Annotated in this window: 55 protein-coding genes (2 of these 55 cut by a window edge); 24 read left to right on the top strand and 31 right to left on the bottom strand. The window is 61.8% G+C overall.

Going from position 1 to position 56,034, the window contains the following annotated elements; all coding sequences use genetic code 11:
• Together HX814_RS18565 and HX814_RS18560 are read left to right on the top strand one after the other, a co-directional pair.
• A protein-coding gene (locus HX814_RS18565) for a YciC family protein (protein WP_003215498.1) crosses the window boundary here: on the top strand, positions 1-620 show its 3' portion. Its footprint begins 40 nt before the window's first position; the window shows 620 of its 660 coding nt (coding positions 41-660); its start codon lies off the left edge, out of view; it ends in the stop codon at positions 618-620.
• A 40-nt stretch (positions 621-660) separates the two neighbouring features.
• Positions 661-1,749, top strand: a complete 1,089-nt coding sequence (locus HX814_RS18560; RefSeq protein ID WP_177008845.1) for an endonuclease/exonuclease/phosphatase family protein — start codon at positions 661-663, stop codon at positions 1,747-1,749.
• Positions 1,750-1,871: 122 nt separating this feature from the next.
• On the opposite strand, the gene hrpB is transcribed toward HX814_RS18560, so the two are convergent.
• A complete protein-coding gene (gene hrpB / locus HX814_RS18555; RefSeq protein ID WP_177008846.1) occupies positions 1,872-4,379 on the bottom strand; it encodes an ATP-dependent helicase HrpB in 2,508 nt (835 codons plus the stop codon).
• 168 nt (positions 4,380-4,547) lie between these two features.
• Here hrpB and HX814_RS18550 point away from each other — a divergent pair, with 168 nt between their 5' ends.
• Both HX814_RS18550 and HX814_RS18545 read left to right on the top strand, forming a co-directional pair.
• A complete protein-coding gene (locus HX814_RS18550; protein ID WP_017476229.1) occupies positions 4,548-4,967 on the top strand; it encodes a hypothetical protein in 420 nt (139 codons plus the stop codon).
• Positions 4,968-4,982: 15 nt separating this feature from the next.
• Positions 4,983-5,876, top strand: a complete 894-nt coding sequence (locus HX814_RS18545; protein WP_087693591.1) for a cation diffusion facilitator family transporter — start codon at positions 4,983-4,985, stop codon at positions 5,874-5,876.
• On the opposite strand, the gene HX814_RS18540 is transcribed toward HX814_RS18545, so the two are convergent.
• On the bottom strand, positions 5,873-6,994 hold the full coding sequence (locus tag HX814_RS18540; protein ID WP_177008847.1) for a DUF6515 family protein: 1,122 nt from the start codon (positions 6,992-6,994) through the stop codon (positions 5,873-5,875). The genes HX814_RS18545 and HX814_RS18540 overlap by 4 nt on opposite strands.
• A gap of 414 nt (positions 6,995-7,408) precedes the next feature.
• Here HX814_RS18540 and HX814_RS18535 point away from each other — a divergent pair, with 414 nt between their 5' ends.
• Together HX814_RS18535 and HX814_RS18530 are read left to right on the top strand one after the other, a co-directional pair.
• On the top strand, positions 7,409-7,888 hold the full coding sequence (locus HX814_RS18535; RefSeq protein ID WP_003194418.1) for an Lrp/AsnC family transcriptional regulator: 480 nt from the start codon (positions 7,409-7,411) through the stop codon (positions 7,886-7,888).
• A gap of 228 nt (positions 7,889-8,116) precedes the next feature.
• Positions 8,117-8,326: a DUF2788 domain-containing protein gene (locus HX814_RS18530; RefSeq protein ID WP_026077819.1), complete on the top strand. Its 210-nt coding sequence runs from the start codon at positions 8,117-8,119 to the stop codon at positions 8,324-8,326.
• Here the strand turns inward: HX814_RS18530 and HX814_RS18525 are convergent.
• The 4 genes from HX814_RS18525 to HX814_RS18510 all read right to left on the bottom strand — a co-directional run bounded on the left by HX814_RS18525 (position 8,321) and on the right by HX814_RS18510 (position 14,813).
• Entirely contained in the window at positions 8,321-8,962 is a 642-nt protein-coding gene (locus HX814_RS18525; protein WP_029616066.1) for a pseudouridine synthase, read from the bottom strand. The two genes, HX814_RS18530 and HX814_RS18525, sit on opposite strands and share 6 nt — an antisense overlap.
• 71 nt (positions 8,963-9,033) lie before the next feature.
• A complete protein-coding gene (gene amn, locus HX814_RS18520; protein ID WP_172834544.1) occupies positions 9,034-10,533 on the bottom strand; it encodes an AMP nucleosidase in 1,500 nt (499 codons plus the stop codon).
• A gap of 160 nt (positions 10,534-10,693) precedes the next feature.
• A complete protein-coding gene (locus HX814_RS18515; RefSeq protein WP_177008848.1) occupies positions 10,694-12,346 on the bottom strand; it encodes an acyl-CoA dehydrogenase family protein in 1,653 nt (550 codons plus the stop codon).
• Positions 12,347-12,434: 88 nt separating this feature from the next.
• Positions 12,435-14,813: a hybrid sensor histidine kinase/response regulator gene (locus HX814_RS18510; RefSeq protein ID WP_008436587.1), complete on the bottom strand. Its 2,379-nt coding sequence runs from the start codon at positions 14,811-14,813 to the stop codon at positions 12,435-12,437.
• A 286-nt stretch (positions 14,814-15,099) separates the two neighbouring features.
• Between HX814_RS18510 and HX814_RS18505 the strand changes: the two genes are divergently transcribed.
• The 4 genes from HX814_RS18505 to HX814_RS18490 all read left to right on the top strand — a co-directional run bounded on the left by HX814_RS18505 (position 15,100) and on the right by HX814_RS18490 (position 18,632).
• The gene (locus HX814_RS18505; protein ID WP_177008849.1) at positions 15,100-15,897 is read left to right on the top strand and encodes a hydroxymethylpyrimidine/phosphomethylpyrimidine kinase; all 798 of its coding nucleotides are present in this window, start codon (positions 15,100-15,102) and stop codon (positions 15,895-15,897) included.
• 18 nt (positions 15,898-15,915) lie between these two features.
• Positions 15,916-16,539, top strand: coding sequence for a thiamine phosphate synthase (gene thiE, locus HX814_RS18500; RefSeq protein ID WP_177008850.1), 624 nt, complete (start codon positions 15,916-15,918; stop codon positions 16,537-16,539).
• 17 nt (positions 16,540-16,556) lie between these two features.
• On the top strand, positions 16,557-17,840 hold the full coding sequence (gene hemL, locus HX814_RS18495) for a glutamate-1-semialdehyde 2,1-aminomutase (RefSeq protein WP_003215470.1): 1,284 nt from the start codon (positions 16,557-16,559) through the stop codon (positions 17,838-17,840).
• Between the two features lie 225 nt (positions 17,841-18,065).
• Positions 18,066-18,632: a tetratricopeptide repeat protein gene (locus HX814_RS18490; protein WP_177008851.1), complete on the top strand. Its 567-nt coding sequence runs from the start codon at positions 18,066-18,068 to the stop codon at positions 18,630-18,632.
• On the opposite strand, the gene HX814_RS18485 is transcribed toward HX814_RS18490, so the two are convergent.
• The 6 genes from HX814_RS18485 to HX814_RS18460 all read right to left on the bottom strand — a co-directional run bounded on the left by HX814_RS18485 (position 18,624) and on the right by HX814_RS18460 (position 24,665).
• Positions 18,624-19,736, bottom strand: a complete 1,113-nt coding sequence (locus tag HX814_RS18485; RefSeq protein WP_177008852.1) for a succinylglutamate desuccinylase/aspartoacylase family protein — start codon at positions 19,734-19,736, stop codon at positions 18,624-18,626. The two genes, HX814_RS18490 and HX814_RS18485, sit on opposite strands and share 9 nt — an antisense overlap.
• 9 nt (positions 19,737-19,745) lie before the next feature.
• Complete coding sequence (locus tag HX814_RS18480; protein ID WP_003215465.1) at positions 19,746-20,456, bottom strand: ABC transporter permease; 711 nt, start codon at positions 20,454-20,456, stop codon at positions 19,746-19,748.
• A complete protein-coding gene (locus tag HX814_RS18475) occupies positions 20,453-21,169 on the bottom strand; it encodes an ABC transporter permease (RefSeq protein WP_177008853.1) in 717 nt (238 codons plus the stop codon). Before HX814_RS18475 ends, HX814_RS18480 begins: the two co-directional genes overlap by 4 nt.
• 31 nt (positions 21,170-21,200) lie before the next feature.
• Complete coding sequence (locus tag HX814_RS18470; protein ID WP_177008854.1) at positions 21,201-21,959, bottom strand: transporter substrate-binding domain-containing protein; 759 nt, start codon at positions 21,957-21,959, stop codon at positions 21,201-21,203.
• 38 nt (positions 21,960-21,997) lie between these two features.
• Complete coding sequence (locus HX814_RS18465; protein ID WP_177008855.1) at positions 21,998-24,052, bottom strand: FAD-dependent oxidoreductase; 2,055 nt, start codon at positions 24,050-24,052, stop codon at positions 21,998-22,000.
• Between the two features lie 286 nt (positions 24,053-24,338).
• A complete protein-coding gene (locus HX814_RS18460) occupies positions 24,339-24,665 on the bottom strand; it encodes a DUF1820 family protein (protein WP_003215457.1) in 327 nt (108 codons plus the stop codon).
• 132 nt (positions 24,666-24,797) lie between these two features.
• Here HX814_RS18460 and miaB point away from each other — a divergent pair, with 132 nt between their 5' ends.
• The 5 genes from miaB (at position 24,798) to lnt (ending at position 30,208) form a co-directional block, all read left to right on the top strand.
• Positions 24,798-26,123, top strand: coding sequence for a tRNA (N6-isopentenyl adenosine(37)-C2)-methylthiotransferase MiaB (gene miaB / locus HX814_RS18455; RefSeq protein WP_102369960.1), 1,326 nt, complete (start codon positions 24,798-24,800; stop codon positions 26,121-26,123).
• 218 nt (positions 26,124-26,341) lie between these two features.
• Complete coding sequence (locus HX814_RS18450) at positions 26,342-27,343, top strand: PhoH family protein (protein WP_003215453.1); 1,002 nt, start codon at positions 26,342-26,344, stop codon at positions 27,341-27,343.
• Positions 27,336-27,809 (top strand): rRNA maturation RNase YbeY, encoded by a 474-nt coding sequence (ybeY, locus tag HX814_RS18445; protein ID WP_003215452.1) that lies wholly within the window; start codon positions 27,336-27,338, stop codon positions 27,807-27,809. Before HX814_RS18450 ends, ybeY begins: the two co-directional genes overlap by 8 nt.
• Positions 27,810-27,836: 27 nt before the next feature.
• Positions 27,837-28,676 carry an HlyC/CorC family transporter gene (locus tag HX814_RS18440; protein WP_003215451.1) on the top strand — a complete coding sequence of 280 codons (840 nt, stop codon included), beginning with the start codon at positions 27,837-27,839 and terminating at the stop codon, positions 28,674-28,676.
• Positions 28,677-28,684: 8 nt separating this feature from the next.
• Positions 28,685-30,208 carry an apolipoprotein N-acyltransferase gene (gene lnt, locus HX814_RS18435; RefSeq protein ID WP_008436579.1) on the top strand — a complete coding sequence of 508 codons (1,524 nt, stop codon included), beginning with the start codon at positions 28,685-28,687 and terminating at the stop codon, positions 30,206-30,208.
• Between the two features lie 123 nt (positions 30,209-30,331).
• Here the strand turns inward: lnt and HX814_RS18430 are convergent, their stop codons facing one another.
• Positions 30,332-31,093, bottom strand: a complete 762-nt coding sequence (locus HX814_RS18430) for a YdcF family protein (RefSeq protein ID WP_177008856.1) — start codon at positions 31,091-31,093, stop codon at positions 30,332-30,334.
• 103 nt (positions 31,094-31,196) lie between these two features.
• Positions 31,197-31,514, bottom strand: coding sequence for a hypothetical protein (locus HX814_RS18425; RefSeq protein WP_008436575.1), 318 nt, complete (start codon positions 31,512-31,514; stop codon positions 31,197-31,199).
• Positions 31,515-31,775: 261 nt separating this feature from the next.
• Between HX814_RS18425 and leuS the strand changes: the two genes are divergently transcribed.
• The 5 genes from leuS to HX814_RS18400 all read left to right on the top strand — a co-directional run bounded on the left by leuS (position 31,776) and on the right by HX814_RS18400 (position 37,791).
• Entirely contained in the window at positions 31,776-34,382 is a 2,607-nt protein-coding gene (gene leuS, locus HX814_RS18420) for a leucine--tRNA ligase (protein ID WP_008436573.1), read from the top strand.
• A gap of 90 nt (positions 34,383-34,472) precedes the next feature.
• A complete protein-coding gene (gene lptE / locus HX814_RS18415; RefSeq protein WP_008436571.1) occupies positions 34,473-35,078 on the top strand; it encodes an LPS assembly lipoprotein LptE in 606 nt (201 codons plus the stop codon).
• Positions 35,079-35,117: 39 nt separating this feature from the next.
• On the top strand, positions 35,118-36,155 hold the full coding sequence (gene holA / locus HX814_RS18410) for a DNA polymerase III subunit delta (RefSeq protein ID WP_177008857.1): 1,038 nt from the start codon (positions 35,118-35,120) through the stop codon (positions 36,153-36,155).
• 84 nt (positions 36,156-36,239) lie between these two features.
• On the top strand, positions 36,240-36,404 hold the full coding sequence (gene arfA / locus HX814_RS18405; RefSeq protein WP_003176285.1) for an alternative ribosome rescue factor ArfA: 165 nt from the start codon (positions 36,240-36,242) through the stop codon (positions 36,402-36,404).
• Positions 36,405-36,465: 61 nt separating this feature from the next.
• Positions 36,466-37,791: a lytic murein transglycosylase gene (locus HX814_RS18400; protein ID WP_003215443.1), complete on the top strand. Its 1,326-nt coding sequence runs from the start codon at positions 36,466-36,468 to the stop codon at positions 37,789-37,791.
• Between the two features lie 133 nt (positions 37,792-37,924).
• Here the strand turns inward: HX814_RS18400 and HX814_RS18395 are convergent, their stop codons facing one another.
• From HX814_RS18395 to HX814_RS18335, 13 genes are all read right to left on the bottom strand, one after another.
• A complete protein-coding gene (locus tag HX814_RS18395; RefSeq protein ID WP_008436546.1) occupies positions 37,925-38,860 on the bottom strand; it encodes an LD-carboxypeptidase in 936 nt (311 codons plus the stop codon).
• A gap of 229 nt (positions 38,861-39,089) precedes the next feature.
• On the bottom strand, positions 39,090-40,109 hold the full coding sequence (lipA, locus tag HX814_RS18390) for a lipoyl synthase (RefSeq protein ID WP_003215441.1): 1,020 nt from the start codon (positions 40,107-40,109) through the stop codon (positions 39,090-39,092).
• 2 nt (positions 40,110-40,111) lie between these two features.
• Complete coding sequence (lipB, locus tag HX814_RS18385) at positions 40,112-40,759, bottom strand: lipoyl(octanoyl) transferase LipB (RefSeq protein WP_003215439.1); 648 nt, start codon at positions 40,757-40,759, stop codon at positions 40,112-40,114.
• The gene (locus tag HX814_RS18380) at positions 40,759-41,034 is read right to left on the bottom strand and encodes a DUF493 domain-containing protein (protein WP_003215438.1); all 276 of its coding nucleotides are present in this window, start codon (positions 41,032-41,034) and stop codon (positions 40,759-40,761) included. Before HX814_RS18380 ends, lipB begins: the two co-directional genes overlap by 1 nt.
• 84 nt (positions 41,035-41,118) lie before the next feature.
• Positions 41,119-42,276: a D-alanyl-D-alanine carboxypeptidase family protein gene (locus HX814_RS18375; protein WP_003215437.1), complete on the bottom strand. Its 1,158-nt coding sequence runs from the start codon at positions 42,274-42,276 to the stop codon at positions 41,119-41,121.
• 185 nt (positions 42,277-42,461) lie between these two features.
• Positions 42,462-43,460, bottom strand: coding sequence for a septal ring lytic transglycosylase RlpA family protein (locus tag HX814_RS18370; protein ID WP_003215436.1), 999 nt, complete (start codon positions 43,458-43,460; stop codon positions 42,462-42,464).
• Complete coding sequence (gene mltB, locus HX814_RS18365) at positions 43,460-44,473, bottom strand: lytic murein transglycosylase B (RefSeq protein ID WP_003215435.1); 1,014 nt, start codon at positions 44,471-44,473, stop codon at positions 43,460-43,462. The genes HX814_RS18370 and mltB overlap by 1 nt, the downstream gene beginning before the upstream one ends.
• Positions 44,474-44,490: 17 nt before the next feature.
• Complete coding sequence (rodA, locus tag HX814_RS18360; protein ID WP_050543221.1) at positions 44,491-45,594, bottom strand: rod shape-determining protein RodA; 1,104 nt, start codon at positions 45,592-45,594, stop codon at positions 44,491-44,493.
• Between the two features lie 31 nt (positions 45,595-45,625).
• On the bottom strand, positions 45,626-47,524 hold the full coding sequence (gene mrdA / locus HX814_RS18355) for a penicillin-binding protein 2 (protein WP_003215433.1): 1,899 nt from the start codon (positions 47,522-47,524) through the stop codon (positions 45,626-45,628).
• Between the two features lie 15 nt (positions 47,525-47,539).
• Positions 47,540-48,007, bottom strand: coding sequence for a 23S rRNA (pseudouridine(1915)-N(3))-methyltransferase RlmH (gene rlmH, locus HX814_RS18350; protein ID WP_003185785.1), 468 nt, complete (start codon positions 48,005-48,007; stop codon positions 47,540-47,542).
• A gap of 9 nt (positions 48,008-48,016) precedes the next feature.
• Positions 48,017-48,511 carry a ribosome silencing factor gene (gene rsfS / locus HX814_RS18345; RefSeq protein WP_003215432.1) on the bottom strand — a complete coding sequence of 165 codons (495 nt, stop codon included), beginning with the start codon at positions 48,509-48,511 and terminating at the stop codon, positions 48,017-48,019.
• Positions 48,512-48,580: 69 nt separating this feature from the next.
• Positions 48,581-49,225, bottom strand: coding sequence for a nicotinate-nucleotide adenylyltransferase (gene nadD, locus HX814_RS18340; RefSeq protein ID WP_003215431.1), 645 nt, complete (start codon positions 49,223-49,225; stop codon positions 48,581-48,583).
• Positions 49,225-50,490 carry a glutamate-5-semialdehyde dehydrogenase gene (locus tag HX814_RS18335; protein WP_003215430.1) on the bottom strand — a complete coding sequence of 422 codons (1,266 nt, stop codon included), beginning with the start codon at positions 50,488-50,490 and terminating at the stop codon, positions 49,225-49,227. Before HX814_RS18335 ends, nadD begins: the two co-directional genes overlap by 1 nt.
• A 176-nt stretch (positions 50,491-50,666) precedes the next feature.
• Between HX814_RS18335 and HX814_RS18330 the strand changes: the two genes are divergently transcribed.
• Entirely contained in the window at positions 50,667-51,350 is a 684-nt protein-coding gene (locus HX814_RS18330) for a DNA-3-methyladenine glycosylase (protein WP_102369965.1), read from the top strand.
• Between the two features lie 113 nt (positions 51,351-51,463).
• The gene (locus tag HX814_RS18325) at positions 51,464-52,780 is read left to right on the top strand and encodes a bifunctional DedA family/phosphatase PAP2 family protein (protein ID WP_102369966.1); all 1,317 of its coding nucleotides are present in this window, start codon (positions 51,464-51,466) and stop codon (positions 52,778-52,780) included.
• Here the strand turns inward: HX814_RS18325 and HX814_RS18320 are convergent.
• The 4 genes from HX814_RS18320 to HX814_RS18305 form a co-directional block, all read right to left on the bottom strand.
• Positions 52,777-52,983, bottom strand: a complete 207-nt coding sequence (locus HX814_RS18320; protein ID WP_003215427.1) for a hypothetical protein — start codon at positions 52,981-52,983, stop codon at positions 52,777-52,779. The two genes, HX814_RS18325 and HX814_RS18320, sit on opposite strands and share 4 nt — an antisense overlap.
• A 112-nt stretch (positions 52,984-53,095) precedes the next feature.
• Positions 53,096-53,686, bottom strand: a complete 591-nt coding sequence (locus HX814_RS18315; protein ID WP_177008858.1) for an LON peptidase substrate-binding domain-containing protein — start codon at positions 53,684-53,686, stop codon at positions 53,096-53,098.
• Between the two features lie 21 nt (positions 53,687-53,707).
• Positions 53,708-54,424 (bottom strand): LrgB family protein, encoded by a 717-nt coding sequence (locus HX814_RS18310; protein ID WP_177008859.1) that lies wholly within the window; start codon positions 54,422-54,424, stop codon positions 53,708-53,710.
• Positions 54,421-54,783, bottom strand: a complete 363-nt coding sequence (locus tag HX814_RS18305) for a CidA/LrgA family protein (RefSeq protein WP_003215424.1) — start codon at positions 54,781-54,783, stop codon at positions 54,421-54,423. Before HX814_RS18305 ends, HX814_RS18310 begins: the two co-directional genes overlap by 4 nt.
• Positions 54,784-54,962: 179 nt before the next feature.
• Here HX814_RS18305 and HX814_RS18300 point away from each other — a divergent pair, with 179 nt between their 5' ends.
• The gene (locus HX814_RS18300) at positions 54,963-55,418 is read left to right on the top strand and encodes a MaoC family dehydratase (RefSeq protein ID WP_003215423.1); all 456 of its coding nucleotides are present in this window, start codon (positions 54,963-54,965) and stop codon (positions 55,416-55,418) included.
• A gap of 103 nt (positions 55,419-55,521) precedes the next feature.
• Positions 55,522-56,034 carry the 5' portion of a C13 family peptidase gene (locus HX814_RS18295; protein WP_008436527.1) on the top strand. It continues 1,206 nt past the right edge of the window, so 513 of the gene's 1,719 nt are visible here — the first part of the coding sequence; the start codon lies at positions 55,522-55,524; its stop codon lies beyond the right edge, outside the window.

Raw genomic sequence — 56,034 nt, 5'->3', positions numbered from 1 at the left:
TCAAGCGCAACCTGGGCGCCATCGTGCAGTTGTGCCTGCCACTGGTGATCCTCGAAGCCCTGCTGCAACAGGTGCTCGACCACACGCTCGGCCCAGACGCGTTTCCCGGTTACAGCGTGGTGATCGGGCTGCTGGTGTACCCGCTGTACACCGGCGCACTGATCCTGTTCCTCGACGCCCGCACCCGGGGTGAATCGCCGCGCACCCTGGATGTGCTGGCCATGGCCCTGACCCTGTGGCCGCGCTTTGCCCTGCTGACGGCAATCAGCACGCTGCTGATCCTGCTGGGCCTGTCGCTGTATTTCCTGCCCGGCCTGTGGCTGATGGTGGTGCTGGCTTTCGCCGAATACCTGCTGGTGCTGCGGGGCATGTCGGCGCTGTCGGCCATGAAGGAAAGCCTGCGCCTGACCCGTGGGCATTTCTGGCGGATCCTGGTGTGCCTGCTGTGCGTGATGACCCCGCTGTGGTTGCTCAAGGGCGCCAGCGTGGCCGTCTATCCGGACCCGAACCCGCTGCTGGGCCTGCTGATCGACAGCGCACAAAGCTTCCTGCAACTGTTCACCAGCGTGGTGTTGTTCCGCCTGTTCATGTTGATTGGTGGCGACGCCGACGCGCGGTGATATGCTCCGGGCCTGTCCTGCAACGCCATAAGCCGAGCCGATGACCCGACTACTGCGCATTACCTTGCTGGGCCTGCTGATCCTCGCGGCCCTGCTGACCGGCTTGATCTACAGCCTGACCTGGCGCCCTGCCGACAAGGAAACCCTGCCCATCCGCTGCGTCGCGCCCCGTGCGCCGACCCTGCTGCCTGGGCAGGCGCTAAAGGTCATGACCTGGAACGTGCAGTACCTGGCGGGCAAGAACTACGTGTTCTGGTACGACACCTCGGACGGCAGCGGCCCGGACGACCGCCCGACCGTTGAAGACATGGCTTCAAGCCTCGACGAAGTGGCGCGGGTGATCCGCGACGAGCAGCCCGACATCCTGCTGTTGCAGGAAGTCGACGAAGGCGCCAAGCCTTCCAGCTACCAGGACCAACTGGCCTTGCTCCAGGAGCGCCTGGCCGACCTCTACCCGTGCAGCGCCCAGGCCTTCGACTGGAAAGCCGACTTCGTGCCCGACCTGCATATCTTCGGCAGCGTCGGCCGCAAGCTGGTGACCATGAGCCGCTACCAGATCGAACACGCCGAGCGCCTGCAATTGCCGGTGGCACGCGCCAACCTGATCAGCCGTCAGTTCCAGCCCAAGCCCGCGTTATTGCTGACCTACCTGCCGTTGAGCGATGGCGGCCAGTTGGCCGTGCTCAATACTCGCCTGGACGGCGCGGCCCCCGGGCACAACGCCGTGCTGGAACAGGTGCAGGCGACCGTCAAGCTGGTGGATAAATTCGAGAGCCGCGGCACGCCATGGCTGATGGGTGGGGATTTCAACCTGTTGCCGCTCGGGCAATTCCTGCGCCTGGACCCCGACAAGCGCGGGCAATACTCGCCGGACAGTGAGCTGCACCTGCTGTGGGAAAAGTACCCGATGATCCCGAGCAACAGCCAATCCAGCGGGATTGACCGGGACAAGTGGCTGACGTATTTCCCGAATGACCCAACCGTAGAGGGGCCGGATCGTACGCTGGATTACCTGTTCCACAGCTCGCGCATCAAGAAGGTTGAGAGCAAGGTGCGCCAGAGCGATACGGTGCGTATCTCCAATCATTTGCCGGTGATTGCGCGGTTCCTGTTGCCCGCCGCGCAGTAAGCCACGCGGCAAAACAGTGTGGGAGCCGGGCTTGCCCGCGATGCAGGCACCTCGGTCTATCCGACAGACCGAGGTGATGCCATCGCAGGCAAGCCAGCTCCCACATTAGATCTGCGATGTACTTACTTTCTCGGCTTGATCCGGGCAGTCGGTTCAGCAATCAACGGATCATCCGGCCAGTAATGCTTCGGATACCGCCCCTTCAAATCCTTCTTCACCTCGGCGTAAGTACTGCGCCAGAAGTTCGCCAGGTCCTGCGTCACCTGCACGGGCCGTCTGGCCGGCGACAACAGGTGCAGCTTGACCACCTGCCGCCCGCCGGCGATCCGCGGCGTATCCGCCAGCCCGAACAATTCCTGCAAGCGCACCGCCAGAATCGGCGGCTGCTCGCTGTAGTCCAGCCGCACCGACGAGCCCGACGGCACCTTCAGATGGTGCGGCGCCAGCTCGTCCAACCGCGCCGGCAACGGCCACGGCAGCAGGTTATGCAGGAAGCTGGAAATATCCAGATTGGCGAAATGGCTCAGGCGCGACACCTTGCCCAGGTACGGCATCAACCAGTGTTCCAGGCTGGCAAGCAAGGCGCTGTCGCTGACATCCGGCCATTCACTGGCCTTGCCGCTATCCAGACCACGCAGCAGCATCACCCGCGCCTGCCATTGGCGCAGCTCCGGGGTCCAGGGCAGCAGTTCCAGGCCTTTGCGCCGCACCAGGTTGACCAGCGCCTGGCTGCGGGCGGATTCGTCGAGGCCGGTCAGCGGCTCGCGGCTGAGCACCAGTTCGCCGACCTTGCGCTGGCGTTCGGCCCGCAGCACGCCTTCGCGCTCATCCCAGTCAAGCTGGTCGACATTACGCACCTGCTCGGCCAACACCGAGTCGAACAGCGCCGGATCAAAATCCGCCGCGAGGTAAATCCGTTCTTCACGCTGGCCCTGGCGGCTGCCCAGATCGGCGATCACCAGCCAGGGTTGCTTCATCAGGCTGTCGGCTTCGGCGAACAACGCGGCACGGCCGTTGGCGAGGCGGTATTCGGCACCGCCCGCCCGCCGTTGCTGGGCGACGCGGTCCGGGTAGGCCAGCGCCAGCAACGCGCCGAGCCAGCGCGGATGATCGGGATCAGCCACCGGCTGCTCTGCCTTGCCTCTTAAATAGCCACGGTATTGCCGCGCCAGTTGGCGGGCACGCTGCACACCGCCCTGGGTGCCACGGGCCTTTTCTTCACCGGATAACAGGGCCAGGCGGCTGTGCAAATCCGCACCGGCACCACGCAGGATATCGCGCTCACCCAACAGTGCCGCCACGTCACAGGCCATGCTCGCCAGGCCCAGATCCTGACCACGCAGCAGCAAATGAGCGATTCGCGGGTGCGCCGGCAACCCGGCCATTTTCTGGCCGTGGGCGGTCAGCTTGGTATCGCTCAACGCTCCGAGGCGCTCGAGCAAATCCTGGGCCTGTGCATAAGCCGCGGTGGGCGGAACGTCGAGCCATACCAACTGAGTAGGCGCCACGCCCCAGCGGCCCAATTGCAGGGCCAAACCGGAAAGATCCGCCGAGAGAATTTCCGCACTGGAATACGCCGCCAGCCCTTCATGTTGGTCTTCGGACCACAACCGATAACACACCCCCGGCTCCAGGCGCCCTGCCCGGCCGGCACGCTGGGTGGCGCTGGCGCGGGAGATGCGCTGGGTGTCGAGACGGGTCATGCCGCTGCCCGGGTCGAAACGCGGGACCCGCGCCAACCCGGCGTCGATCACCACGCGCACGCCGTTGATGGTCAGGCTGGTCTCGGCAATGTTGGTGGCCAGCACCACTTTGCGCTTGCCGGCGGGCGCCGGGTCGATGGCGGCGCGCTGGGCGGCCAGGTCCAGTTCGCCGTGCAGCGGGCATAGCAGCACATCGGGGTTATCGCCCAGCGCGTCAGCCAATTGCTGATTAACCCGACGAATCTCGGCCTGCCCCGGCAGGAACACCAGCACGCTGCCGGCTTCATCATGCAGGGCTTCAAGGATGGTCTGCACCAACCGTGGCTCGATAAATTCGCCGGGCTGGAATGGCCGGCCCCAGCGCATCTGCACCGGGTACATGCGCCCTTCGCTGCGCAGGATCGGCGCGTCGTCCAGCAACCCGGCCAGGCGTTCGCCTTCCAGGGTGGCGGACATCAGCAGGATCTTCAGTGGCTGCTCGTCGCGAAACAGGTCTCGACCATTGAGACTAAGGGCCAGCGCCAGATCGGCGTCCAGGCTGCGTTCGTGGAACTCGTCGAAGATCAACAAACCCACGCCGTCCAGCGCCGGGTCATCCTGCAAGCGACGGGTGAGGATGCCTTCGGTGACCACTTCGATGCGGGTGTTGGGGCCGACCTTACTGTCCAGGCGAATGCGGTAGCCAACGGTTTCGCCGACCTTTTCCCCCAACTCGCTGGCCAGCCTTTCTGCCGCTGCACGGGCGGCCAGGCGGCGGGGCTCGAGCATCAGGATGGTTTGCCCGGCCAGCCAGGGTTCATTCAACAGCGCCAATGGCACCCGTGTGGTTTTACCGGCGCCGGGCGGTGCTTCGAGCACGGCTTCATGGCGCGTCGCCAGGGCGTCACGCAGGGCGGGTAAAACATCATCGATTGGCAACGAATTCATACTGGCTCCAAAGCAGAGCGGCGAGTATAACGGCGAACTGCCGGGTGTCGGTGATGGTCTCAACGACACGGCCCCGTACTGACTGGAATGCGGCCAGCTCCCACACTTGATCATCGTCGCCTTGTAGACTGGCTTATAGTCACTTTCATTATGTTCAAGGAGAGTCCCATGCGTGTTGCTTCCCGTGTCATCGGCGGTGTTCTGGCCGTCACCCTGCTGAGCCAGTTGACGGCCTGCGGCTCGATTTTCTACCCCGACCGCCGGGGCCAGATCGACGGCAAGATCGACCCGGCAATTGCCGTGCTCGATGCGGTCGGCCTGCTGTTCTACGTGATCCCGGGCCTGATCGCCTTTGGTGTCGACTTCGCCACCGGCGCGATCTACTTCGAGCCGGGCAAAACCGCCCAGGTAGCTCCGGAAAAACTCCAGCAAGCCATCGGCGCCGACGGCAAGGTCGACAACGCCAAGCTGCAAACCATCATCCAGAAAGAAACTGGGCATAACCTGCCGCTGGACGACCCGCGCATGATCCAGTTCAAGGGCAGCGTGCAACAACTCGCCACCCTGGGCCTGCAACCCGCCGCTTAAGGACTGACCCGCCCCATGACCACCAGTCCCGAACACGCCCGGCTGTTGCGCCTGGCCACCCGCGCTTCCGTCGGCGTGGCCTGTGTGCTGATTGTGACCAAGGCCATCGCCTGGTGGCTCAGCGGCTCGGTGAGCATGCTCGCCGGGTTGACCGACTCGCTGCTCGACGGCGTTACCTCGTTGCTCAACTTGCTGGCCGTGCACTACGCGTTGCGCCCGGCGGATGACGATCACCGGTATGGCCACGGCAAGGCGGAATCCCTGTCGGGCATGGCCCAGGCGCTGTTCATCGCCGGCAGTGCGGTGTTGATCGCCTTCCAGGCGTTCCAGCGTTTGCAGCATCCGGAACCTGTGGGCGCGCCATGGCTGAGTATTGGCGTGATCGTTCTGTCCCTGGCGTTGACGGCGGCGCTGCTGATCCTGCAATACCGGGTGATCCGCGAAACCGGCTCCAACGCGATCCGCGCCGACTCGCTGCACTATCGCTCAGACATGATGCTCAACGGCAGCATCCTGGTGGCGTTGGTGCTGGCGGCGTTTGGTTTTCATCAGGTGGACGCCTGGTTCGGCCTGGGCATCGCGGCCTACATTTTGTGGAGCGCCATCCAGATCGCCCGGGAAAGTTTTTCGGTGCTGATGGACGAGGAACTGCCGCCGGATGTCAGCCAGCACATGCTGGAACTGGCCTGCAGTGTGCCCGGTGTACTCGGTGCACATGACTTGCGCACGCGGATTTCCGGCAGCCACTGGTTTGTGCAGTTGCACCTGGAGTTACCGGGGGAATTGAGTCTGTCGGTGGCCCATGGCATCAGCGACCAGGCCGCCGATGCCATCCACAACGCCTACCCGCGAGCCGAAGTGCTGGTGCACGCCGACCCGCAGGAAGTGGTCAAGGGCGCGAAGGCCTAGTACTGCACCTGATACCCGCGACTGCTCAGGCAGTTGCCCTGGGCCTGGCGGTAGGTTTGCACCACGGCCGGGTCGGGGGCGTAGGTGACGGTCCTTGGGTCAAAGCCACTTTGCTGCACCGCCCAGCGATAGCAGTCGTAACCGTCCTGCTGGACCTGCGCCGGTGACTGGCCGTTGGCCGGGTAAGCCACCACGTCATAACCATTGCCCTGGGGCACGGGTTGCGGCGCTGGCGCGGCGGGTGGCGGCTGCACCACAACGTACTGCTGGCTGCTTTCTTCGTAGGTGTAATAGGCACCGGCGGCGAGGAAGAACAGCGCACTGCCCACCCACACTTCCCGCGCGTAGTCGGGCAGGTATTGCACGCGAATCCCGTAAGGCGGCGTCACGACGACATAGCGCGGGCCTTGTGGGCGATACCAGTAGCCACCCGAGAAGAAGTAGTCCTGGCCGCGATACGGCACGCGGTAATTGCGGTCGGGGAAGCGGTCGATGATGTAACCCGGACGGTATTGCGGGCCTGGGCCCCAGCCATTGCCGTGCCCGTCGGGGCGACCTGGCCAGCGGTGATCGTTAGGGTGGTTATTGCCACCGCCGTTACCGCCGTTGAAACCGGGACGACCCGGGCCACCATTGCCGGCTTGCCAATGCTGGTTGCCGTCGTTGCGACGCGGAATGTCCTGGTAATTGCCGGGGCGCGGTTCCTGGGTCTGGCGCACGGTGTCCGGGCGCCCCTGGATCGGCAGGTTATTGGCTGGCTGGGGCGCCGGGTGCGGCGGTTGCTGCTGTTGGTTGCCCTGAGGACGACCTTGCCACTGGCCACCCCCGTTCGGGCGCTCGACATTCTGGTTCTGCGGCCGTGGCTGATTGTTTTCGAAATGCTGATTCTGCGGACGCGGCTGATTGTTCTCGGGCCGAGGGGCTTCAGGACGCGGTTGATTATTTTGTGGTCGCGGTTGGTTGTTCTGCGGCCGAGGCTGATTATTGCCTGGATGCCCTTCCGGGCCTCTTTCATGCTGACCACCGCCTTCCTGGCGTGGCGGGTCGTCGGCCATCACTTGCGCACCAACGCTCATCATCAGCAAACCAACACCTGCCAAACGCCAGATGCGCTTCATGCTATTCCTCACTGCGGATTAGGGCCTACACGTAAGACTGGAAAACCGGGGCCCGGTTCTGCGAGAGGTTATCAGTCACGAGAAGTATTTTCGCAGGCAATAAAAAGGGGCGACCCGTCGGTCGCCCCTTGAGAACTTCGTCCTGGCTCAACGCTTTTGACGTTGGCTCACCTCACGCCGTCTTGTGGACAGTGTGCAGCCCGGGGGCCGGGGCAACCCTGTGGGGTTGGCGGCCGCAGCCGGCCTTATTGGCGGGCTGCAGTGGACTGTATGTCCGGGCAGTGATTCTGTTGATAACTCTACGCCTCGGCCTCGGGCAGATGATTGCGAAGATTGCGTCAATAAACAGTGCTTGCGCAATTTTTAACCCTGGATAGATAATTCACCGCAATAGTTACGACAAAGGCCAGCCCCATGAGCAAACTTGACCGATACGACCTGAGTATTTTGGCGGAATTGCAGCGCGACGCGAGGATCTCCAACCAGGAGTTGGCCGAGCGCATCGGCCTGTCGCCTTCGCCGTGCTCACGCCGGGTCAAGCAACTCGAAGACGACGGCTACATCGCCCGCCAGGTCGCCTTGCTCGACCGCAAGATGCTCGGCCTGAGTCTCACGGCCTACGTGCTGATCGGCATGGACCGACACACCCCCGAACGTTTCGAGAACTTCGAAGCGGCCATCCGCACCTTGCCGCAAGTACTGGAATGCAGCCTGGTGACCGGGATGGACGCCGACTATCAGCTGAAAGTGGTGGTGCCAGACATGGATCACTACCAGAAGTTGCTGCTGGGCCACCTGACCCGCATCGAAGGCGTCACCAGCGTGCGTTCAAGCTTTGTGCTGAACCAGGTGCTCAACAGCACCGAGCTGCCGCTGACCCACCTGCGCACTTAAGACCAGCGCGGAACAAATGTGGGAGCGGGCTTGCTCGCGAATGCGGTGTGCCAGGCACCGAATGTGCTGACTGATCCACCGCATTCGCGAGCAAGCCCGCTCCCACATTTTGACTGTGTTCCCGCAGGGTGGTAAGTCTGCGGCAGACCGACGCAGGTCAATGTCGCGCCGATTGCCCTGGCGTATAATCGGCGCCCTGCCCCAGCCGGAAACGACCCGATGAACTCGATTGATCCCGCCGTGTTTGAAGAATGGATGATGACCGGCCTGGTCAGCATCCTGATCATTTTCATGGGCTTTATCGTCTGGGACCTGGCGAAGAAATCCAAGGCCGGGCGCTTTGGCTCGATGATCCTGTTCTTCGTGCTGGGCCTGGGCGTTGCCGCGTTCATCATCAAAAGCGTGGTGATCGGCCTGATCGAGTCCGGCGCCTTATAAGCGCGCCGGCACTTCTTTCCATTGGCCTTGGTCCAGGCCGTCGATCGACCAGTCACCAATCCGCACCCGCACCAGACGCAGCGTCGGCAACCCCACTGCCGCCGTCATGCGCCGCACCTGGCGGTTACGCCCTTCACGAATCACCAACTCCAGCCAATGGGTCGGCACGCTCTTGCGAAACCGCACCGGCGGGTTGCGTGGCCACAGTTGTGGCTCGTCCAGTTGCCGGGCTTCGGCGGGCAGGGTCATGCCGTCGTTGAGCTCCACACCGTCGCGCAGGCGTTGCAGCTGTTCCTCGGTCGGTTCGCCTTCCACCTGCACCCAATAGGTTTTCGCCAGCTTGTGCTTGGGGTCCGCGATGCGCGCCTGCAATTGGCCGTCGTTGGTCAGCAGCAACAGGCCTTCACTGTCACGGTCCAGGCGCCCGGCCGGGTAAATGCCGGGGATGTCGATGAAATCCTTGAGGGTCGCCCGCCCGCCTTCATCGCTGAACTGGGTCAGCACATCGAAGGGTTTATTGAACAGGATCAACTTGGGCTCGGCCGGTGGCGCCTTGGCGACACGACGCGGGGCTGACGAAGTTTGCGGACTTTTCACACCGGGGCGGCGGGAAACAGGACGGGCAGGACGGGACATGGCAAAGGAACATCTAACGGTCAGGACCGACAATGCTAGTGGCCTGACCGTTAAATAACCATCCCAACCGTTTAGCGGAACGGCGGCTCGTCGAAGCTGCGCAGTTTGCGCGAGTGCAGCGAGTTGAGTTCGGTGCGCAACAGATCCACCGCCTCGATGCCGATCTTCAAGTGCTGGCTGACCGCACGCTCATAGAACGCGTTGGCCGATCCCGGCAGCTTGATCTCGCTGTGCAGCGGTTTATCCGAGACACACAGCAACGTGCCGTACGGCACCCGCAGGCGGTAGCCCTGGGCGGCGATGGTACCGCTTTCCATGTCCACGGCCACGGCGCGGGACAGGTTGATCAGCGGACGTTCCTGGGCCCAGCGCAGCTCCCAGTTGCGGTCGTCGTAGGTCAGCACGGTGCCGGTGCGCAGGCGCTTTTTCAGCTCCTCGCCCTTCTCGCCGGTGACGTTGGCCGCGGCTTGCTGCAAGGCCATCTGCACTTCGGCCAGGGCCGGGATCGGAATGTTCGGCGGCACTACCCGGTCGAGAATCCCGTCGCGACGCATATAGGCGTGAGCCAGCACGTAGTCACCGATGGTCTGGGATTGGCGCAGCCCGCCGCAGTGACCAATCATCAGCCAGCAATGCGGACGCAATACGGCGAGGTGGTCGGTGATGTTCTTGGCATTGGACGGGCCGACGCCGATGTTCACCAGGGTCACACCATGGCCGTCGCTCGCCTGCAAGTGGTAGGCCGGCATCTGATAACGGTGCCAGACCACGCCGGCAGCAATGGCAGACGCTTCGCCGTGGTCCATGCTCTTGTCGATGATCACATTGCCCGGCAGCACCATGCGGATAAAGCGCGGGTCGCTGCGCAACTGTTCCAGGCCATGCACGATGAACTGGTCAACGTAGCGGTGGTAGTTGGTCAGCAAAATCCACGGCTGCACATGGCGCCAGTCGCTGCCGGTGTAGTGCACCAGGCGGCGCAGGGAGAAGTCGACGCGGGCGGCATCGAACAACGCCAATGGCAGCGGGTCGGTGTTTTCCCAGTCGTACAGGCCGTCGGCGATGCCATCGGTGGCGGCAGACAGGTCGGTACTCGGGAACACCCGCGCCAGCGTGGCGGCAGTTACACCGGAGCCGGCCAGTTCGTCACCCTGCTCCACCACGTACGGGTAGGGAATGTTCTGCTGGCTGACGCCCACTTCCACCGTCACGGTGAAGTCGTGCATCAACGGCACCAGTTGCTCCAGCAGGTATTTGCGGAAGGCCGACGGATGGGTGACGGTGACGCTGTAGGTCCCCGGCAACTGAACCTTGGCATACGCCCGGGTGGTCTGTGGGACTTCGCCCTGCACCAGGTAGGTCAGGCGCAGTTCCGGGTAGCGAAACATCGCACGTTGTTCAGCGTCGGGTTCGACGCGGTCTTTGAGGTAGCGCTTGAGGGCTTGATTGAGCGCGCCGGTAGCACGCTCATGGAGAGCCGCCAGCCGATCCACGGCTTCTTCGGCGGTTTGAACGACAACAAAAGCTTCGGTCACGGTAAGCATCCTGTGTTCTGACTTGCAGGCCTTCATCTTGCCTGTATCCCTGGCGCACTGGAACACCGGAATTGGAATGCGATCAATAATGTGGGAGCGGGGTTGCTCGCGAAAGCGCTAGGTCAGTCAGCACATGTATTGGCTGATCCACCGCCTTCGCGAGCAAGCCCGCTCCCACATTTTTGCCCGCATTCATTCAGAGGATTTGAGGTGTCGACCGGGCGACGATGGCCTCCACATCCACACCGCGCGGCAAGGTGCCATAGACCCGGCCCGACGACTCACCCAGTCGGCTGGCGATAAAGCCATCACTCACACTGGCATTGCCCGCCTCCAGCAGCAGCTTGGCCTGCAACGCCACCGCAATGTCCTCGGTCAATTGCCGGGCACGGTATTGGATGTCCTGGGTGTCCATGAACGCCGACTTCAACTGCTCGATATGCCGCGCCAGGTGCTTGTGGCCATGACCATCCCCCAGCTCGACAAACAGCGCCTCCAATACGCCCGGTTCTTTGGACAGGGCCCGCAGCACATCCAGGCACTGCACATTGCCGGAACCTTCCCACGTCGAGTTGACCGGCGCCTCACGGTACAAGCGCGGCAGGATACTGTCCTCGACATACCCCGCACCGCCCATGCACTCGGCGGCTTCGTTGATCATCGCGGGCGCGCGCTTGCAGATCCAGTACTTGCCCACCGCCGTCACCAGCCGGGCGAATTTGGCTTCCTGTTCGTTATCCAGATGGTCCAGCGCGCGCCCCATGCGCATGCTCAAGGCCAGGGACGCCTCGCTTTCCAGGGCCAGGTCGGCCAGTACGTTCTGCATCAACGGTTGCTCGCTGAGCACCCGGCCACCTACCAGGCGGTGAGCGCAATGATGGCTGGCCTGGGTCAGCGCCTGGCGCATCAGGGCGCTGGAGCCGACCATGCAATCGAAGCGGGTCATCGCCACCATCTCGATGATGGTCGGTACGCCGCGCCCTTCTTCGCCGATCATCCAGGCCAGCGCGCCACGAAACTCCACTTCGCTGGAAGCGTTGGAGCAGTTGCCGAGCTTGTTTTTCAGGCGCTGGATGTAGAACTCGTTGCGGGTGTCATCCGGGCGGTGCCGGGGCAGCAGGAAACAGGTCAGGCCCTTGTCGGTCTGGGCCAGGGTGAGGAAGCCATCGCACATCGGCGCGGAGCAGAACCACTTGTGCCCCACCAGCTCATACGCCTGGCCCGGGCCGCCGGCGCCCACCGGGTAAGCGCGGGTGGTGTTGGCGCGCACGTCGGTGCCACCCTGTTTCTCGGTCATGGCCATGCCGATGGTGGCGCCGGCCTTGTGGGCGATGCCGACGTTGCGCGGGTCGTATTCGGTGGCGAGGATTTTCGGCAGCCAGGTTTCAGCCAGGTCTGGCTGCAGGCGCAGGGCCGGGACGCAGGCGAACGTCATGGTCAGCGGGCAGCCGGTGCCGGCTTCGGCCTGGCTGTGCAGGTAGGTCATCGCCGCGCGGGCCACATGGGCGCCGGATTGCGGATGGGCCCACGGCAACGACGGCAGGCCGTGTTCGACGGCGGTGCGCATCAGCTCGTGGTAGGCCGGATGAAACTCCACCAGGTCGATGCGATGGCCAAACCGGTCATGGCTGTTGAACACCGGTTTGTTCTGGTTAGCCAGGAACCCGGCTTCCATCAGCGGCCCGCCCGCCAGCGCACCATAGGTGTCGATGCGCTGCTCGGCCCAGCCGGCGCCGAAGCGCCGGGACCAGTCTTGCAGCGGCAAGTCGATACGGTACAGGTTGGTGCCGTCCAGGGACGGTGGCTGGTTGGTGACGTCGTGGGTTTCGGCGAACTGGTGCAGGTGCATGACGGGCCTCCTGAAAAAAGGCCACGTTCATTGAGGCCTGAATTTCAGTTAAGCACCGTCACCCGGGTTAAAAAAGTGGCATAAACGCCTAATTGGCGGCGCTTTCACCCTCAACCATATGCAACAACCGCAGTTGCAGCACCCGTTGCAGGGCCTCGAAACGTACCGGCTTGGCCACTCGGTCGGTGATACCCACGCCGTGGCAGCGCTCGCGTTCCGGGGCTTGTAACGAGGTGCTCAAGGCGATCACCGGCAGCTCACCACAGCCGGGCAACGCACGGATCTGGCAGCACAGCGAAAAGCCGCCCTCCGGCACATCCAGCAACACTGCGTCGAAGGTTTGACTCTGCAGCAACGCCAGGGCGGCCGGCCCATTGTCGACGGTTTTCACCCGATAACCGAGCTTGAGCAACATGCCGCGCACCACCAGTTGCGCCACGCTGTTGTCGTCTACCAGCAGCACCGTGCACTCCTGCGGCGTGCGTTGCGCCTGCGGTACTCGCCGCACGGCAGCGGGTTCGGGCTGGACGGGGCTGACCGCAAGCTCCAGCTGGAAGCGACTGCCGCGCCGCGGCTCGGAATTGTGGGTGAGGCGCCCACCGAGCAACTCGATCAATTGCCGGCAGATCGCCAGGCCAATGCCCATGCCGCCGTATTGGCGAGTGGTCGAGCCATCGAGCTGGAAGAAGCGCTGATACAGGGTCGCCTCATCGAGGTAGGCGAAGCCGATGCCGGTGTCAGTGACAATGAAGGTCAGGCGCAGCGTTCCATCCGCCTGGGGTACACCGACCACCCGCACACGCACCGAGCCCTCGTGGGTGAACTTGAAGGCATTGTCCAACAGGCAATCCAGGCACTGCGCCAGCTTGCCGGGATCACCGTTGATGCGGTCCGGCAGGTCTTCTGCCAGATCAATGGAGAACGCCAACCCTTTGTTCTGGGCGCTGGCCGCGAACTGCTGGCGCAAGGTGTCGAGCAGCCCACGCAGGCTGAACACTTGGGGTTGCGGGCTGAGGCGCCCGGCCTGCAATTCGGTGAGGGTGAGGATGCCGTTGACCATGCGCATCATCTCGCGGGCCGCACCGGAGGCGGTTTGATGGTACTGCGCGAGGTCGCCTGGCAGCGGCTCGGTCTGCATCAATTCCAGGGAGCCGATCACACCGTTCATCGGCGTGCGCAGCTCGTGGGTCAAGGTGGCGAGGAATTCATCCTTGAGCTGGTTGCTGTGGGCCAGTTGCGTGTTGAGCACTTCGAGTTTCTGGCTGGCGTCGAACAGGATTTGCGCCTGTTGCTCGCGCATCGAATTGATCCGGTCGGCCAGCGCCAGGGACAGCAAGGCCACTTCCAGTGCCGAGCCGATCTGGCTGGCGTACATCGTGAGGAACACATTGGGCAGGTAGCCCAGCACCATCATCGTATTGACTACACCGCCCAGCAGGAACGCGGTCCAGGCGATGATGAAGTAGCGCGCCATGCGCTGGCCGCAATACCAGGCCTTGATGGCCGCGACGAAGATGGTCACGGTAAAGACCAGCGCCAGGGCGGTGGCCAGGCGCAGCGCCAGCGCATAACTGGTGAACAGGGCCAGCACCATCACCACCCCGCCGCTGACCGCCAGGGCCAGCAACAGCCGGTTGATCCAGCGACTGTAAAGCGCGGTGTGCAGGAAACTGCGGGCAAACAGGCTGCCGAACAGCGCCGCCGAACCGATCAGGAAGGGCACCGCCGCGTTCGCCCACCACGGGTTATTCGGCCAGAAATACTGCACGGCGACGCCGTTCACCGACAGCTGATACAGGCCGAACGAGGCGATATAGAGGATGTAATAGAGGTAGCTGGTGTCGCGCACGCTCAGGTAGATGAACAGGTTGTAGATCAGCATGCCGAGCAACACGCCGTAGATCACACCCAGCACGTACAGGCGCAATGGCTGTTCTTCGAGGTACGCGGTGGTGGACCAGAGGGTCAGCGGTGCCTGGATCGAGCCCTGGCTTTGCAGGCGCAGGTACAGGGTTTCCTGCTGGCCAGGGACGAAGTCGAGCTTGAACAGGTAGTTGCTCTGGCGGATTTCGCGGCTGGAAAACGGCAGGATGCTGCCGGTGCGCGATACCAGTCGATAGTTGCCGACACTGTCAGGCTCGTACAGCTCCAGTTGGTTCAACGGCGGGTAAGCCAGTTCCAGCAGCCAGCGGCGCGGGGCATCCGGGCGCTGTGCACGGTAATGCAAATCGACCTTGAGCCAGAACACCGAGCGCGAATAGCCGGCATTCAATGTGGCTTTGTCGTGGGTCTTGAAACGACTGGCGAGGACCGGCGAGCTGATATCGCCAATGGTCAGGGCGCCACTGGGGTCCTCAAGGACTTGCATCACTTGGCCCAGGGGCAACCGCGTGGTGGTCTCGTTGAACTCGACTGCGCCGGCCAGCATCGGCAGCCCGGTCAACAGTAACATCAGCAAATAGCGCATAGAGCCCCAGCGTGACCTGTCCGGTTATGTCAAAAGCCTCCATTCCTTTTGAGCAGACGTAAACCGGCGATACAGTTATTGGTTTGAATCCACTCTAGCATAGCCATTACAGGCCAAAAGACACCATTGAAATAATTTTTTGAAAGGCTCTAGAGCGGGCATTACAGGGCATTTGACCTGCATTTCACGATGATAGCAAACAGCCATTTCCACCTTCGCCTCCGCTAAAAATTCAACCATCGCCCGACAGCCACCCAAAAAGCGTTTGGTGGTAAGCTCGCGCACCATGAATATCTACAGCTCTCGCCCCGTTGTCCTCTGTCTCTCCGGCCATGATCCCAGTGGTGGCGCCGGCTTGCAGGCAGATATCGAAGCCCTGCTCGCCCAGGGCTGTCATGCGGCCCCGGCCGTCACCGCGCTGACTGTGCAGAACACCGTCAACGTCAGCGATTTCCGCGTGCTGGATCGCGAGTGGGTGCTGGCCCAGGCCAACGCCGTGCTCGGTGACTCCGAAGTGGCCGCGGTGAAACTGGGCATGCTCGGTTCCCTGGAGATGGTCGACACCGTGGTCGAACTGCTCAAGGCGCACCCGCATTTGCCGGTGGTCTGCGACCCGGTGCTGCGTGCCGGCGGCGGCGGCAGCCTGGGCAAGGACGAGGTCGGCTACGCCATGCGCGAGCGGCTGTTGCCGCTGTCGATGATCGCCACCCCCAACCTGCCTGAAGCACGCATCCTCGCCGAATTGCCCGAGGGCACGGCGGACGAATGCGCCGCGAAACTGCTGCCGTTCATCAAGCACCTGCTGATCACCGGCGGCCATGGCGACGAGCACGAAGTGCACAACCGCCTCTACAGCCGCGACGGCACGCACCAGACCTTTACCTGCCAGCGCCTGCCCGGCAGTTACCACGGTTCGGGCTGCACCCTGGCCAGCGCGCTGGCCGGTCGGTTGGCACAAGGCGAAGGGTTGGTCAGCGCTGTGCAATCGGCCCTCAACTACACTTGGCGCACCCTGCGTGACGCTGAACAACTCGGCCAGGGGCAATTCGTGCCTCGTCGTCTGCCGTTGGATTTCTGCTCGTAACACCAAGAGGCCTGCCCGATGAAACTACGTGGCCTTTATGCCATTACCGACAGCCAACTGTTGGCCGGCAAGTTCCTGGCCTACGTCGAAGCGGCGTTGGACGGTGGCGTGACCCTGCTGCAATACCGCGATAAAAGCAGCGACGAAGCGCGCCGCCTGCGGGAAGCCGAAAAACTGCGGGAGCTGTGCTCGCGCTACAAGACCCAACTGATCATCAACGATGACGCCGAACTGGCCGCACGCCTCGGCGTCGGCGTGCATCTGGGCCAGACCGACGGCCCGCTGACCCCGGCCCGTGCGCTGCTCGGTTCCAAGGCGATCATCGGCTCCACCTGCCACAGCCAGATCGAACTGGCCGAGCAGGCTGCCCGCGAAGGTGCCAGTTATGTCGCCTTCGGCCGCTTCTTCAATTCCAACACCAAGCCCGGCGCGCCGGCAGCCACCGTTGAACTGCTGGCCCAGGCCCGCACGCGGTTGCACCTGCCGATCTGCGTGATCGGCGGCATCACCCTGGAAAATGCCAAGCCGCTGGTGGCCCACGGTGCCGACTTGCTGGCAGTGGTCCACGGCCTGTTTGGTGCCGACAGCACCCAGGAAGTCACGCGCCGCGCCCGCGCTTTCAACGATCTTCTAAAATCTTGAATTCAGAGAACACGATCATGTCCCGTTCCGAAACCCTGTTTGCCAATGCCCAGAAACACATCCCCGGCGGTGTGAACTCTCCCGTGCGAGCGTTCAAGAGCGTTGGCGGCACCCCACTGTTCTTCAAGCATGCCGAAGGCGCCTACGTCACCGACGAAGATGACAAGCGCTACGTCGACTACGTGGGTTCGTGGGGCCCGATGATCCTCGGCCACAGCCATCCGGAAGTACTGGACGCGGTGCGCCAGCAGCTGCAACACGGCCTTTCCTATGGCGCACCGACCGCCATGGAAACCGAGATGGCTGACCTGGTGTGCTCCATCGTGCCCTCCATGGAGATGGTGCGGATGGTCAGCTCCGGCACCGAAGCCACCATGAGCGCGATTCGCCTGGCCCGTGGGTTTACCGGCCGCGACAGCATCATCAAGTTCGAAGGCTGCTACCACGGCCACTCCGACAGCCTGCTGGTCAAGGCCGGTTCCGGTGCGCTGACCCAAGGCGTACCGAGCTCCGCCGGGGTGCCGGCCGCGTTTGCCAAACATACCCTGACCCTGCCGTTCAACGACATCGCTGCCGTCGAGCAGATGCTCAGCGAAGTCGGCCAGGAAGTGGCGTGCATCATCGTCGAGCCGGTGGCCGGCAACATGAACTGCGTGCCGCCGGCGCCGGGCTTCCTGGAAGGCCTGCGGGAACAGTGCGACAAGCACGGCGTGGTGCTGATTTTTGATGAAGTGATGACCGGCTTCCGCGTTGCCCTCGGCGGCGCCCAGGCTTACTACGGCGTCACGCCGGACCTGAGCACCTTCGGCAAGATCATCGGTGGCGGCATGCCGGTGGGCTGCTTCGGCGGCAAGCGCGAAATCATGCAACACATCGCGCCGCTGGGCCCGGTGTACCAGGCAGGCACCCTGTCGGGTAACCCGCTGGCCATGGCCGCCGGCCTGACCACCCTGCGCCTGATCAGCCGCCCGGGCTTCCACGCCGAGCTGACCGACTACACCACTCGCCTGCTGGACGGCCTGCAACAGCGCGCCGATGCCGCCGGCATTCCGTTCGTGACCACCCAGGCGGGCGGCATGTTCGGCCTGTACTTCAGCGGCGCCGACGACATCGTCACCTTCGACGATGTGATGGGCAGCGATGCCGACCTGTTCAAGCGCTTCTTCCACCTGATGCTGGAAGGTGGCGTGTACCTCGCCCCGAGCGCTTTTGAAGCCGGCTTCACCTCGATCGCCCATGGTGATGCCGAGCTGAAACTGACCCTCGATGCTGCCGAACGCGCCTTCGCCGCCTTGAAATAAGCGGATCAAAAATCAGGCGCCGCCCCTGGCGGCGTCAGATTTGCTACTTTGCTTACAGGCATTTCCGTCTTTTTTCGAGAATTCACCTGCAATCCGGCAGATAACTTGCCCACGCAGCAGAAAAACGAGTAAAGACTTTGTAAGCAGGTGCCTGCTTATTTCATAATGCGCGCTTATTGGATCCCCCCGTGGGTCCCGCGCCCCGTCAGAGGTAAGTCGATTCCCATGAAACGCACCGGCCGCACCCTGGTTCTGGGCTGCCTGTTGCTCCTTCAGCCGCTGCTGGCGTATGCCCAGGCAGGCGGCAACTCGTTGTTAATCCCAGCGATGGGTCGTTGCACCCTCAATACCCAGCCGGAAAGCCAGGCCGAAGCCCTGAGCGCGTGCCAGAAACAGGCCGATGGCGGGGATGCGCAGGCGCAATACGAGTTGGGCGAGTACTTCTACGACAGTAAAAACCCCGCACGCGACCTCAACAAAGCCTTGAGCTACTTCGAGAAAGCCTCGTTGCAGGGCCACGCGCAGGCGCAATTCCAGCTGGGCACCATGTTTTTCCACGGCGAAGGCGTACCAGCCAATAACGTCCAGGCGTACATCGTGCTGAAAATGGCAGCGGTGAACGGCGCCGAAGATGCACTGGACACGGCCGACGAAGTGGCCGAACACATGCAGCGCGACGAACTGGAAGTGGCTACCCAAGTGCTGGGACAGATTTTCCGCAACTACCTGCAGGAACTGCAGAGCGCAGATGGCAGCTCGCCGTTTTCGCCGCTGCCGGATCCTTCAAGGTGATAACAGATAACCCTGTCGATGCGCCTTCGGGCCAGCTACATGGGCAATCGTCATACCGGCACTCGCCATTCGCCGCACTGATCGAACATACAAAAGCCCTTCTCGGGTGCAAGCAACCGGTGTCACCCGATCAGTGATCGGATCGATAACTTCGGCGAGGATTTGCCCGGCCGCCAGGTAATCCCCCACCTTCGCGCAAAACACAATCAAGCCTCCCACTGGGCTCACCACCGGTTCTACTCCCGCCAACGGCGTTGGCACATTCAGTAATGGCGGTAGCGGTGGTGCCTGGCCGTCAATGGCTCCCCGTTGAATCAAGTAGTCGATCAACGCCTGGCAATCCTGACGCGCCAGTCCGTGATCCACATCGGCAACACCCCGCAGCTCTACAGTCACAGCAAACCCCGGTGCCGAAAAGCGCCCGGGAAAACGCGCCTGCATGTGCGCCCAGAACAACGTAAAACACTCATCGAACGATTGCCCGCCGGCCTCTTTGGCCAAAAAACACGCCCTGGCTCCCAGGTAACGGGCCAAAGGCTCCACGTGCAACCAGAAATCCGGCGACAAATACAAATGCTGCACGGCCTCGAAATCGCAATGAAGGTCCAGCACGATATCGGCATCGCAGGCCAGCGTTTGCAGGGTCAAGCGCATGGATTGCAACTGTGTCGCCGGCTCCTGGCTGGCCAGTGTTTGCAGCAAGGCGCCACGGATCAGTTGCAGATTGGCGCCCGGTTCATCCGCCAACAGGGCTTCGACGCGATCACCGACCTGCTGGCTGACGTCGAGGAAGAAACGATTGAAGTTTTCCCGACTGTCGTTATCGAAGCGCCCCTGGGGCACATCCATCAACACTTGCTCCAACCCCAGCGGATTGGCCACCGGCACCACCACAACCGACCAACGCATCAACCCTGCTGCCTCCAGGTGCGCCAGCCGCTGCTTCAGATGCCATAAGACCAGCATGCCCGGCAGTTCATCGGCGTGCAGGGACGCCTGGATATAAACCTTGCCGGCTGCATTGGCCGGGCCGTAATGAAAACTGCGAATCTGTCGCGTCGTCCCCGGTACGACCTCCAACAACTCATGCACGTGGGTCTGCATTTCGATCTCCTATCGGGCGGCATCCAGAAAACGCAGCCAGCGCCGTTCAGCCAGGCGAAACAAACCTACCAAGGCAAAGGTAATGCACAGGTAAAGGGCTGCTGCGAAGCCGAATGATTCAAAGGTCAGGAAGGTTGCGGCGTTGGCATCCCGTGCCACTTTCAGGATATCCGGCACCGTGGCGGTGAACGCCAACGTGGTGGAATGCAACATGAAAATCACCTCATTGCTGTAGTAGGGCAATGAGCGGCGCAATGCGGACGGCATGATCAGGTGGACATACAGCTTCCAGCCGTCGAACCCCAGGGATCGGGCGGCTTCGACTTCACCACGAGGCATCGCCCGAATGGCGCCCGCGAGAATTTCCGTGGTGTAGGCGCCGGTATTCAGGGCAAATGCCAACAGCGTACAGTTCAGCGCCTCACGGAAAAACGCATCCAGCACGGGCTGTTCACGCACGGCGGCAATGCTGTAGATCCCGGTATAAAAGATCAGCAACTGGATATACAGCGGCGTGCCGCGAAACAGGTAGGTGAAGCATTGCACCGGCCAACGCAGCCAGCATCTGGATGACACCCTGGCGATGGACAAGGGCAGTGCCAGCAGTAGGCCAAGACACAGCGAGGCACTGGTCAGCCATAGGGTCATGGCCAGGCCGGTAAGTTGTTGACCGTCGGAATAGATGAACGGCCGCCAGTATTCCTGGATCAACTCGATCATGGTGACGGCTCCTGCGCACCGACGCCGTAACGACGCGCCAGCCAGCGCAAGGCAAGGTTTGAAACGCTGCTGAGCAACAGGTAGATCAATGCGGCCATCAGCAAAAAGGCCAATAACTGCTGGCTACTTTTGCCCGCTACCTGGGCGACCTTGACCAAATCCGCCAAGCCAATGATCGACACCAGCGCAGTCGCCTTGAGTAAAACCATCCAGTTATTGCCCAGCCCCGGAAGGGCGAACCGCATCATTTGCGGGAATATCACGTGCACGAAGCCCTGACTGAAGGTCATGCCCAAGGCCTTGGCGGCCTGGAACTGGCCGCGAGGTACAGCCAGCAGGGCACCACGAAAGGTTTCGGTGAAATAGGCGCCGTAGATAAACCCCAAGGTGAGTACGCCCGCGCTGAATGGGTCGATTTCGATGTAGGCCATGCCCAGTTCCTGCGTCAGACGACTCAAACCGGTTTGCACCCCATAGAAAATCAACAGCATCAACAGCAGGTCGGGCACCCCGCGAATCAGAGTGGTGTAGAGCTGTGCGCAGAGGCGCCAGGCCCTGACCCTGGACAGCTTGGCGCCAGCACCGAGCAGGCCGAACGCCAGCCCCAGCAGCAGTGACAGTAGCGCCAGTTGCAGCGTGACCCAGACACCGCCCAACAAGAGTGGCGCAAAACTGTCCAGGGTCGAGGTGAATTGAGTGAAGGTGGGCAACATGTTTGCGCTCTCGCTCGCCATTGAAGGACGGTCATTGACCGCTGAACATGTTCACACCCGGAAAGTACTGGTCTTGCAGCCGAGCGTAGGTACCCTCGGCGTGCAGTGCCGCGAGGCCCTTATCCAGCAGGGCTTTCAGGGCATGATTGCCCTTGGCGATGCCGATGGCGCTTTTGGAGGGCATCAATGCACTTTCGATCGGCGGCCCGAGGACGAACCCCGCACCCTGGGCTGTGCGCATAAATCCGCTTTGCGCTTGCTGTGCATCCTGCAATGAGGCTTGCAGCCGCCCTGCCACGAGATCGGCATACACCTGTTCCTGATCGGCATAAGCCACGATCTTTATACCCTGCCCGGCGAGCACTTGGCGGGCATAGACTTCCTGGGTACTGCCTTGCAGATAGCCAACAGCCGTACCCTTGGCCAGCTCAGCGCCGGGGCGGAGCACCATGGCGGTGGGGCTGGAAAATACCTCCGAGGAGAAATCAATCACCTTTTCTCGTGCGGCGGTGACCGTCACTGAGGCGAGGATGGCGTCGATCTTGCCGGCATTCAGACTGGGAATCAGCCCGTCAAAATCACTTTCAACCCATTGGCAGCGAACACGCAACTGAGTGCAGAGGGCGTTACCGATATCAACTTCGAACCCCGTCAACGTGCCTTTGTTATCTTTATAGGCAAAAGGCGCGTAATTGGGATCAACACCAAAACGGATGACGGCATAGTCATTGGCAAACAGTGGCGTGTTTAATAAAAGAACAGCGAATAACATCAGGATTGTTTTTTTCATTATTGTATTCCTCGTTATTAAATAAACAGCGAGACTGACTACACCTCGATAAGCGGAATCTCTCGCCGGACCAATAAAGAATCAACGGGTGCATCAAACTCCCGTGCCATTCGATGCCCCGAATACACCGCCGCAGCAATCGTGCCGGGCGCCACGCAATCGCCGATCAACGTCAGCGTGCCGATCCCGGCCGCGCGCACCTGTTCGGGTGCGCTGTTCAACGCCTGATACAACGCCTGCTCGGGTTCGCGGGAGGTGACCAACAGCAAGGAAGCGGCGGGAATGAAGCGTGTCCGCTCCGTGTAGACGCACCCTGCGACAAGGCCTTCAGGCATACACCTGACCAACGTATGGGACGGGACGATCGTGACGTTCAGCTCCAGCAGGCGGCGCTGGATGCGGTGTTGCTCAAGGGTGTTGTGGGTCCAGGCCGCCACATCCGCCGCCGGGGTGACGAATATCACTTGCACGCCCCGCGCCACCAGGTGCTCAGCCAAGACGCTGCCCATGTAATAGTGATCGTCATCGAACAGCAGCGCTGGTGACGCCGGCAGGACACCGGCCATCAGATCATCCGGCGTGATGACGGGCAGGCTTCCCAGGCCCGGTAACGGGCGACGCAGGGCCCGTCCCAACCCATCCCGCCGCCAGCGGGAGCCGGTGGCGATAAACACATGCTCTGCGGCGAAGTCCAGGATGTCCTGGGCCTGCAATCGACTCTCCCGATAAATCTCAACCGACGCCAGGCGACTCAAGGCGTCCAACCGATAGTCGATTACCCGCCCCCAGCTCGCCAATCCTGGAAGCCGGGACTCCAGCGCCACCCGTCCGCCAAGGGTGCGCAAGCTGTCCACCAGCGCCACCTCCATGCCCCGAACGCCCAGTATCCGCGCGCACTCCAGCCCTGCGGGCCCTGCGCCGACCACCAGCGCCCGCCCAGGGTGATGCGCACGATTGACCGACTCGGGGTGCCAGCCGCGCCGCCACTCCTCGCCCATGGTCGGATTTTGCGTGCAGCGCAACGGCGTGCTCGTGTGGTCGCCACTGACACAGACATTGCAGCCAATGCATTCGCGAATCTCGTCCGCTCGACCCTCTTCAATCTTCTTCGGCAAGAACGGGTCAGCAATCGAAGGGCGGGCCGCGCCAATCAAGTCCAGGATGCCACGGCGGACCAGCGAGACCATGGTGTCTGGCGAGGTGAACCGCCCGACGCCCACCACCGGCTTGCGGGTCAGAGCCTTCAGACCCGACAGGAAGGTCTCTTGATAACCCTCCGAGGCAAAGCGCGCCGTTACACTGTCGTTGGACCAATCGGCGACGTTGACGTCCCACAAATCCGGCAAGTCCGCCAGCATCGAGAATATTTCAGCGCCCTCTCCATCGCGAGACAGGCCGTCGACCCTCTGCTCGTCTACCGCCAGGCGTACCGCCACGGCACACCGATCACCCACCGCATCGCGGGTGTCTTCAATCAACTCGCGCAACAGCCGCACGCGGTTTTCCAGCACACCGCCATACTCATCAGTACGGCGGTTGTTGCGTGGCGTGAGGAAATGGAACGGCACGCCGAGGTCATGCCCGGCATAGACATAGATGATGTCAAACCCCGCGTCCCGCGCCCGCAGTGCGGCGGCACGGTGCATGGCGCGCAGTTGCTGGATATCGGCACGACTCATGGCCCGGGCCTGTACCGGGTCATAACCACGCACCGGCGTATTGGAGGGCGCCCAGGGAATCTCACGACTGTAGCGGTTGGGGGCCGAGTAACCATTGAATGCCAACTCTACGCCGGCCAGTGACCCGTGCTGGTGGACGGCCTCACACATTCGCGCGAGCGCCGGGATGTCGCGTTCATCCCACAAGCGCGCCTCTATGTAGGGAGAGAACTCGCTCAGCGGGCTGATCTCACATTCTTCAGTGCAGACGACGCCCCACCCACCTTCGGCTTTTATCCCGCGCATGCGTGCCATGGCGGAAGGATGCACATGGCCCATGCCATTGCAGTGGGGAACTTGATAAAAGCGGTTACGGGTGCGAACCGGGCCTATTTGTACCGGCTCAAACAGAATGTCATAACGAGGATCGCGCACAGGGCTACTCCCGAACAGATAAGTCCGTTGATGACTGCGTCATAAGAAAAAAATCGGTGTTAACTAACGCCAGGCGATAGAACGCTAATGCCCTTGTATTCCAGGGCAGAGCCTTTTTGATGGAGAGTTAATTAAAAAAGTGGAACTCACGTCCCATTGAAACAGGCTTTTTATTATTGATGTATTCATGGCGCCCTCTCTGCATAAACAAAATCTGCTGTTTTTTAAACAGAATGTCCATGCACGAGAGGCAAGAATCAGAAATACCCTACAAAATAGTTGAACGTCACTTCTCAGGCATCGGCATCGGAAACGGCATGACATTGCTCATGCCCCGGGCCTCGCTGATTTTCGGCGTGCCCAGGCGCTCGACTTCGTCGATGCGCACGATCGAATGCATCGGCACAAAACTGCGCACCACGCCTTCGAACTGAGCCTTGAGTTTTTCCTCGCCCGGGTCGACGACCAGCTGCGTGCGCTCGCCAAAGACGAACTCTTCCACTTCCAGGAAGCCCCACAGATCACTTTGATAGATCTGCTTGGCGTACATTTCGAACACCTGGCCCTGGTTAAGGAAAATCACCTTGTAGATTGGAGCTTCACGTTTGGTCATGGTGGGCGGGTAACACATCGGGGGATATAAAAGAGGGCGCGAACTATAGCATGGCGTCCGATGCACAGTGCTAGGAACCTATCGGCATGCCCCCTATAATGCGCGGTTCTTTACCACCAGTTGACGATCCCCATGGCCAAGAAGCTTTACATCGAAACCCACGGTTGCCAGATGAACGAGTACGACAGCTCGCGCATGGTCGATCTGCTGGGTGAACATCAGGCCCTGGAAGTCACCGCTCGCGCTGAAGACGCCGACGTGATCCTGCTCAATACCTGCTCGATCCGCGAGCGGGCCCAGGACCGGGTCTACTCGCAGCTGGGCCGCTGGCGTGAACTGAAACTGGCCAACCCGGACATGGTGATCGCCGTCGGCGGTTGCGTGGCCAGCCAGGAAGGCGCCGCCATTCGCGACCGTGCACCGTACGTCGACGTGGTATTCGGCCCGCAGACCCTGCACCGCCTGCCGGAAATGATCGACGCCGCGCGCATCACCAAGCTGCCGCAAGTCGACGTCTCGTTCCCGGAAATCGAAAAATTCGACCATTTGCCCGAGCCGCGCATCGACGGCCCAAGCGCTTATGTGTCGGTAATGGAAGGCTGCAGCAAGTACTGCACCTTCTGCGTGGTGCCATACACCCGCGGCGAAGAAGTCAGCCGCCCGTTCGACGACGTGCTGGCAGAGATCATTCACTTGGCCGAGAACGGCGTGCGTGAAGTGACCCTGCTGGGGCAGAACGTCAACGGCTACCGTGGCCAGACCCACGACGGGCGCCTGGCGGACCTCGCAGAGTTGATCCGCGTAGTGGCTGCCGTCGACGGGATCGAGCGGATTCGCTACACCACCTCGCACCCGCTGGAGTTCTCCGACAGCCTGATCCAGGCCCACGCCGAAGTGCCGGAGCTGGTCAAGCACCTGCACTTGCCGGTGCAATCGGGCTCGGACCGCATTCTCTCGGCGATGAAGCGCAACCACACCGCCCTGGAATACAAATCCAAATTGCGCAAATTGCGTGCGGCGGTGCCGGGGATCTGCATCAGCTCGGACTTTATCGTCGGCTTCCCAGGGGAAACCGAGAAAGATTTCCAGCAGACCATGAAGTTGATCGAAGACGTAGGCTTCGACTTCTCCTACTCCTTCGTCTACAGCCAGCGCCCGGGCACCCCGGCGGCTGACTTGCTCGACGAAACCCCGGAAGCGTTGAAGAAGGAGCGTTTGAACGCCCTGCAACACCGCCTCAACCAGCAGGGTTTCGAGATCAGCCGACAGATGGTGGGCTCGACCCAGCGCATCCTGGTGACCGACTACTCGAAAAAAGACCCTGGCGAATTGCAGGGCCGGACCGAGAACAACCGGATCGTCAACTTCCGCTGTGATAATCCGACGCTGATCGGGCAGTTCGCCGACGTGCACATCGACGCGGCACAACCGCACTCGCTGCGCGGTTCGCTGGTGTAACAATAATTCGACCACCGGGAACCAATGTGGGAGCGGGCTTGCTCGCGAAGGCGGTGTATCAGGCAACGAACAGGCTGACTGCCCCATCGCATTCGCGAGCAAGCCCGCTCCCACATTAGAACGGTGCCAGCTTCGGGATATATAAGTGCTTTCGCACGCAGCCTGCTGGCGTTATCCTTGATTTCATCTTAATTGCCCCAGGGCGGCTAAAAACGACCTTGAACGCACCCATAGAACCACATCGTTTTCTCCTCGAGCCCTTTGAGGCTCGCCGTTTCGCCAATCTGTGCGGACAGTTCGACGAGCACCTGCGCCTGATCGAACAACGCCTGAGCATCGAGATCCGCAACCGCGGCAATCAATTCGAGCTGATTGGTGAACCCCAGCACACCACCTCGGCAGAAAACCTTCTGCGCCGCCTCTACCGGGAAACCAAAGGTAGCGAGCTGTCGCCGGAAACGGTGCACCTGTACCTGCAGGAATCCGCCGTGGAGGACCTGGCCAATAACCCGGTAGCCGAAGCCAGCGTCGCGTTGCGCACCAAGAAAGGCATGATTCGCCCTCGCGGCTTGAACCAGCAGCGCTACGTCAAAGAGATCCTGGGCAACGACATCAACTTCGGCATCGGCCCTGCCGGTACCGGCAAGACCTACCTGGCCGTGGCCTGCGCGGTCGACGCCCTGGAGCGCGAGCAGGTGCGACGCATCCTGCTGGTGCGTCCGGCGGTGGAAGCCGGCGAGAAGCTGGGCTTTTTGCCCGGCGACCTGGCCCAGAAGATCGACCCGTACCTGCGCCCGCTCTACGACGCGCTCTACGAGATGCTCGGCTTCGAATACGTGGCCAAGCTGATCGAGCGCCAGGTGATCGAGATCGCCCCGCTGGCCTACATGCGTGGCCGTACGCTGAACAACAGCTTCATCATTCTCGACGAAAGCCAGAACACCACCGTCGAGCAGATGAAGATGTTCCTGACCCGGATCGGTTTCGGCTCCACCGCCGTGATCACCGGCGACGTCACCCAGGTCGACCTGCCCAAAGGCACCAAGTCGGGCCTGGCCCAGGTGATCGACGTACTCAAGGACGTGCCGGGGATCAGCTTCACGCACTTCATGCCCAAAGACGTGGTACGTCACCCGTTGGTGCAGCGCATTGTCGAAGCCTACGAGCGCTTCGAACACCGCGACGACCAACCGGCCAAGGACACTCGCCGCGATGCTTGAGCTTGACCTGCAGCTGGCCACCGAAGCGCCCGCCCCCAGCGAAGAACAGTTCCGCCAGTGGTGCACCCTGGCCCTGCGCCAGCGCACCGCCGACTCGGAGCTGACCATTCGCCTGGTGGACGAGCCCGAAGGCCGTGAACTGAATCACACCTGGCGACAAAAAGACTACGCGACCAACGTGCTGTCGTTTCCCGCCGACGTACCCGATGAGCTGCTGGATATCCCGTTGCTGGGCGACCTGGTGATCTGCGTCGAAGTGGTCGAGCGTGAAGCAAAGGAACAGGGCAAGGAACTTGAGGCCCATTGGGCCCATCTAGTCATCCACGGCTGCTTGCATCTCTTGGGTTACGACCATATAGACGATGACGAAGCCGAAGAAATGGAAGCACTGGAACGAACGTTGCTTGCAGAACTGGGTCATCGTGACCCGTATGCAGACGACGAAATTGCAACTACACCTAACTGAAACAATAAAGGATTTAGAGTAATCGCTATGAGCGAAGACCGATCGAGCAACGGGCAAAAGTCATGGCTGGGGAAACTCACCCAGGCCTTTGCCCACGAGCCGAAAAACCGCCAGGAGCTGCTGGAGCTGCTGCGCGAGGCGCATCAGAACAAGTTGCTGGACAGCGAAGCGCTGGCTATCGTCGAAGGCGCCATCCAGGTAGCTGACCTGCAAGTACGGGACATCATGGTTCCGCGCTCGCAGATGGTCAGCATCAAGGCGACCCAGACCCCTCGGGAATTCCTCCCGGCCGTGATCGACTCGGCGCACTCGCGCTACCCGGTGATCGGCGAAAGCCATGACGACGTCATGGGCGTCCTGCTGGCCAAGGACCTGCTGCCGCTGATCCTCAAGGAGAACGGCGACAGCTTCAACATCAAGGACCTGCTGCGTCCTGCCACTTTCGTCCCCGAATCCAAGCGCCTGAATGTGCTGCTGCGCGAATTTCGTGCGAACCACAATCACATGGCCATCGTGATTGACGAGTACGGCGGTGTAGCGGGTTTGGTGACCATCGAAGACGTGCTGGAACAGATCGTCGGCGACATCGAAGACGAGCACGACGTCGAAGAAGACAGCTACATCAAGCCGCTGCCCAGCGGTGATTTCCTGGTCAAGGCCCTGACGCCGATCGAGAACTTCAACGAGTTCTTCGACAGCGAATTCTCCGACGATGAATTCGACACGGTTGGCGGCCTGGTGATGAGTGCGTTCGGGCATCTGCCCAAGCGTAACGAGACCACCGAGATCGGTGCCTATCGCTTCCGCATCCTGAATGCCGACAGCCGCCGTATTCACTTGATCCGTTTGACACCTATTGCCCGCTAAGGACTGACATGCGCCGTATGATTGCACCCGGCTGGCCCGGTAACTTGCTGGCCGTGGTGGCCGGCGCCATCACCACCCTGGCGCTGGCGCCGTTCGACCTCTGGCCGTTTGCGCTGGTGGCGGCCGGGTTCTTTTATGCGGGATTGCGTGAACTGACACCGCGCCAGGCCTTGTGGCGCGGCTGGTGTTTCGGTTTCGGCCTGTTTGGCGCCGGTACCAGCTGGATCTACTACAGCATTCACCACTTCGGCGGCGCTTCGGTGCTGCTGGCGGGCATGCTGATGCTGGCGTTTACGGCGGCCATTGCCTGGTTCTTTGCCCTGCCCGCCTGGCTGTGGGCGCGCTGGCTGCGACGCAACGAAGCGCCACTGGCCGATGCCCTGGCCTTCGCGGCCTTGTGGGTTGGCCAGGAAGCGTTTCGCGGCTGGTTCCTCACCGGTTTTCCCTGGCTCTATTCCGGTTACAGCCAGCTCGACGGTCCTCTCACCGGCCTCGCGCCGCTGGGCGGGATGTGGCTGATATCCTTTGCCCTGGCGCTGACCGCCGCACTGATCTGCAACCTGCCGCGTCTGCTGGCGGCTAAGCGCAACCTGTTCATCGGTGCCGGCTTGCTGTTGTTGGTGGCGCCATGGGCCATCGGCCTGGCACTCAAGCATCATGCATGGACCACCCCCGCCGGCGCGCCGCTGACGGTGGCGGCTATCCAGGGCAACGTCGAACAAAGCATGAAGTGGGACCCCGAGCAGCTCAATGCGCAGCTCGCGCTGTACCGCGACATGAGCTTCAGCTCCAAGCCTGTCGACCTGCTGGTATGGCCGGAAACCGCCGTGCCGGTGCTCAAGGAATCCGTGGAGGGTTACCTGGGCATGATGGGCAAGTTCGCCGCTGACCGGCACACTGCGCTGATCACCGGTGTACCGATCCGCCAGGAAGTGCATCACCACAAGCGCTTCTTCAACGGCATCACGGTGGTGGGCGAAGGCGACGGCACCTACCTGAAGCAGAAGCTGGTGCCGTTTGGCGAGTACGTGCCGCTGCAGGACATGTTGCGCGGCTTGATCGCGTTCTTTGACCTGCCGATGTCGGACTTCGCCCGCGGGCCGTCAGACCAGGCACTGCTGCAAGCCAAGGGCTATCAGATTGCGCCGTTCATTTGCTATGAAGTGGTGTACCCGGAGTTCGCCGCCGGCCTGTCGGCCCGCAGCGATTTGTTGCTGACCATCAGCAACGACACCTGGTTCGGCCGCTCCATCGGCCCGCTGCAACATTTGCAGATGGCCCAGATGCGCGCCCTGGAAGCCGGTCGCTGGATGATCCGCGCCACCAACAACGGCGTCACTGGCCTGATCAACCCGTACGGGCAGATCACCGTGCAGATCCCGCAGTTTGAACGCGGGATTCTCTACGGCGAGGTCGTGCCGATGCACAACCTCACCCCATACCTGGAATGGCGTTCGTGGCCGTTGATCATCCTGTGCCTTGGCCTGTTTGGCTGGGCGCTGTTAGCGGGCCGGATGTCCAAAACGGTTTAACAGAAATACTCGGACGACAATGTGGGAGCGGGCTTGCTCGCGAATGCGATCTGTCAGTTAAAGCACCAGTGACTGACACACTGTATTCGCGAGCAAGCCCGCTGCCACATTTGCCCGGCGGTATTACCTGTAAAACATCCGGTAACCCACCTGCCCCACCGCTTCATTCAGCAACTGCCCGCTCTGCCATACCGACTTGAACTCCGGCATCCAGCCCCCCAATGGCCGGGCATTGTCCAAACCAAGAAACCCCACTGGCGCCGGAACAACCGTGAACCCGGCCTTTTCGAAGCTCCAGCGCGAGCGCGGCATATGCCAGGCCTGAGTCACGACCACCACACGCTTGACTCCCTGCGGCAGCAGAATCTCGGCACTCATCTGCGCGTTTTCCCACGTGGTACGGCTGCGCTCTTCCTTCCAGCGCACGCTCACGCCAAAGTCATCCTGCATCGATACCGCCATCAACTCCGCCTCGCTGGGCGGTGTGCCGTAGTGCAAGCCGCCGGTGGTCAGCACCGGCAAGCCCGAAGCCTTGGCCAGGCGGGCTGCATAGCGCTGGCGCTCAAGGCCGATACCCGTCGGCTGATCGGAGCCCCACGCCGGATCCCCGCGCTCACGCCCCGAGCCCAACACCACGATGGCATCAGCCCGCTGCGCCAGGGTCGCCCATTCATCACGGGCCAGAGGCGGCTCGGTCTCCAGGGCCTTTGCGCCCCATTGAACCGCCACCGGCAGGCTCATCAGCCACATCCCGCCAAATCCCAGGGCAAAGCACACGGCCGCAAGCCGCGGTCGGCTGCGACGAAACCACCAGGCAAGGGCCAGCAACAGCAACAGGATGCCGGGCGGCAACAACAATTGTTTAATGAAATAGCGAATAGGCATCGGGCATCTCCAAAGATGCCCGAAGCCTAAGGTGTAACGGGGTTAAGCGACAATCTTTACAGGAACAGACGCTGAGAAGGCTACAGATCACTAACGCGGTACTTCACTTGAAACGCACGGACCGGAGTTTTTCCGGGCTGCGACCGGCCGAAAAATCCTTGAGCCATACCACCTTGGCCGATCGCGAAAACTCCTGGGCTGGCGGGGAGGCCATGCCATGGGACGCGCGATGCTCATTCAACTCCAGATACACCCTGATCACGTCCAGCTCTGCCTGGCTCAAGCCACGCAGTTCCAACTCCAGAGGCCGTTCATCACACAATCGGCCTGCGGTTTTTGCTGCATCCAGTGCTCGACCCAAACGGTCGATCAGTCCTTCGTACACCTGCGGTTTCGTTAAAGTTCGCTGCGAATCAACCATCCCTCACCTCATTGAAGATAAGACTCACTCCCCACTAAACAGCGTAGTCCTGCTTGCCCTGCCTGCCTGGCGCCGCGACCAACGGCCTCGGCGGCGCAATCAGGGTTTCCCTCGATAGAGTGGGGTCATGTATGCTACGGCGCTTCCTGTAACTCCACTTCCCGCAGGGTTTGGGCACGGACGCGCCGCTTTTTGGTGTCGATCAACCTGAACGTTGCACCGAAGAGGATTAGGCCACCCCTATTCAGTTCAAAAGTAGCCATGCACGAACAATATCAGCCCCGTGAAATAGAAAATGCCGCCCAGTCGTTCTGGGATGAGCAAAAGTCCTTTGAAGTCAGTGAACAGCCAGGCAAGGAGACTTTCTATTGCCTATCGATGTTCCCTTACCCCAGCGGCAAGCTACACATGGGGCATGTGCGCAACTACACCATCGGCGACGTCATCTCCCGCTACCAGCGCATGCTGGGCAAGAACGTCCTGCAACCCATGGGTTGGGACGCCTTCGGCATGCCGGCGGAAAACGCCGCGATGAAGAACAACGTAGCGCCCGCCAAGTGGACCTACGAAAACATCGCCTACATGAAGACCCAGCTGCGCAGCCTGGGCCTGGCGGTGGACTGGTCCCGCGAGGTGACCACCTGCAAGCCTGATTACTACCGCTGGGAACAATGGCTGTTCACTCGCCTGTTCGAAAAAGGCGTGATCTACAAGAAGAGCGGCACCGTGAACTGGGACCCGGTGGACCAGACCGTACTGGCCAACGAACAAGTGATCGACGGCCGCGGCTGGCGTTCCGGCGCGCTGATCGAAAAGCGCGAAATCCCGATGTACTACTTCAAGATCACCGCCTACGCGGATGAACTCTTGTCGAGCCTCGATGATTTGCCGGGCTGGCCCGAGCAGGTCAAGACCATGCAACGCAACTGGATCGGCAAGTCCCGTGGCATGGAAGTGCAGTTCCCCTACAACGTCGACTCCATCGGCGCAGAAGGTGTATTGAAAGTCTTCACCACCCGTCCGGACACCCTGATGGGCGCGACCTACGTCGCCGTGGCCGCCGAACACCCGCTGGCCACCCAGGCTGCACAGAACAACCCTGAGCTGCAGGCGTTCATCGCCGAATGCAAGGGCGGCAGCGTCGCCGAAGCCGACGTCGCCACCCAGGAGAAAAAAGGCCTGCCGACCTCGTTGTTCGTCGAGCACCCATTGACCGGCGAGAAGCTGCCGGTGTGGGTCGCCAACTACGTGCTGATGCACTACGGTGATGGCGCAGTAATGGCTGTGCCGGCCCACGACGAGCGCGATTTCGAATTTGCCGTCAAGTACAACCTGCCGATCAAGTCCGTGGTGCGCACCAGTTCGGGCGACACCAACCCGGCTCCGTGGCAGGACGCGTACAACGAACACGGCACACTGATCAATTCCGGCGAGTTCGACGGCCTGGATTTCGAAGGCGCCTTCGACGCCATCGAAGTCGCGCTGATCAAGAAAAACCTCGGTGCCTCGCGCACCCAGTTCCGCCTGCGTGACTGGGGCATCAGCCGCCAACGCTACTGGGGCTGCCCGATCCCGATCATCCACTGCGAAACCTGCGGTGACGTGCCGGTACCGGAAGACCAACTGCCGGTCGTATTGCCCGAAGACGTGGTGCCGGACGGTGCTGGCTCGCCATTGGCGCGCATGCCCGAATTCTACGAGTGCACCTGCCCGAACTGCGGTGCCCCGGCCAAACGCGAAACCGACACCATGGACACCTTCGTGGAGTCTTCGTGGTACTACGCCCGCTACGCCTCGCCGCACTATGAAGGCGGCCTGGTGGAAAAATCCGCGGCCGACCACTGGCTGCCGGTAGACCAGTACATCGGCGGTATCGAACACGCCATCCTTCACCTGCTGTACGCGCGCTTCTTCCACAAGCTGATGCGTGATGAAGGCCTGGTGAGTTCCGACGAGCCGTTCAAGAACCTGCTGACCCAGGGCATGGTGATTGCCGAGACTTATTACCGCCGCGAAGCCAATGGCGCCTACACCTGGTTCAACCCGGCAGATGTCGAGCTGGAGCGTGACAGCAAGGCCAAGGTGATCAGCGCCAAGCTGAAATCCGACGGCCTGCCGGTGGAAATCGGCGGCACCGAGAAGATGGCCAAGTCGAAGAACAACGGCGTCGACCCACAGTCGATGATCGACCAGTTCGGCGCGGACACCTGCCGCCTGTTCATGATGTTCGCCTCGCCGCCTGACATGAGCGCGGAATGGTCGGACTCCGGCGTCGAAGGTTCACATCGCTTCCTCAAGCGCGTCTGGCGCCTGGCGCACGCCCATGTCAGCCAAGGCTTGCCGGGCAAGCTGGACGTGGCGACCCTGAGCGATGAGCAAAAAGTCATTCGCCGCAGCACCCACCTGGCCATCAAGCACGCCAGCCAGGACGTGGGCCAGCACCACAAATTCAACACCGCCATCGCCCAGGTGATGACGCTGATGAACGTGCTGGAGAAAGCGCCGCAGGCCACCGAACAGGACCGCGCACTGGTACAGGAAGGCCTGGAAACGGTCACCCTGCTGCTGGCGCCGATCACGCCGCACATCAGCCACGAACTGTGGAACCAGTTGGGCCACAGCGGTGCCGTCATCGATGCCGGCTGGCCGGTACAGGATGACAGCGCCCTGGTACAGGACACGCTGCAACTGGTGATTCAGGTCAACGGCAAGCTGCGTGGCCAGATCGACATGCCGGCCAGCGCCAGCCGTGAAGACGTCGAAGCCGCCGCCCGTATCAATGAGAACGTGCTGCGCTTCACCGAAGGCCTGACGATCCGCAAAGTGATCGTGGTGCCCGGCAAACTGGTCAATATCGTCGCTAGCTAATCGGATCGGGCGCCGAGGGAATAACCCTGGCGCCGAACAAAACCTCCAGGGCCTCGATAAGGCCCACATGGTTTCAAGGGGAGCATCAAAATGATCAAACGCAATCTGCTGGTTATGGGCCTTGCCGTGCTGCTGAGCGCTTGCGGCTTCCAGCTGCGCGGCACCGGCACCACCGAACTGGCGATCAAGGAACTGGACGTCACCGCCCGCAACTCCTACGGCGAGACAGTGCAACAGCTGCGCCAGGTCCTGGAAAACAGTGGCGTCAAAGTCTATTCAGGCGCGGCTTACAAACTGAACCTGGTGGATGAAAAAGAAGAGCAGCGCAGCCTCAGCTACGCCAGCGCCGGGCGTGCTTCGGACATTGAGCTGAGCACCACGCTCTTCTTCGAAATCCAGGGCCATGACCACCTGCCGCTGATGGGCGACAAGATCCAGATACAGAAAGTCGTGAGCCACGACGGCAACAACCTGGTGGGTTCGGACTCCGAAACCATCCAGGTGCGCAAGGAAATGCGTCGTGAACTGGTGCAGCGCATGGTCCTGCGCCTGCAACTGATCACGCCGGAGCAACTGGATAAGCTGCAGCAAACCGCGGATGCCAAGGCCAAGGCAGATGCCGATGCGCTGAAAGCGGCGCAAGAGTATGAAGACAGCCAACCTAAACAGTCGCCTGTCGAAGTTCCTGTCGAGTAAGCCAGACGGGGCGCCCCAGGCGCCCCGTTCGCACTGCCTATGAAACTCGCCCCCGCCCAACTCGCCAAGCACCTGCAAGGCAGCCTTGCGCCCGTCTACATCGTCAGCGGTGATGACCCGCTGCTGTGCCAGGAGGCTGCGGACGCAATTCGCACCGCCGCCCGCCAACAGGGCTTCGATGAACGCCAGGTATTCAGCGCCGACGCCAGTTTCGACTGGGGTACGCTGCTGCAAGCCGGGGCGAGCATGTCGCTGTTCGCCGAAAAACGCCTGCTGGAACTGCGCCTGCCTTCGGGCAAGCCCGGCGACAAAGGCGCGGCGGCTTTGATGGAATACTGCGCACGCCCTGCCGAAGACACGCTGCTGCTGATCAGCCTGCCCAAGCTCGATGGCAGTGCGCAGAAAACCAAGTGGGGCAAGGCGCTGGTGGAAGGTGGCCAGACTCAGTTCATACAGATCTGGCCGGTGGACAGCAGCCAACTGCCGCAGTGGATTCGTCAGCGCCTGTCGCAATCCGGGCTGAGTGCCAGCCAGGATGCGGTGGAGCTGATCGCGGCGCGGGTGGAAGGCAACCTGCTGGCCGCCGCCCAGGAAATCGAAAAGCTCAAGCTGATGGCCGAGGGTGGCCAGATCACCGTCGAAACCGTACAAGGCGCCGTGGCGGACAGCGCGCGCTTTGACGTATTTGGCCTGGTGGATGCGATCCTCAACGGCGAACCCACCCACGCCCTGCGCATGCTCGAAGGGCTGCGCGGCGAAGGCGTCGAGCCGCCGGTGATTCTCTGGGCCCTGGCGCGAGAATTACGGCTGCTGGCCAATATTGCCCTGCAGTACAGCCAGGGCATCCCACTGGACAAGGCCTTCAGCCAGGCGCGGCCACCGGTATGGGACAAGCGCAAACCACTGATCAGCAAAGCCCTGCAACGGCACTCGGCGCAACGCTGGGCGCAATTGCTGATGGAAGCCCAACGCATTGACGCGCAGATCAAGGGGCAGGCGGCTGGATCGCCGTGGATGAGCCTGAGTCGTTTGTCACTTTTGATGTCAGGACAGCGCTTGGCGCTGCCTGCTGAATAGTCCTACGTATCGCTGGGCTGGACAGAATCCAAACTTCGGCAGATGATTCGCACCGCATCATCAACCTGCCAGAGAGTACCCATCATGAGCAAAAAGCCATCCAAGCATGGCCCCAACAAGGCCAAATCCATCATCGCCCAGCCGTTGTTCCGCAGTCGCCAGGAACGAGCCGGCAAAGGCAAAGGCAGCTACCGCCGCGAAGCCTTCCAGTCTAATAGCTGGGAGGCTTCTTACTTTCTGGCTGCCTGAAGGCAAGCGCCCCTCCGGCATGATAAGGTCTGTACCTGATTCGTATTCCCTGGACCTGTGCATGCCCTCTAGTCTTTCCCGTCGTTGGCACCTTCGCCAACTGATCGCTGCCTCCAGCCTCATTCTGTTAGTCGCCTGCGCGGAAAAACCCACCGCTGCCGATGCCCAACCCCTGCCCCCGCTCCAGACTGCACCGGTAGCTGCGCCTGCCGTCGTTGCGCCACTGGTGGCAGACAATCTTGATATCCAGCCGACCCAGACCTTTGCCGAATGGCAGGCGGGGTTTCGCGTGGAAGCCTTGAAGGCCGGTATCACGCCGCAGGTTTTCGACACGGCCTTTGCCAATGTCGTACCCGACATGGCGGTGATCCGCGCCGACCGCAGCCAGCCGGAGTTCTCCCGGCCGGTATGGGAATACCTCGATGGCGCGCTGTCGCCGCTGCGGGTGCGCAATGGCCAGTCGCTGCTGGTGAAGTACGCCGACATTCTGCAACGCATTGAGGACCGTTACGGCGTCGACCGCCAGGCGCTGGTCTCGGTGTGGGGCATGGAGAGTAACTTCGGCCAGTTCCAGGGCAACAACTCGGTGATCCGCTCACTGGCGACCCTGGCCTATGAAGGCCGTCGCCCGGCCTTCGCCCAGGCGCAACTGTTGGCGGCGCTGCAAATCATCCAGCATGGCGATATCGCCGCCGACCAGATGAAAGGCTCCTGGGCCGGGGCCATGGGCCAGACCCAGTTCATCCCGACCACCTATAACACCCACGCCGTAGACTTCGACGGTGACGGCCGCCGCGATATCTGGAACAGCCCGGCCGACGCCCTCGCCTCCACCGCGCACTACCTGCAAAGCTCCGGCTGGCAGAAAGGCCAGCCCTGGGGCTTCGAGGTGCAGCAACTGCCGTTGAATTTTGATTACGCCCTGGCCGATGGCAGCGTACGCAAGACCGTTGGCGAGTGGCTGAAACTGGGAATCCAGGTGCCGCCGGGCGCCAGTGTCCCGGCCAACGTCGACCAGCTTTCCGCCGCCCTGTTGCTGCCGGCCGGCTATCGTGGCCCGGCGTTCCTGGTGCTGGATAACTTCCGCGCGATCCTCAAGTACAACAACTCGTCGTCCTACGCGTTGGCAGTTGGATTGTTGTCGGAACGCTTCGGGGGCGGAGGCTTGATTCGTGGGAGCTGGCCGAAAGATGAGCTGCCGTTGACTCGCTCGCAGCGAATTGACTTGCAGACGGTGCTCAGTGCCAATGGTTACGACGCAGGCAACCCGGACGGGATCATCGGTGCGAATACCCGCAAGGCGATTCGTGCCGCGCAGCAGTCCCTGGGCTGGCCGGCGGATGGGTATCCGACGGTGAAGTTGCTGGAGTCGCTGCAAAGCCGATAGATCGGCGTATGGCTGCTACCGCATTCGCGAGCAAGCCCGCTCCCACGTTTTGACCGTGCACTTCCTGAAGGAACGCGATCGAAATGTGGGAGCGGGCTTGCTCGCGAAGAGGCCTTTATCGGCGCTACAAAGTTCAGGCCTTAAACACCACATCCTGTTCCAACACCAACCGCTTCTCCCCCGCATCCAGCCGCACCCTGGCGCCCAACGGCAAGGTCAGGTTCGGGTTGCAGTGCCCGCTGCGCCAGCCGGATAGCACAGGAATGCACAACGGCTCGAAGGTCTGCTTCAGCAAGCGCTCAAGCGCAAGGCTATCAACCCCAGCCACATCCCCCACCACCACGCCCGCCACCTGGGCCAGCTTGCCCGCCAGGCGCAAATGGGTGAGCAACCGGTCAATGCGGTACAACGGCTCGTTCACATCTTCGATAAACAGAATGATGCCCTCGGCATCAATCTCGTAAGCCGTGCCCATCACTGCTGCGATCATCGATAGATTGCCGCCCAGCAGCCGCCCACAGGCGATGCCTGGCTCGACGGTGGTCAGCGGGTAGGCCACAGGGTGAGCCAGCTGGCTACCGGCTTTCACTTGCCCACGCAGCATGCTGAACAGCGACGACTCGGTAGGCTGTTGCTTTTCACCTAACAGGTCAGCGTTGAACATCGGACCATGGAAGGTGACGAAACCGGCATACCGGTTGATCGCCAGGTGCAGGGCGGTGATATCGCTGTAGCCTACGAATGGCTTGGGGTTGGCCCGGAGCAGGTCAAAGTCCAGGCGGTCCAGCAGGCGTGGCGTGCCATAGCCGCCGCGCAGGCAGAAAATCGCGTCGATGGTCGAGTCGGCGAACGCCGCGTGCAGGTCATCAAGGCGTACCTCATCACTGCCGGCCAGATAGCCATCACGCTGGCTCACGCCCGGAAAGATCCGCAGTGTGTAGCCTCGGGCGCGCATCCATTGCGTGGCCGTGTCGATATCCAGCTCGGCCGGCCCGGCAGGGGCAATCAGTCCGATCACGCCTTCGGCGCGCAGCGCAGGTACCGCACAAGTGGTCAATTGAGTCGTCATCCATGGTTCTCCTCGCGTGGATTGCCCAAGGCACTCTAAACAGCAATGGTTGCAAACAGAAGAGGAAGAGTCAGTAGCAAATGTGGGAGCGGGCCTGGGTGGGAGCGGGCTTGCTCGCGAAGGCGGTCAGTCACCGGACAGGTCAACTGATCCAACGCATTCGCGAGCAAGCCCGCTCCCACTCAAGCCGGCTCCCACATGGGTCCTGCAGTGTCCGGCGTTCCGCGTATCAGGACACCAGGCTGGCCTTGACCAGTTTCGCCTGCTCGTCGGCGTGGTACGAGGAACGTACCAGCGGGCCGGAAGCGACGTTCTTGAAGCCCATCTTGTAGCCTTCTTCGGCAAACCAGGCGAACACATCCGGGTGCACGAAGCGCTGTACCGGCAAGTGGCTGCGGGACGGCTGCAGGTACTGGCCAAGGGTCAGCATGTCGATGTCGTGTTCGCGCATGCGCTTCATGACTTCGATGACTTCTTCGTCGGTTTCGCCCAGGCCCAGCATCAGGCCGGATTTGGTCGGAATGTGCGGCATCATCTGCTTGAATTTCTGCAGCAGGGTCAGCGACCACTGGTAGTCCGAACCCGGACGCGCAGCCTTGTACAGGCGCGGTACGGTTTCCAGGTTGTGGTTGAACACGTCAGGCGGCTCGGCGGCGGTGATTTCCAGCGCCACGTCCATACGGCCACGGTAGTCCGGCACCAGGGTCTCGAGCATCACGTTCGGCGACAGCTTGCGGATCTCGCGGATGCAGTCGGCAAAGTGCTGGGCACCGCCGTCACGCAGGTCGTCGCGGTCTACCGAGGTAATCACGACATACTTGAGTTTCAGGTCGGCGATAGCGATGGCCAGGCTTTCCGGCTCGTTGACGTCCAGTGGCTTCGGCCGGCCGTGGCCAACGTCGCAGAACGGGCAACGACGGGTGCAGATGTCACCCATGATCATGAAGGTCGCGGTGCCACCGGAGAAGCACTCGCCCAGGTTCGGGCAGGACGCCTCTTCGCACACGCTGTGCAGCTTGTGTTTGCGCAGCAGGGCCTTGATGCGGTCGACTTCCGGCGAAACCGGGATACGCACGCGAATCCAGTCAGGCTTTTTCGGCAGTTCGGTGGTCGGAATGATCTTCACCGGGATGCGTGCAACCTTCTCGGCGCCGCGCAGCTTGACGCCGGCTTCTACCTTGGCACGCGGGGCCGGACGCTCGGTAACATCCAGCGTCGGGATCATGGTTTGCACTGCATCAGTAGTCATAATCAGTCGATTCCGCCCGTTAGGGTCGTCTGCTCAGCATAGTCGAGGTGTTTGACGAGCTGCGCGCGCAGCCGGGCACTTACCTCGGCAAATTCTAGTGGTGTTGCGTGATCGCTCAACTGGGTCATCGCCAAACCGGCGTAGCCGCAGGGATTGATCCGTCGAAACGGCGCCAGGTCCATGTCCACATTCAAGGCCAGGCCATGAAAGGAACAACCGTGGCGAATCCGCAAGCCCAGGGAGGCGATTTTCGCGCCATCAACATAAACCCCCGGTGCATCCGGCTTGGCCGCGGCGGTCACACCGTAGCTGGCCAGCAGCTCGATCAGGCATGACTCCATGCGACTGACCAGCTCACGTACGCCAAAACCCAGCCTGCGCACGTCCAGCAACAGATAAGCCACCAATTGACCTGGGCCATGGTAAGTCACCTGCCCGCCGCGGTCGACCTGCACCACCGGGATTTCTCCCGGCAGCAGCAAATGCTCGGCCTTGCCGGCCTGGCCCTGGGTGAAAACCGGCGGGTGCTCCACCAGCCAGATTTCATCCGGGGCTTCAGTGCCGCGCTCGTTGGTGAACCGCTGCATGGCGTGCCACACCGGTTCGTAAGCCATTTGGCCGAGCTCGCGAAAGCCCAGGGTCTGTGACATCACAACACCATGTGCACGAAGCCGGTAGCCCGCAGTTCGCTGTTGATGTTGTAGAGCTGGTCCTGGTCAGTCGCCACGATGTGCAACTGAATAGTGGTGTACTTGCCGTTGGTGCTTTGACGCTCATCCACACGGTCATGGTTGATCGTTGCGTGCTTCTTGACGATCTCGATGATCTTGTCCTTGTTGCCCACGCCCGTATCGCTGATCACCTTGACGGGATAGTCCACGTTTGGGAATTCGATCTTTGGCGCCTTTACTTCGGTATCGGTCATGGCGTAACGGCCTCGTAAGCGTAAGCCGTGGCGACGGGCATAACCCCGCGCCGGATCAGCGCGGGGTCATGCAGGTGCACACTATCAGTTGAACAAGCTGTAGAAGAATAGACGGATGCTATCCCACACGCGTCGGAAGATACCACCTTCGTCGACGGCGTCCAGAGCGATCAGATCGGCGCTGTGCACCACCTTGTCGTCCAGCTTCACTTCGACTTTACCAATCACATCGCCCTTGGCGATCGGTGCGACCAGTTGCGGGTTCATGGTCATGCTGGCAACCAGCTTCTTGAGCTGGCCTTTAGGCATGGTCAGGGTCAGGTCTTCAGCCAGGCCGGCCTTGACTTGATGGGTCGCGCCTTTCCATACAGGGGCTTGAGCCAGCTCGGTGCCTTTCTGGTAGAAGGTCTGGGTTTCGAAGAAACGGAAGCCATAGGTCAGCAGCTTTTGCGTCTCGGCCGCACGGGCCTGCTCGCTGTTGGTACCGAATACCACGGCAATCAGGCGCTGGCCGTCACGGACAGCGGACGACACCATGCAGTAGCCGGCTTCTTCGGTGTGGCCGGTTTTCAGGCCATCGACAGTCTTGTCACGCCACAGCAACAGGTTGCGGTTAGGCTGCTTGATGTTGTTCCAGAAGAACTCTTTCTGGGAGTAGATCGCGTAGTGCACCGGGTCGACACGAATGATCGCGCGAGCCAGGATCGCCATGTCGTGAGCCGACGAGTAGTGCTCAGGGTTCGGCAGGCCGGTCGGGTTCATGAAGTGGCTGTTGGTCATGCCCAGGTCGGCCACGGTTTTGTTCATCATGTCGGCGAACGCATCTTCGCTGCCGGCGATGTGCTCGGACAGGGCTACGCTGGCGTCGTTACCCGACTGGATGATGATGCCGTGCAGCAGGTCGCTGACGGTCACTTGCGAGCCGACCTTGATGAACATCCGCGAACCGCCGGTGCGCCAGGCGTTTTCGCTGACGGTCACCGGATCGTTTTCGCCGATCTGGCCGCGACGGATTTCCAGGGTCGCGATGTAGGCGGTCATCAGCTTGGTCAGGCTGGCTGGGGGCAGGCGCTGGTCACCGTTGTTCTCCACCAGCACGTTGCCGCTGGCGGCGTCCATCAGGACCCAGGCCTTGGCAGCCAGTTGCGGGGAAGCTGGCACCATTTCAACCGCCCAGGCGGCCGGGGTGATGATCAGCGAAAGAAGCAGGCACGTGCGTTTGGCTAAGGTGGTGATGTTCATCCGTCTCTCGAAATTGCTTATGGAAACTTGCCCTCGCGGGCAAAACTATTCAGACAGCCCGTCGCCAGACTGTCGCGTGTTCGGTTGCATGCCCACCCCTTGCCCCTGGGTTTTTATTGTTCAACGAGCCAACAACCAGGGCTCAAACCCGCATGCGAGCCTGAGCCATCAATCCTTTGTACTGCTTACTCGGCGGTGACCACGCTGGGTTGCCCCAGGTTGGCCAGGCGCACGCTGTTCTGCACTTGCGCAACTTCACTCGGCGAGCCGATCGGCCCCATGCGCACACGGTGCAGGGTCTGCTGGTTACGCACAATAGAGCTGATAAAGACTGGCGCGCTGACCATCCCGCTGAGCTTGGACCTTAGCAGCTCTGCCGCGTCCGGGTTGGCGAAAGCGCCGACTTGCAGGTACTGGCCGCCCACGGTAGAGGCTCCCGGTGCTGCATGCGGAATGACCACCGTGTCCGGGGCGTGCTGCGCCGGCGGCGGGGTCCACTGTTCGATCTTGCCGGCCGAGGCCGTGACTTGCGGTTGCGGGGTTTGCGGTTCGTTGAGCATCAACGGCGCCGGCTTGCCACGCTGGGCCCAGTACTGGGCCGGGTCGATACCTTCGACCTTCACCCGGGCGGTGCCGATTTCGGCATACCCGAGTTTCTTGGCGGCGGCGTAGGACAAGTCGATGATCCGGTCCGAATAGAACGGCCCACGGTCATTGACCCGCAGGATTACCGAGCGGTTGTTGTCCAGGTTGGTCACGCGTACATAGCTGGGCAGCGGCAGGGTCTTGTGCGCCGCGCTCATGCCGTACAGGTCATAGACTTCGCCGTTGGCGGTGTTCTGGCCGTGGAACTTGGTCCCGTACCAGGACGCCGTACCTGATTGCACGTAGGTCTTGGAGTCTTGCAGCGGGAAGTAGTTTTTGCCCAGCACGGTATAGGGGTTGGCCTTGTAAGGGCCGGTGTGCAGGGTCGGCGTGGCATCCGGGATCTTCGAAACATCCACATCCCACCACGGCGCGCCGTCTTTGTGGGCGCGGTTGATATCCAGCCCCGGCTGGGAGCGGATCGCCGTGCCAGCGGTTTTTTGCACCGGTGCACGACTGGTGGAGCAACTGACCACCAATAACGACAATGCGGCGTACGCCAACAGCTTCAGGGGTTTGTACATCGGTGATACCGGCATTACTTGACGCCCCGTGCTTGGACCAGCATGTCTGACAGTTGATGCACGGCCATGGCGTACATCACGCTGCGGTTATAACGCGTGATTGCGTAGAAATTCTTCAAGCCCATCCAGTATTCGGGGCCATTTTCGCCTTCGAGGCGGAACGCCGTCACCGGCATATCATCGCGTGGCGCATTCTGACTCGACCAGCCCAGCGCCCGCAACTCCCCGACCGTCTTGACCGGCTCGATACCCTGGGTCAGGCCTTCATCGGCGCGCTCACCGGTCACATCGGCGCGAATCACCACCGGCTCGCCGGCTACCCAGCCGTGGCGCTTGAAGTAGCTGGCGACGCTGCCAATGGCGTCATCGGGGTTGCTCCAGATATTGATATGGCCGTCGCCGTCAAAATCCACGGCGTAGGCGCGAAAGCTGCTCGGCATGAACTGCGGCAAGCCCATGGCCCCGGCGTAGGAGCCCTTGAGGGTCAACGGGTCGACCTGTTCTTCACGGGCCAACAACAGGAACTCGCGCAGCTCTTTGCGGAAGAATTCGGCGCGTGGCGGGTAGTCAAAGCCCAGGGTCGACAAGGCGTCGATCACCCGGTAGCTGCCGGTGTTGCGGCCGTAGAAGGTTTCGATGCCGATGATTGCCACGATCACCTGGGCCGGTACGCCGTATTCCTGCTCGGCGCGGGCCAGCACCGCTTCGTGCTGGCGCCAGAAGTCCACGCCCCGCGCCACGCGGGCGTCGGTCAGGAACATCGGGCGATATTCCTTCCACTGCTTCACGCGCTCGGCGGGCCGGGAGATGGCGTCGAGGATCGCCTGCTTGCGCTGGGCCTCGCGGAACACGCCCATCAGCTGTTCACCGGCGAAACCATAGTCACGGGTCATCTCACCGACAAACTCGGCGACCTGGGGCGAACCGTCGTAGTCGCCGGCCTGCGCTTCCTGCACAGCGGCTCCCAGCAGGCCCAACAGGCCCATCCAGGACACGTGCCGGGCAGCCCAGCCGCGCATTACTTGCATTGACATCTTCACCTTATTCAAACCTGTGCGATCCACTTACGATGGGTATGGATCGACATCAAAACCCCAAACGCTGACATCAATGTCACCAGCGAAGTTCCGCCGTAGCTAATGAACGGCAACGGCACCCCAACCACCGGCAACAGGCCACTGACCATACCGATGTTGACGAAAACGTAAACAAAAAACGTCATGGTGAGGCTGCCGGCGAGCAATTTGCCAAACAGGGTTTGCGCCTGGGCAGTAATCACCAGGCCGCGCCCGATCAGCAGCAAGTAAATCAGCAACAGTGCGCAGATGCCCACCAGGCCGAACTCCTCGCCCATCACCGCAATAATGAAGTCGGTGTGGCTTTCCGGCAAAAAGTCCAGGTGCGACTGGGTGCCCAGCAGCCAGCCCTTGCCGAATACGCCGCCGGAACCGATGGCCGCCTTGGACTGGATGATGTTCCAGCCGGTGCCCAGCGGATCGCTCTCCGGGTCGAGGAACGTGAGGATTCGCTGCTTCTGGTAGTCGTGCATGAAGAAGAACCACATGGCCACGGCCACCGGCACGGCGGCGGCCAGCACGCTGAGGATCCAGCGCCAGCGCAGCCCACCCATGAACAGCACGAACGCGCCGCCCGCCAGGATCAGCAACGAGGTGCCGAGGTCGGGCTGGCGCACGATCAGGATAAACGGCACGCCGATCAATATCAGGCTGATGCCCACGTGCTTGAGCTGGGGCGGCAGTGTGCGTTTTGACAGGTACCAGGCGATGGTCGCCGGCATCAAAATCTTCATGAATTCCGACGGCTGGAAGCGAATCACCCCCGGGATGTTGATCCAGCGCGTCGCACCCATGGCGTTGTGGCCCATGACATCCACCACCACCAGCAGCAACACGCCGGCGACATACCCCAGCGGCACCCAGCGCGCCATGAAACGCGGCTCCAGCTGGGCGATCACCACCATCGACAACAGGCCCAGGCCAAACGACGACGCCTGTTTGATCAGCAAGTCCCAGTTCTTGCCACTGGCCGAATACAACACGAACAGGCTGCCGGCGGCCAGGGTCAGCAGCAGGATCAGCAACGGGCCATCAATGTGCATGCGCTGCAGCAAAGTGGCGCGGCGGCGCATCACATCCTCGCTGGAGAGGATACGGTCAAAATTACTCTTCAAGGGCCGTAGCCTCCACACTGGATGGGGTGCCGCCATATTCGGGCTTGAGCTTGCCGTCTTCGGTCAACAGCCAGGCATCCATGATCTGCCGCACCACGGGCGCTGCTACGCCGGAACCGGATTCACCGTTCTCGACCATCACCGCCACGACGATCTTCGGGTTGTCGGCCGGAGCAAAGCCGACGAACAAGGCGTGGTCACGGTGGCGTTCCTGAACCTTGGAGCGGTCGTATTTCTCGCCCTGCTTGATCGCGACCACCTGGGCCGTACCGCTCTTGCCGGCAATCCGGTATTGCGCACCGGCTGCCGCTTTACGAGCGGTACCCCGGGCGCCGTGCATCACTTGCTGCATGCCGTGGTTGACCTTGGTCCAGTCGGACGGGTCGCGCAGCACAATGTCGGGAATCGGGTTTTCGTCCACCGGGCGTTCACCCTCGATGGTCTTGGCCAGGTGCGGGCGGTTCCACACCCCCTTGTTGGCCACCAGCGCGGTGGCCTGGGCCAGTTGCAGCGGCGTGGCCTGCATGTAGCCCTGGCCGATCCCCAGGATCAGGGTTTCGCCCGGGAACCACGCCTGGCGCCGGGTCGCACGCTTCCACTCGCGGGACGGCATCAGGCCCGGGGATTCTTCGAACATGTCCAGGGAGACTTTCTGACCAAGGCCGAACTTGCCCATGTAGGCCGACAGCCGATCAATCCCCAGCTTGTGGGCCAGGTCATAGAAGTAGGTGTCGTTGGAACGCATGATCGCCGTATCCAGGTCCACATAACCGTCGCCGGTGCGGTTCCAGTTACGGTATTTGTGATCGTAGTTGGGCAGCATGTAGTAGCCGGGGTCGAACACCCGGCTCGATGCCGTGACCACGCCCGAGTCCAGGCCGGCAATCGCTACCGCCGGCTTGATGGTCGAGCCCGGCGGATACAGGCCGCGCAATACGCGGTTGAACAGCGGCCGGTCGATGGAATCACGCAGCTCGGCGTAGGCCTTGAAGCTGATCCCGGTGACAAACAGGTTCGGGTCAAAACTTGGCTGGCTGACCATCGCCAGCACTTCGCCAGTGCTCGGATCCAGTGCCACCACGGCACCCCGACGCCCGCCCAGGGCCATCTCCGCCGCTTCCTGCAACTTGATGTCCAGGCTCAGCACGATGTCCTTGCCGGGCACCGGGTCGGTACGCTTGAGCACCCGCAGCACGCGGCCACGGGCGTTGGTCTCGACTTCCTCGTAACCCACCTGGCCGTGCAGTTCCGGCTCGTAGAAACGCTCGATGCCGGTCTTGCCGATATGGTGGGTGCCGCTGTAGTTGACCGGGTCGAGGGTCTTGAGCTCTTTCTCGTTGATCCGGCCCATGTAGCCGACCGAATGCGCAAAGTGCGCCCCTTGCGGGTAGTGGCGAACCAACTGCGCCACCACTTCCACACCCGGCAGCCGGAACTGGTTCACCGCGATCCGGGCGATCTGCTCTTCGGTCAGCTCGAACAGGATCGGCACCGGCTCAAACGGCCGGCGCCCCTGTTTCATGCGCTTTTCGAAAATCACCCGGTCTTCCGGCGTCAGTTGCAGCACCTCGACGATCACATCGAGGATCTGCTGCCAGTCACCGGAGCGTTCGCGGGTCATGCTCAGGCTGAAGCTGGGCCGGTTATCCGCTACCACCACGCCATTGCGGTCGAAAATCAGCCCACGGGTCGGCGGAATCGGCTGCACGTGCACCCGGTTGTTTTCCGACAATGTGGAGTGATAGTCGTACTGGATCACCTGCAGGAAATACAGGCGCGCAATCAGCACCCCCAGCAATGCCACCACCAAAATCGCGCCAAAGACCACCCGCGCGCGTACAAGACGTGCGTCTTTCTCGTGGTCCTTGATGCGGATCGGCTGGGTCATCAGGCAGGGCGCAGATTATTTGTGGTAAGGGTGCCCGGACAGAACTGTCCAGGCGCGATACAGCTGTTCACCGATCAGAATTCTTACCAGCGGGTGCGGCAGTGTCAGGGGCGACAGCGACCAGCGCTGGTCCGCCCGCGCGCACACTTCCGGCGCCAGCCCCTCAGGGCCGCCGACCATGAAGTTGACCGTGCGCGAATCCAGGCGCCAGCGATCCAGTTCCACCGCCAACTGCTCGGTGCTCCAGGGCTTGCCGTGCACTTCGAGGGTCACGATCCGCTCGTTGGGCCCGACCTTGGCCAGCATGGCTTCGCCTTCCTGACGGATAAAGCGGGCCACGTCGGCGTTCTTGCCCCGGGTATTGAGCGGTATTTCCACCAGTTCCAGCGCCAATTCGGATGGCAGGCGCTTGGCATATTCATGCCAGCCTTCTTCCACCCACTTGGGCATGCGTGAACCGACAGCGATCAGACGCAGGCGCACAGCCGTTCCTTATTCCTGGTCTTTGTTGAGCTTGTCGAAGTGCGCGTGGCCGACTTCAGGGCTGTGGTGCTTGCCATCGGCGGCACGGCTCTGCTCGGCGCCTTTCCACAGACGCTCCAGGTCGTAGAACTGACGGGCGTTGCTGGTCATCATGTGAACGATCACGTCGTCCATGTCCAGCAGTACCCAGTCGCTGTCGCCCTTGCCTTCTTCACCCAATGGCTTGACGCCCTGGGCTTTGACCGCTTCGCGAACCTTGTCCAGCATCGCGCCGATCTGGCGGTTGGAGGTACCGGTGGCGATGATCATGAAGTCGGTGATGCTCTGCTTGTCGCGCACGTCCAGGACCTGGATGTCCTGGGCCTTCACGTCTTCCAGGGCAGCCACGGCAACCTTCACCAGCTCTTCGCCGGCCAGCTCAGGGCCGGTGTGGGCTTCTACTGGCAGAGGAGCGCTCTTGAACGTGCCTTTGCGCTTAACTTTGCTTACGTCTTTGTTCGTCATATAAAACTCGTTTTGCTCGTATGTTCGGGCGCTCGCTGCACGACTGTTCGTGCGTTCAAGCGCGCCTTTTCAGTTCGACGCACGGTAAAGCCCGTGCGCATCGATGTAGGCCAGGACCGCGTCAGGCACCAGGAAACGTACCGACTTCCCGCTGGCCAGCAGTTGACGGATCTGGGTGGCAGACACCGCAAGCGGGGTTTGCCAGACGAATGCAATATTCCCGCTCGGCCCGGTCAGGGCCAAAGGGTCACTTACCGACCGCGCCGCCAGCAGGTTGCGCAAGGCATCCGGCGATTCTGCGTCGGCATCCGGGCGTTGCAGCACCAGGATGTGGCAATGCTGGAGCAACTCTTCCCAGCGATGCCAAGTGGGCAGGCCGCAAAACGCGTCCCAACCCAAAAGTAGAAATAACTGGTCATCCGCGGCCAACTCGGCCCGCATCAGCTCCAGGGTGTCGACAGTGTAGGACGGTTTGTCGCGCTTGAGTTCGCGGTCGTCCACCACCAGCGGTGCAATGCCGGCCACAGCAAGGCGGACCATCTCCAGGCGCTGCTGCGCAGACACCTGCGGCGTATCGCGATGCGGCGGCCGGGCATTCGGTGCCAGGCGCAGTTCATCCAGCCCGAGGGCGTCCGCGACTTCCAGTGCACTGCGCAAATGGCCGATGTGCACGGGGTCGAAGGTGCCGCCGAGCAGCCCGATGCGTTTACCCATCAAGTGCGCACATGACCGTCACCGAACACCACGTACTTCTCGCTGGTCAGCCCTTCCAGGCCAACCGGGCCGCGTGCGTGGAGCTTGTCGGTGGAGATACCGATCTCCGCCCCCAGGCCGTACTCGAAGCCGTCGGCAAAGCGCGTCGAGGCGTTGACCATCACCGAAGCGGAATCCACTTCGTTGAGGAAACGCCGGGCATCACTGAAATGCTCGGTGACAATGGCGTCGGTGTGCTTGGAGCCGTATTGATTGATGTGTTCGATGGCCTGGTCCAGGTCGTCGACGATGCGGATCGACAGGATCGGCGCCGTGTATTCGGTGTACCAGTCCTGCTCGGTGGCCTCGATCACGTCGCTGCCGAGGATCGCCCGGGTACGCTCGCAACCACGCAGTTCAACGCCCTTGTCGCGGTAGATGGCAGCCAGCGGCGGCAGCACGCGATCGGCAATGCCGACGTGCACCAGCAGGGTTTCCATGGTGTTGCACGGGGCGTAGCGGTGAGTCTTGGCGTTGTCGGCAATGCGGATCGCCTTGTCGAGGTCGGCGGCGATGTCGATGAACACGTGGCAGACGCCGTCCAAGTGCTTGATAACTGGCACCTTGGCATCACGGCTCACGCGTTCGATCAGGCTCTTGCCACCCCGTGGCACGATCACGTCGACGAACTCAGGCATGGTGATCAGTGCGCCAACGGCGGCGCGGTCAGTGGTCTCGACCACCTGCACCACTTCGGCGGGCAGCTCGGCCACGGCCAGGCCCTGCTGAATGCACGCGGCGATGGCACGGTTGGAATTGATGGCCTCGGAACCGCCCCGCAGGATGGTGGCGTTGCCCGACTTGAGGCACAGGCTCGCGGCGTCGATGGTCACGTTCGGGCGTGACTCATAGATGATGCCGATCACGCCCAGGGGCACGCGCATCTTGCCGACTTGAATGCCGGAGGGCAGGTAGCGCATGTCGCGGATTTCACCGATGGGGTCAGGCAGCTTGGCCACCTGACGCAAGCCTTCGATCATGTCGTCGATCCGCGCCGGCGTCAGCGCCAGGCGATCCAGCAATGCAGGCTCCAGGCCATTGGCGCGACCGTTGGCCAAATCCTGTTCATTGGCGGCGCTCAGCTCGGAGCGCGAAGCATCCAGAGCGTCGGCGGCCGCCAGCAAGGCGCGGTTCTTCTGCGCAGTACTCGCACGGGCGATCAACCGCGAGGCCTGACGGGCAGCGCGACCCAGGCGGGTCATGTAGTCAAGAACGGACTCAGTCATGGTCTGGTGGGGTCTTGGCAAAGAGGAAAGCGGCAGATTATAGCTGTGACGCCGTCCTACGGACAGCGGTGAGGGGCGGATGGTCGAAATGAACTGTAAAAACCCGACGTTCAGCGGGAATTAAGGCTGGAGTTGTTATCATCCTGTCACATTTAGCCGTATTACCTTTGATCGCCATGTCCAGTTTCTCGCCGCTGATCCCCGCCAACGCCCTGCCCGACGGCTTTTTCGACCGTGACGCGCAACTGCTCGCGCGCGAATTGCTCGGAAAAGTCATTCGCCATCGTGTTGGTGATTTGTGGCTGTCGGCACGAATTATCGAAACCGAAGCGTATTACCTCGCCGAAAAAGGCAGCCACGCGTCCTTGGGCTACACAGAAAAGCGTAAGGCTTTGTTTCTGGATGGCGGGCACATCTATATGTACTACGCCCGCGGCGGTGATTCGCTGAACTTCAGCGCCCACGGTCCGGGCAATGCGGTGCTGATCAAATCAGCCTATCCGTGGGTCGACGAAGTCTCCGGCCCGGCCAGCCTGGCGCAGATGCTGCTGAATAACCCGGACGCCAGCGGCAGGCCACGACCCTCGCAAAAGCTGTGCGCCGGCCAGACCTTGCTGTGCAAGGCGCTGGGTTTGAAGGTGCCGATGTGGGACGCCAAGCGCTTTGACCAGGAACTGCTCTACGTGGAAGACGTAGGGCTGGCGCCAGCGCAGATCATCCAGACCACCCGCCTGGGCATTCCCGGTGGGCGCGATGAACACCTGATGTACCGCTTCGTCGATGCCGGTTATGCGCCGTATTGCACACGGAACCCGCTGCGCCGGGGCCAGGTCGAAGGCCGCGACTATTTTTTGATTTGAAAACATACATAAACCTGTAGGAGCCCGGCTTGCCCGGCGATAGCGGACTCAAGGACGCCATCGCCGGCAAGCCGGGCTCCCACAAGGACGATCTACAAAAGGGAGTTGATTGTATGGGCCCATGGCTCGATAGCATTACCGGCTGGCTGACCCTGAACCCGCAATGGCTGGCCGTGGCGGTGTTTATCGTGGCGTGCGTGGAGTGTCTGGCCATTGCCGGCCTGATCGTACCTGGCACGGTATTGCTGTTTGCCATCGCCGCCCTGGCCGGCAGCGGCGCACTGTCACTGGGAGAAACCCTGTTGCTGGGCTTCCTCGGCGGCGTGCTGGGCGATGTTGTTTCCTACTTCCTCGGTCGCCATTTCCACCAGAACATCCGGCGCCTTCCCGGCCTGCGGCATCACCCGGAATGGATGAGCGGCGCCGAGGCTTACTTCCAGAAGTACGGCATCGCCAGCCTGTTGGTAGGCCGCTTCATTGGCCCGCTGCGGCCGATGTTGCCGATGGTTGCGGGCATGTGCGACATGCCCTTCCCGCGTTTTGCCGCCGTGAGCCTGCTGGCCGGTGCAGGCTGGTCGGTGGCGTATCTGTTGCCGGGCTGGGCCACCGGCGCGGCCTTCCGCCTGCCATTGCCCGAAGGCTTCTGGCCGGAGGCCGGGATTGTCGCCGCCTGTCTCGCAGTGTTGATCGGCGTAAGCCTCAACAGCAGCCTGCGTGGCCATCGGCGCGCCACCCTATGGATTGGCTGCATTGGCGGCACACTGTTGATCGCGTTGTTTATCGGCTATCCCTACCTCAACGACTTTGACCAGGGCTTGATGGCACTGGTGCAGGAACACCGCGGCCCGGCGATCGACCGGGCGATGGTGATGGTGACCCAGCTCGGCGAGTTCAAGAAGATGTTTGTCGCCAGCGCGGTGCTGACCGGCCTGCTGGTGGTGGCGCGGCAATGGCGCCAGGCAATCTTTGTCGGCGCCACCCTGCTGGGCGCGGCGCTGATCAATACCGGGACCAAGCTGTTTTTTGCGCGGATGCGCCCCGAAGTGCTGACCGACCCGCTCACCAGCTTCAGCATGCCCAGCGGCCATGCGTCCGGCTCGTTTGCATTCTTCCTGGCCTTGGCAGTGCTTGCCGGTCGCGGTCAACCGACACGACTGCGCCTGACCTGGCTGGTGCTTGGCTGCATTCCCGCCGCCACCATCGCGATTTCCCGGGTGTACCTGGGTGCACACTGGCCGACGGACATCCTGGCCGGCACCCTGCTGGCAATGACGGTGTGCGCCTTCAGCCTGACGTTAAGCCAGCACCGCAGCCTGTTGCCACCGATGCCGCCGAAAGTCTGGTGGCTGATTCTGCCGGTGTGTGGCGCGGTGCTCGGGTTCATTGCGTTTACCGGCACTTCCCACGCGCTGCTGAGGTATGCCTACTAGGCAGGCCCCAGCCAATCCAGGGGTGCAGCGCGGCGTTCGACGCTGCGCTCGCGCCGCTCCAGAAGCATTTCGTCAGCCATCTCCGCGGCGCGTTCGGCGATGTACTCCGCGCCGCGACCGTCGTTCATATGAAGAATTTGCGTGGTGACGGCCATAAAAAACGCATCCCACACGACTTGCTCCGATTGCGAAAGCCGAATCATCCTTTCCCCCTGATCATCGTTACGTGACTGCCAACTATTTCAGGCAACGGGATCAGGACAACCACGGAAAATCTGAAGACCGGGAAGGACAAGTCCGAGTGACACTCGCGGGTCAGGTGAACAGCTCGCCCTGCAACTCATCCAGCAGCAACTGGATCGCGTCCAGGCGCTGTTGCGGGTCATCGAGTTGCAACAGGTCGATCTTGTCGGCCTCGGTAAAGGGCAGCAGATAGGCCAACTGATTGCCCAGGGCTTGCTGTCCATCGGCGTGGGTGCCCATATCCAGGGACGCCACCATCGGATGCTCGGCCAGGGCATGAAGCAACGCCAGCAAGTCAGCGTCTTCCTCTTCCAGCGGTTGCTCGGGATGCTCGTGCAGCCATTGCACCTCGGCCACCAGCAACTGGTCCTTCTGCACACCGGCATCACGCACGCGGAAACGCCGGCCACCCTCGACCCGAATCCCCAGCAGGCCATTGTCCTGCTGCTTGAAGTCGCGGATCAGCGCCTCGCAGCCAATCAACGCATAGCCATCCGGCGCCAGCCCCACTTCCTTGCCCTCGAGGATGCACACCACGCCAAAGCTTTCGCCCTTTTTCATGCAGCGGCTGATCATGTCCAGGTAACGCGCCTCGAACAGCTGCAGGTCGAGGGTGCACCCGGGAAACAGCACGGTATTGAGCGGGAAAAGCGCCAGACTCATAAAGGTTTCCTTAAACCCGACTTAAATAACCAGCGACACAGCCAACGGCAGGAGCACCGCCGTGGCCACGCCCATCAGACTCATGGCCAGCGCCGCAAAGGCGCCGGTCTCTTCGCTTTCCTGCAAGGCCACCGACGTACCTACGGCGTGGGCGGTCATGCCCAGCGCCATACCGCGCGCTTCGGGGCTGTGCACGCCCAACCGTGACAGATACGCCGGACCGATCATCGCGCCGATCACCCCGGTGATCAGCACGAACACCGCCGCCAATGCCGCCACGCCGCCGATCTGCTCGGCCACCAGCATCGCAATCGGTGAGGTCACGGACTTGGGTGCCATGGTCATCAGCATCATGTGTTCGGCGCCAAACCACCAGCCCAACAGCACGCACAGGCCGGTGGCCAATACGCCTCCCACCACCAGCGTAGTAAAAATCGGCCAGAACAATTGGCGAATTCGTCGCAGATTCAGGTAAAGCGGCACCGCCAGGGCTACCGTCGCAGGGCCCAGCAGGATGCTCATGATCTCGGTGCTCTTGCGGTACTCGACGTACGTCAGGCCACAGCCGATCAACACGCCGATCACCAACAGCATCGACACCAGCACCGGTTGCAGGAAAATCCAGCGGGTTTTCTCGAAACCGGCCAGCACCAGCTGATAGGCGCCGAGGGTGATGCCGATGCCGAACAACGGGTGATGAATCACGGCGGCCCAGGCGCCCTGCCAGTCCAGTGTCATTGGCCGTCCTCCCGCTGCGCCTGGCGCTTGACCAGTTTCTGCATCAGCACGCCGACAAAGCCCATGGCGATCACCAGCGACAGCACCAGCGCGCCGACGATGGCCCAGAAGTCGGCGGCAATGTCCTTGGCATACACCATCACACCGACCGCAGGCGGCACCAGCAGTAGCGGCAAATAACGCAGCAGACTGCTGGCCGCCAGGCTCAGGGGTTCACCGACTTCGCCGCGCCACACCAGGAAGGCCAGCATCAGCAGCAGCCCGATAATCGGCCCCGGCAGCACCGGGACAAACAAATGATTGATCGCCGTGCCGAGTAATTGAAACAGCACCAGCCATGTCAGACCGCGTAACAGCATCCGTTCTTCCCCCCAAAAGCGTGTCGGCATTATAAGCACGCTGCCTCTATGGAGCGGCATTCGCCAAAAGCATGGTGGGTTGACCGGGCCAAGTGCCCGTGATGATCTACATTGGTTCTCTGGACCTGTCCAAAACTACAAAAACGATGAAGCCAACCGAGCAAAGAAGGAGAGTCGCAATGCCCTCAGTACCCGTAGCGCAACTCAAAGAATATGTCGGCAAGGAACTGGGACGTTCTGCATGGCTCACCATCGACCAGGAACGTATCAACCTGTTCGCGGAAGCCACCGGCGATTTTCAGTTCATCCACGTCGACCCGGTGAAAGCCGCCCAGACCCCGTTTGGCGGCACCATTGCCCACGGTTTCCTGTCGCTGTCGCTGATACCCAAGCTGATCGAAGACATCCTGATCATGCCCGAAGGCCTGAAGATGGCGGTCAACTATGGCCTGGACAGCGTGCGCTTCATCCAGCCCGTGAAGGTCGACTCCAGGGTGCGCCTGGCCGTGACCCTGACCGACGCCACCGAGAAAAAACCTGGGCAATGGTTGCTTAAAGCCACCTGCACCCTGGAAATCGATGGCCAGGAAAAACCGGCCTACATTGCAGAATCGTTGTCACTCTGCTTCGTCTGAAGCCTGGCTGTGGTGAGCCCGTCCGCTCACCACAATTCATGTAAATTTATGTATAGATCTCGCAGCTGCGGCATACTCGGCGCTCAATTATCCGGATCCCGCTATGCGCCCACTCGCTCCCCTTGCTCTTGTCCTGTTGCTCACCGCGTGCGGCGACGGCGAATCGCTGTTGCCGCCCGATGCGCGGCTGCCCGATGGCGGTCGTTACCGTGGCGATGTGGTCAATGGCTTGCTGCAAGGCCAGGGCCGGGTGGATTACCCCAATGGCAGTTGGTACGCCGGCCAGTTCGATAAAGGCCAGTGGCACGGCCAGGGCGAATGGCATGGCAGCAACGGCGAGGTCTATAAAGGCCAGTTTCAGCAGGGCCTGTTCGACGGCCAGGGCAGCCTGACCACGTCGGGCAACAGCTACGTCGGCGGGTTCAAGCAAGGCAAACGCAACGGCGAAGGCACCCTCAAAGAAGGGCAGATGACCTATCGCGGCGAATTCAAGGACGACCAGTATTCCGGCCTCGGCCGCCTCGAGCTGGCCGACGGCAGCCAGTACCAGGGCCAGTTCGCCCACGGCAAGCCCAACGGCGAAGGCCAGCGCAACGACGACAGCGGCAACCAGTTC

This window comes from Pseudomonas sp. C8002, from assembly GCF_013385765.1.
In the GTDB taxonomy this organism is placed as follows: Bacteria; Pseudomonadota; Gammaproteobacteria; order Pseudomonadales; family Pseudomonadaceae; genus Aquipseudomonas.
Note: the sequence above shows the minus strand (reverse complement) of the source record. Positions and strands in the feature narration are given on the sequence as shown.

What these genes read in the sequence shown, in the direction of transcription:
- HX814_RS18505 (WP_177008849.1), top strand. Translation starts at nt 15,100, where the DNA reads ATGAATATCTACAGCTCTCGCCCCGTTGTCCTCTGTCTCTCCGGCCAT.
- HX814_RS18395 (WP_008436546.1), bottom strand. Translation starts at nt 38,860, where the DNA reads ATGACGACTCAATTGACCACTTGTGCGGTACCTGCGCTGCGCGCCGAA.
- thiE (WP_177008850.1), top strand. Translation starts at nt 15,916, where the DNA reads ATGAAACTACGTGGCCTTTATGCCATTACCGACAGCCAACTGTTGGCC.
- mltB (WP_003215435.1), bottom strand. Translation starts at nt 44,473, where the DNA reads ATGCAAGTAATGCGCGGCTGGGCTGCCCGGCACGTGTCCTGGATGGGC.
- HX814_RS18305 (WP_003215424.1), bottom strand. Translation starts at nt 54,783, where the DNA reads ATGCTGTTACGCGGTCTGACATGGCTGGTGCTGTTTCAATTACTCGGC.
- lptE (WP_008436571.1), top strand. Translation starts at nt 34,473, where the DNA reads ATGATCAAACGCAATCTGCTGGTTATGGGCCTTGCCGTGCTGCTGAGC.
- HX814_RS18315 (WP_177008858.1), bottom strand. Translation starts at nt 53,686, where the DNA reads ATGAGTCTGGCGCTTTTCCCGCTCAATACCGTGCTGTTTCCCGGGTGC.
- HX814_RS18490 (WP_177008851.1), top strand. Translation starts at nt 18,066, where the DNA reads ATGAAACGCACCGGCCGCACCCTGGTTCTGGGCTGCCTGTTGCTCCTT.
- HX814_RS18485 (WP_177008852.1), bottom strand. Translation starts at nt 19,736, where the DNA reads ATGCAGACCCACGTGCATGAGTTGTTGGAGGTCGTACCGGGGACGACG.
- rodA (WP_050543221.1), bottom strand. Translation starts at nt 45,594, where the DNA reads ATGCGCCGCCGCGCCACTTTGCTGCAGCGCATGCACATTGATGGCCCG.
- HX814_RS18560 (WP_177008845.1), top strand. Translation starts at nt 661, where the DNA reads ATGACCCGACTACTGCGCATTACCTTGCTGGGCCTGCTGATCCTCGCG.
- hemL (WP_003215470.1), top strand. Translation starts at nt 16,557, where the DNA reads ATGTCCCGTTCCGAAACCCTGTTTGCCAATGCCCAGAAACACATCCCC.
- miaB (WP_102369960.1), top strand. Translation starts at nt 24,798, where the DNA reads ATGGCCAAGAAGCTTTACATCGAAACCCACGGTTGCCAGATGAACGAG.
- nadD (WP_003215431.1), bottom strand. Translation starts at nt 49,225, where the DNA reads ATGGGTAAACGCATCGGGCTGCTCGGCGGCACCTTCGACCCCGTGCAC.
- HX814_RS18370 (WP_003215436.1), bottom strand. Translation starts at nt 43,460, where the DNA reads ATGCCGGTATCACCGATGTACAAACCCCTGAAGCTGTTGGCGTACGCC.
- ybeY (WP_003215452.1), top strand. Translation starts at nt 27,336, where the DNA reads ATGCTTGAGCTTGACCTGCAGCTGGCCACCGAAGCGCCCGCCCCCAGC.
- HX814_RS18400 (WP_003215443.1), top strand. Translation starts at nt 36,466, where the DNA reads ATGCCCTCTAGTCTTTCCCGTCGTTGGCACCTTCGCCAACTGATCGCT.
- HX814_RS18535 (WP_003194418.1), top strand. Translation starts at nt 7,409, where the DNA reads ATGAGCAAACTTGACCGATACGACCTGAGTATTTTGGCGGAATTGCAG.
- HX814_RS18375 (WP_003215437.1), bottom strand. Translation starts at nt 42,276, where the DNA reads ATGAACATCACCACCTTAGCCAAACGCACGTGCCTGCTTCTTTCGCTG.
- rsfS (WP_003215432.1), bottom strand. Translation starts at nt 48,511, where the DNA reads ATGACGAACAAAGACGTAAGCAAAGTTAAGCGCAAAGGCACGTTCAAG.
- HX814_RS18525 (WP_029616066.1), bottom strand. Translation starts at nt 8,962, where the DNA reads ATGTCCCGTCCTGCCCGTCCTGTTTCCCGCCGCCCCGGTGTGAAAAGT.
- HX814_RS18470 (WP_177008854.1), bottom strand. Translation starts at nt 21,959, where the DNA reads ATGAAAAAAACAATCCTGATGTTATTCGCTGTTCTTTTATTAAACACG.
- HX814_RS18380 (WP_003215438.1), bottom strand. Translation starts at nt 41,034, where the DNA reads ATGACCGATACCGAAGTAAAGGCGCCAAAGATCGAATTCCCAAACGTG.
- mrdA (WP_003215433.1), bottom strand. Translation starts at nt 47,524, where the DNA reads ATGACCCAGCCGATCCGCATCAAGGACCACGAGAAAGACGCACGTCTT.
- lnt (WP_008436579.1), top strand. Translation starts at nt 28,685, where the DNA reads ATGCGCCGTATGATTGCACCCGGCTGGCCCGGTAACTTGCTGGCCGTG.
- HX814_RS18545 (WP_087693591.1), top strand. Translation starts at nt 4,983, where the DNA reads ATGACCACCAGTCCCGAACACGCCCGGCTGTTGCGCCTGGCCACCCGC.
- HX814_RS18480 (WP_003215465.1), bottom strand. Translation starts at nt 20,456, where the DNA reads ATGATCGAGTTGATCCAGGAATACTGGCGGCCGTTCATCTATTCCGAC.
- HX814_RS18430 (WP_177008856.1), bottom strand. Translation starts at nt 31,093, where the DNA reads ATGCCTATTCGCTATTTCATTAAACAATTGTTGTTGCCGCCCGGCATC.
- HX814_RS18310 (WP_177008859.1), bottom strand. Translation starts at nt 54,424, where the DNA reads ATGACACTGGACTGGCAGGGCGCCTGGGCCGCCGTGATTCATCACCCG.
- hrpB (WP_177008846.1), bottom strand. Translation starts at nt 4,379, where the DNA reads ATGAATTCGTTGCCAATCGATGATGTTTTACCCGCCCTGCGTGACGCC.
- HX814_RS18330 (WP_102369965.1), top strand. Translation starts at nt 50,667, where the DNA reads ATGTCCAGTTTCTCGCCGCTGATCCCCGCCAACGCCCTGCCCGACGGC.
- HX814_RS18475 (WP_177008853.1), bottom strand. Translation starts at nt 21,169, where the DNA reads ATGTTGCCCACCTTCACTCAATTCACCTCGACCCTGGACAGTTTTGCG.
- amn (WP_172834544.1), bottom strand. Translation starts at nt 10,533, where the DNA reads ATGAAGGCCTGCAAGTCAGAACACAGGATGCTTACCGTGACCGAAGCT.
- HX814_RS18540 (WP_177008847.1), bottom strand. Translation starts at nt 6,994, where the DNA reads ATGAAGCGCATCTGGCGTTTGGCAGGTGTTGGTTTGCTGATGATGAGC.
- HX814_RS18335 (WP_003215430.1), bottom strand. Translation starts at nt 50,490, where the DNA reads ATGACTGAGTCCGTTCTTGACTACATGACCCGCCTGGGTCGCGCTGCC.
- arfA (WP_003176285.1), top strand. Translation starts at nt 36,240, where the DNA reads ATGAGCAAAAAGCCATCCAAGCATGGCCCCAACAAGGCCAAATCCATC.
- HX814_RS18550 (WP_017476229.1), top strand. Translation starts at nt 4,548, where the DNA reads ATGCGTGTTGCTTCCCGTGTCATCGGCGGTGTTCTGGCCGTCACCCTG.
- HX814_RS18460 (WP_003215457.1), bottom strand. Translation starts at nt 24,665, where the DNA reads ATGACCAAACGTGAAGCTCCAATCTACAAGGTGATTTTCCTTAACCAG.
- HX814_RS18440 (WP_003215451.1), top strand. Translation starts at nt 27,837, where the DNA reads ATGAGCGAAGACCGATCGAGCAACGGGCAAAAGTCATGGCTGGGGAAA.
- HX814_RS18425 (WP_008436575.1), bottom strand. Translation starts at nt 31,514, where the DNA reads ATGGTTGATTCGCAGCGAACTTTAACGAAACCGCAGGTGTACGAAGGA.
- HX814_RS18320 (WP_003215427.1), bottom strand. Translation starts at nt 52,983, where the DNA reads ATGATTCGGCTTTCGCAATCGGAGCAAGTCGTGTGGGATGCGTTTTTT.
- HX814_RS18325 (WP_102369966.1), top strand. Translation starts at nt 51,464, where the DNA reads ATGGGCCCATGGCTCGATAGCATTACCGGCTGGCTGACCCTGAACCCG.
- HX814_RS18510 (WP_008436587.1), bottom strand. Translation starts at nt 14,813, where the DNA reads ATGCGCTATTTGCTGATGTTACTGTTGACCGGGCTGCCGATGCTGGCC.
- holA (WP_177008857.1), top strand. Translation starts at nt 35,118, where the DNA reads ATGAAACTCGCCCCCGCCCAACTCGCCAAGCACCTGCAAGGCAGCCTT.
- HX814_RS18515 (WP_177008848.1), bottom strand. Translation starts at nt 12,346, where the DNA reads ATGCACCTGCACCAGTTCGCCGAAACCCACGACGTCACCAACCAGCCA.
- leuS (WP_008436573.1), top strand. Translation starts at nt 31,776, where the DNA reads ATGCACGAACAATATCAGCCCCGTGAAATAGAAAATGCCGCCCAGTCG.
- lipB (WP_003215439.1), bottom strand. Translation starts at nt 40,759, where the DNA reads ATGTCACAGACCCTGGGCTTTCGCGAGCTCGGCCAAATGGCTTACGAA.
- HX814_RS18300 (WP_003215423.1), top strand. Translation starts at nt 54,963, where the DNA reads ATGCCCTCAGTACCCGTAGCGCAACTCAAAGAATATGTCGGCAAGGAA.
- lipA (WP_003215441.1), bottom strand. Translation starts at nt 40,109, where the DNA reads ATGACTACTGATGCAGTGCAAACCATGATCCCGACGCTGGATGTTACC.